The sequence below is a fragment of the Micromonospora sp. CPCC 205558 genome (assembly GCF_036902955.1).
GTDB lineage: Bacteria > Actinomycetota > Actinomycetes > Mycobacteriales > Micromonosporaceae > Micromonospora.
In genome coordinates this window covers 1-56666 of record NZ_JBAKHR010000033.1, presented here as the reverse complement: position 1 = coordinate 56666, position 56666 = coordinate 1, and the positions used below count along the sequence as shown (strand labels likewise).

Annotated in this window: 50 protein-coding genes and 1 pseudogene (1 of these 51 running past the window's edge); 18 read left to right on the top strand and 33 right to left on the bottom strand. The window is 71.3% G+C overall.

The window, feature by feature from the left end; genetic code table 11:
• From urtD to V6U86_RS28380, 5 genes are all read right to left on the bottom strand, one after another.
• On the bottom strand, nucleotides 1-554 hold the 5' portion of the coding sequence (gene urtD, locus V6U86_RS28400) for an urea ABC transporter ATP-binding protein UrtD (protein ID WP_334508527.1). It extends 280 nt beyond the left edge of the window; the window shows 554 of its 834 coding nt (coding positions 1-554); it begins with the start codon at nucleotides 552-554; its stop codon lies off the left edge, out of view.
• Nucleotides 551-1732 (bottom strand): urea ABC transporter permease subunit UrtC, encoded by a 1182-nt coding sequence (urtC, locus tag V6U86_RS28395; protein WP_334508525.1) that lies wholly within the window; start codon nucleotides 1730-1732, stop codon nucleotides 551-553. The genes urtD and urtC overlap by 4 nt, the downstream gene beginning before the upstream one ends.
• Complete coding sequence (gene urtB / locus V6U86_RS28390; protein WP_334508523.1) at nucleotides 1729-2616, bottom strand: urea ABC transporter permease subunit UrtB; 888 nt, start codon at nucleotides 2614-2616, stop codon at nucleotides 1729-1731. Before urtB ends, urtC begins: the two co-directional genes overlap by 4 nt.
• A 75-nt stretch (nucleotides 2617-2691) precedes the next feature.
• The gene (gene urtA / locus V6U86_RS28385) at nucleotides 2692-3936 is read right to left on the bottom strand and encodes an urea ABC transporter substrate-binding protein (RefSeq protein ID WP_334508520.1); all 1245 of its coding nucleotides are present in this window, start codon (nucleotides 3934-3936) and stop codon (nucleotides 2692-2694) included.
• A 420-nt stretch (nucleotides 3937-4356) separates the two neighbouring features.
• Nucleotides 4357-5439: a substrate-binding domain-containing protein gene (locus V6U86_RS28380; RefSeq protein WP_334508518.1), complete on the bottom strand. Its 1083-nt coding sequence runs from the start codon at nucleotides 5437-5439 to the stop codon at nucleotides 4357-4359.
• A 96-nt stretch (nucleotides 5440-5535) separates the two neighbouring features.
• On the opposite strand from V6U86_RS28380, the gene V6U86_RS28375 reads away from it, so the two are divergent.
• Complete coding sequence (locus V6U86_RS28375; protein WP_334508516.1) at nucleotides 5536-6000, top strand: MarR family winged helix-turn-helix transcriptional regulator; 465 nt, start codon at nucleotides 5536-5538, stop codon at nucleotides 5998-6000.
• Nucleotides 6001-6248: 248 nt separating this feature from the next.
• Here V6U86_RS28375 and V6U86_RS28370 read toward each other — a convergent pair whose 3' ends face one another.
• The 6 genes from V6U86_RS28370 to V6U86_RS28345 form a co-directional block, all read right to left on the bottom strand.
• Nucleotides 6249-6965, bottom strand: a complete 717-nt coding sequence (locus V6U86_RS28370; RefSeq protein WP_334508514.1) for an urease accessory protein UreD — start codon at nucleotides 6963-6965, stop codon at nucleotides 6249-6251.
• Nucleotides 6965-7636: an urease accessory protein UreG gene (gene ureG, locus V6U86_RS28365; protein ID WP_334508512.1), complete on the bottom strand. Its 672-nt coding sequence runs from the start codon at nucleotides 7634-7636 to the stop codon at nucleotides 6965-6967. Before ureG ends, V6U86_RS28370 begins: the two co-directional genes overlap by 1 nt.
• Nucleotides 7637-7739: 103 nt before the next feature.
• Nucleotides 7740-8486 (bottom strand): urease accessory protein UreF, encoded by a 747-nt coding sequence (locus V6U86_RS28360; RefSeq protein ID WP_334508510.1) that lies wholly within the window; start codon nucleotides 8484-8486, stop codon nucleotides 7740-7742.
• The gene (locus V6U86_RS28355) at nucleotides 8486-10189 is read right to left on the bottom strand and encodes an urease subunit alpha (RefSeq protein WP_334508508.1); all 1704 of its coding nucleotides are present in this window, start codon (nucleotides 10187-10189) and stop codon (nucleotides 8486-8488) included. Before V6U86_RS28355 ends, V6U86_RS28360 begins: the two co-directional genes overlap by 1 nt.
• Complete coding sequence (locus V6U86_RS28350; protein ID WP_334508505.1) at nucleotides 10186-10521, bottom strand: urease subunit beta; 336 nt, start codon at nucleotides 10519-10521, stop codon at nucleotides 10186-10188. The genes V6U86_RS28355 and V6U86_RS28350 overlap by 4 nt, the downstream gene beginning before the upstream one ends.
• On the bottom strand, nucleotides 10518-10820 hold the full coding sequence (locus V6U86_RS28345; RefSeq protein ID WP_334508567.1) for an urease subunit gamma: 303 nt from the start codon (nucleotides 10818-10820) through the stop codon (nucleotides 10518-10520). Before V6U86_RS28345 ends, V6U86_RS28350 begins: the two co-directional genes overlap by 4 nt.
• A gap of 313 nt (nucleotides 10821-11133) precedes the next feature.
• Here V6U86_RS28345 and V6U86_RS28340 point away from each other — a divergent pair, with 313 nt between their 5' ends.
• A complete protein-coding gene (locus tag V6U86_RS28340; protein WP_334508502.1) occupies nucleotides 11134-11544 on the top strand; it encodes a hypothetical protein in 411 nt (136 codons plus the stop codon).
• Between the two features lie 40 nt (nucleotides 11545-11584).
• Here V6U86_RS28340 and V6U86_RS28335 read toward each other — a convergent pair whose 3' ends face one another.
• Entirely contained in the window at nucleotides 11585-12760 is a 1176-nt protein-coding gene (locus V6U86_RS28335; RefSeq protein WP_334508499.1) for an LLM class flavin-dependent oxidoreductase, read from the bottom strand.
• Between the two features lie 176 nt (nucleotides 12761-12936).
• Between V6U86_RS28335 and V6U86_RS28330 the strand changes: the two genes are divergently transcribed.
• From V6U86_RS28330 to V6U86_RS28305, 6 genes are read left to right on the top strand one after another with little or no spacing between them, the layout of a single operon-like run.
• A complete protein-coding gene (locus V6U86_RS28330; RefSeq protein ID WP_334508496.1) occupies nucleotides 12937-13914 on the top strand; it encodes an aliphatic sulfonate ABC transporter substrate-binding protein in 978 nt (325 codons plus the stop codon).
• Nucleotides 13911-14744: an ABC transporter permease gene (locus tag V6U86_RS28325; protein ID WP_334508494.1), complete on the top strand. Its 834-nt coding sequence runs from the start codon at nucleotides 13911-13913 to the stop codon at nucleotides 14742-14744. Before V6U86_RS28330 ends, V6U86_RS28325 begins: the two co-directional genes overlap by 4 nt.
• Nucleotides 14717-15448 carry an ABC transporter ATP-binding protein gene (locus V6U86_RS28320; RefSeq protein ID WP_334508491.1) on the top strand — a complete coding sequence of 244 codons (732 nt, stop codon included), beginning with the start codon at nucleotides 14717-14719 and terminating at the stop codon, nucleotides 15446-15448. Before V6U86_RS28325 ends, V6U86_RS28320 begins: the two co-directional genes overlap by 28 nt.
• A 14-nt stretch (nucleotides 15449-15462) precedes the next feature.
• Nucleotides 15463-16869, top strand: coding sequence for a selenium-binding family protein (locus tag V6U86_RS28315; RefSeq protein ID WP_334508489.1), 1407 nt, complete (start codon nucleotides 15463-15465; stop codon nucleotides 16867-16869).
• A complete protein-coding gene (locus V6U86_RS28310) occupies nucleotides 16866-17495 on the top strand; it encodes a hypothetical protein (RefSeq protein WP_334508486.1) in 630 nt (209 codons plus the stop codon). The genes V6U86_RS28315 and V6U86_RS28310 overlap by 4 nt, the downstream gene beginning before the upstream one ends.
• Before the next feature lie 42 nt (nucleotides 17496-17537).
• Nucleotides 17538-18554 carry a methyltransferase gene (locus tag V6U86_RS28305; RefSeq protein WP_334508483.1) on the top strand — a complete coding sequence of 339 codons (1017 nt, stop codon included), beginning with the start codon at nucleotides 17538-17540 and terminating at the stop codon, nucleotides 18552-18554.
• A 90-nt stretch (nucleotides 18555-18644) separates the two neighbouring features.
• Here V6U86_RS28305 and V6U86_RS28300 read toward each other — a convergent pair whose 3' ends face one another.
• The 4 genes from V6U86_RS28300 to V6U86_RS28285 all read right to left on the bottom strand — a co-directional run bounded on the left by V6U86_RS28300 (nucleotide 18645) and on the right by V6U86_RS28285 (nucleotide 22580).
• On the bottom strand, nucleotides 18645-19496 hold the full coding sequence (locus V6U86_RS28300) for an alpha/beta fold hydrolase (protein WP_334508480.1): 852 nt from the start codon (nucleotides 19494-19496) through the stop codon (nucleotides 18645-18647).
• 251 nt (nucleotides 19497-19747) lie between these two features.
• Nucleotides 19748-20944, bottom strand: a complete 1197-nt coding sequence (locus V6U86_RS28295) for an epoxide hydrolase family protein (protein WP_334508478.1) — start codon at nucleotides 20942-20944, stop codon at nucleotides 19748-19750.
• Nucleotides 20945-21184: 240 nt separating this feature from the next.
• The gene (locus V6U86_RS28290; protein WP_334508476.1) at nucleotides 21185-22432 is read right to left on the bottom strand and encodes a helix-turn-helix domain-containing protein; all 1248 of its coding nucleotides are present in this window, start codon (nucleotides 22430-22432) and stop codon (nucleotides 21185-21187) included.
• Entirely contained in the window at nucleotides 22419-22580 is a 162-nt protein-coding gene (locus tag V6U86_RS28285) for a hypothetical protein (RefSeq protein ID WP_334508474.1), read from the bottom strand. Before V6U86_RS28285 ends, V6U86_RS28290 begins: the two co-directional genes overlap by 14 nt.
• 224 nt (nucleotides 22581-22804) lie before the next feature.
• Between V6U86_RS28285 and V6U86_RS28280 the strand changes: the two genes are divergently transcribed.
• From V6U86_RS28280 to V6U86_RS28270, 3 genes are read left to right on the top strand one after another with little or no spacing between them, the layout of a single operon-like run.
• Entirely contained in the window at nucleotides 22805-24163 is a 1359-nt protein-coding gene (locus tag V6U86_RS28280; protein WP_334508472.1) for a hypothetical protein, read from the top strand.
• Nucleotides 24164-24203: 40 nt separating this feature from the next.
• Complete coding sequence (locus tag V6U86_RS28275; RefSeq protein WP_334508470.1) at nucleotides 24204-24689, top strand: NUDIX hydrolase; 486 nt, start codon at nucleotides 24204-24206, stop codon at nucleotides 24687-24689.
• A gap of 60 nt (nucleotides 24690-24749) precedes the next feature.
• Entirely contained in the window at nucleotides 24750-25271 is a 522-nt protein-coding gene (locus tag V6U86_RS28270; RefSeq protein ID WP_334508468.1) for a GNAT family N-acetyltransferase, read from the top strand.
• Between the two features lie 157 nt (nucleotides 25272-25428).
• Here V6U86_RS28270 and V6U86_RS28265 read toward each other — a convergent pair whose 3' ends face one another.
• The 5 genes from V6U86_RS28265 to V6U86_RS28245 form a co-directional block, all read right to left on the bottom strand.
• Nucleotides 25429-27816 (bottom strand): galactose-binding domain-containing protein, encoded by a 2388-nt coding sequence (locus V6U86_RS28265; RefSeq protein WP_334508466.1) that lies wholly within the window; start codon nucleotides 27814-27816, stop codon nucleotides 25429-25431.
• Between the two features lie 154 nt (nucleotides 27817-27970).
• Entirely contained in the window at nucleotides 27971-29011 is a 1041-nt protein-coding gene (locus V6U86_RS28260; RefSeq protein WP_334508464.1) for a GDP-mannose 4,6-dehydratase, read from the bottom strand.
• A 193-nt stretch (nucleotides 29012-29204) separates the two neighbouring features.
• Nucleotides 29205-30422, bottom strand: a complete 1218-nt coding sequence (locus V6U86_RS28255; protein ID WP_334508462.1) for a YeiH family protein — start codon at nucleotides 30420-30422, stop codon at nucleotides 29205-29207.
• On the bottom strand, nucleotides 30422-30568 hold the full coding sequence (locus V6U86_RS28250) for a hypothetical protein (RefSeq protein ID WP_334508459.1): 147 nt from the start codon (nucleotides 30566-30568) through the stop codon (nucleotides 30422-30424). Before V6U86_RS28250 ends, V6U86_RS28255 begins: the two co-directional genes overlap by 1 nt.
• Before the next feature lie 193 nt (nucleotides 30569-30761).
• A complete protein-coding gene (locus V6U86_RS28245; RefSeq protein ID WP_334508458.1) occupies nucleotides 30762-32636 on the bottom strand; it encodes an adenylyl cyclase in 1875 nt (624 codons plus the stop codon).
• Between the two features lie 236 nt (nucleotides 32637-32872).
• Between V6U86_RS28245 and V6U86_RS28240 the strand changes: the two genes are divergently transcribed.
• Entirely contained in the window at nucleotides 32873-34354 is a 1482-nt protein-coding gene (locus V6U86_RS28240; protein ID WP_334508457.1) for a hypothetical protein, read from the top strand.
• A 66-nt stretch (nucleotides 34355-34420) separates the two neighbouring features.
• A complete protein-coding gene (locus V6U86_RS28235) occupies nucleotides 34421-37465 on the top strand; it encodes a BTAD domain-containing putative transcriptional regulator (protein ID WP_334508455.1) in 3045 nt (1014 codons plus the stop codon).
• A gap of 7 nt (nucleotides 37466-37472) precedes the next feature.
• Here V6U86_RS28235 and V6U86_RS28230 read toward each other — a convergent pair whose 3' ends face one another.
• The 8 genes from V6U86_RS28230 to V6U86_RS28195 all read right to left on the bottom strand — a co-directional run bounded on the left by V6U86_RS28230 (nucleotide 37473) and on the right by V6U86_RS28195 (nucleotide 46736).
• Entirely contained in the window at nucleotides 37473-38021 is a 549-nt protein-coding gene (locus tag V6U86_RS28230) for a dihydrofolate reductase family protein (protein ID WP_334508453.1), read from the bottom strand.
• A gap of 73 nt (nucleotides 38022-38094) precedes the next feature.
• Nucleotides 38095-38661, bottom strand: coding sequence for a hypothetical protein (locus V6U86_RS28225; protein ID WP_334508451.1), 567 nt, complete (start codon nucleotides 38659-38661; stop codon nucleotides 38095-38097).
• A 17-nt stretch (nucleotides 38662-38678) separates the two neighbouring features.
• Complete coding sequence (locus V6U86_RS28220; RefSeq protein ID WP_334508449.1) at nucleotides 38679-40517, bottom strand: S9 family peptidase; 1839 nt, start codon at nucleotides 40515-40517, stop codon at nucleotides 38679-38681.
• A complete protein-coding gene (locus V6U86_RS28215) occupies nucleotides 40518-42296 on the bottom strand; it encodes an N-acetylglutaminylglutamine amidotransferase (RefSeq protein WP_334508447.1) in 1779 nt (592 codons plus the stop codon).
• Between the two features lie 97 nt (nucleotides 42297-42393).
• Nucleotides 42394-45063 (bottom strand): carboxylate--amine ligase/circularly permuted type 2 ATP-grasp protein, encoded by a 2670-nt coding sequence (locus V6U86_RS28210; protein ID WP_334508445.1) that lies wholly within the window; start codon nucleotides 45061-45063, stop codon nucleotides 42394-42396.
• Nucleotides 45064-45211: 148 nt separating this feature from the next.
• Nucleotides 45212-45778 (bottom strand): TetR/AcrR family transcriptional regulator, encoded by a 567-nt coding sequence (locus V6U86_RS28205; protein ID WP_334508443.1) that lies wholly within the window; start codon nucleotides 45776-45778, stop codon nucleotides 45212-45214.
• A gap of 4 nt (nucleotides 45779-45782) precedes the next feature.
• Nucleotides 45783-46343: a carboxymuconolactone decarboxylase family protein gene (locus V6U86_RS28200; RefSeq protein ID WP_334508441.1), complete on the bottom strand. Its 561-nt coding sequence runs from the start codon at nucleotides 46341-46343 to the stop codon at nucleotides 45783-45785.
• A 33-nt stretch (nucleotides 46344-46376) separates the two neighbouring features.
• A complete protein-coding gene (locus V6U86_RS28195; protein WP_334508439.1) occupies nucleotides 46377-46736 on the bottom strand; it encodes a hypothetical protein in 360 nt (119 codons plus the stop codon).
• 162 nt (nucleotides 46737-46898) lie between these two features.
• Here V6U86_RS28195 and V6U86_RS28190 point away from each other — a divergent pair, with 162 nt between their 5' ends.
• The gene (locus V6U86_RS28190; RefSeq protein ID WP_334508437.1) at nucleotides 46899-47876 is read left to right on the top strand and encodes an aldo/keto reductase; all 978 of its coding nucleotides are present in this window, start codon (nucleotides 46899-46901) and stop codon (nucleotides 47874-47876) included.
• On the opposite strand, the pseudogene V6U86_RS28185 reads toward V6U86_RS28190, so the two are convergent.
• From V6U86_RS28185 to V6U86_RS28175, 3 genes and pseudogenes are all read right to left on the bottom strand, one after another.
• Nucleotides 47870-48337 (bottom strand): annotated as a pseudogene (locus tag V6U86_RS28185) (DUF2071 domain-containing protein); the annotation flags it as partial. The gene V6U86_RS28190 and the pseudogene V6U86_RS28185 sit on opposite strands and share 7 nt — an antisense overlap.
• 73 nt (nucleotides 48338-48410) lie before the next feature.
• Nucleotides 48411-49568 (bottom strand): winged helix DNA-binding domain-containing protein, encoded by a 1158-nt coding sequence (locus tag V6U86_RS28180; RefSeq protein WP_334508435.1) that lies wholly within the window; start codon nucleotides 49566-49568, stop codon nucleotides 48411-48413.
• Nucleotides 49565-50698 (bottom strand): epoxide hydrolase family protein, encoded by a 1134-nt coding sequence (locus tag V6U86_RS28175; protein WP_334508433.1) that lies wholly within the window; start codon nucleotides 50696-50698, stop codon nucleotides 49565-49567. Before V6U86_RS28175 ends, V6U86_RS28180 begins: the two co-directional genes overlap by 4 nt.
• A 62-nt stretch (nucleotides 50699-50760) precedes the next feature.
• Between V6U86_RS28175 and V6U86_RS28170 the strand changes: the two genes are divergently transcribed.
• The 4 genes from V6U86_RS28170 to V6U86_RS28155 all read left to right on the top strand — a co-directional run bounded on the left by V6U86_RS28170 (nucleotide 50761) and on the right by V6U86_RS28155 (nucleotide 54325).
• Entirely contained in the window at nucleotides 50761-51729 is a 969-nt protein-coding gene (locus V6U86_RS28170) for a helix-turn-helix transcriptional regulator (RefSeq protein ID WP_334508431.1), read from the top strand.
• Between the two features lie 94 nt (nucleotides 51730-51823).
• Complete coding sequence (locus V6U86_RS28165; RefSeq protein ID WP_334508429.1) at nucleotides 51824-52747, top strand: RNA polymerase sigma factor; 924 nt, start codon at nucleotides 51824-51826, stop codon at nucleotides 52745-52747.
• 111 nt (nucleotides 52748-52858) lie between these two features.
• Nucleotides 52859-53743: an alpha/beta fold hydrolase gene (locus tag V6U86_RS28160; RefSeq protein ID WP_334508427.1), complete on the top strand. Its 885-nt coding sequence runs from the start codon at nucleotides 52859-52861 to the stop codon at nucleotides 53741-53743.
• Between the two features lie 120 nt (nucleotides 53744-53863).
• Complete coding sequence (locus V6U86_RS28155; RefSeq protein WP_334508425.1) at nucleotides 53864-54325, top strand: DUF5709 domain-containing protein; 462 nt, start codon at nucleotides 53864-53866, stop codon at nucleotides 54323-54325.
• Nucleotides 54326-54380: 55 nt separating this feature from the next.
• Here V6U86_RS28155 and V6U86_RS28150 read toward each other — a convergent pair whose 3' ends face one another.
• Nucleotides 54381-55961 (bottom strand): DHA2 family efflux MFS transporter permease subunit, encoded by a 1581-nt coding sequence (locus V6U86_RS28150; protein ID WP_334508423.1) that lies wholly within the window; start codon nucleotides 55959-55961, stop codon nucleotides 54381-54383.
• Nucleotides 55962-56666: the final 705 nt, after the last annotated feature.

The following is a 56666-nucleotide window of genomic DNA, read 5'->3' as shown; positions in this document are numbered from 1 at the left end:
CGGGCGTCCTGCACCAGCAGCATGCCGATCTCCAGCCACTGCTTCTGGCCGTGCGCGAGCGTCCCGGCGAGGTGCCCGGCCCGCTCGGCCAGGCCGATGGTCTCCAGCGCGGCGGCCACCTCGTCGGGGACACCCCGGCGGCGTCGGGCCATGGTCGCCCAGCTGCGCCGGGCGCCCGCCGCGATGTCGAGATTCTGCAACACCGACAGCTCCTCGAAGACCGAGGACGTCTGGAAGGTCCGGCCGATGCCGAGCCGGCTGATCCGGTGCACCGGCCGGCCCAGCAGTTCCTCGTCACCGAACCGGACCGAGCCGGTGGCCCGGACCAGGCCGGTGATCGCATCGACCAGTGTGGTCTTGCCGGCGCCGTTCGGCCCGATCAGGAACCGGATGTCGCCGGCGGGCACCTCCAGAGAGACGCCGTCGACGGCGGTGAAGCCGTCGAAGCTGACCCGCACATCGCGGACGGACAACCCGTCCAACCGCTCGCCGCTCATGCTGTGCTGGCTGGGCATGCGCTCACGGCCCTCGCTGCGCTCGGTGCGTTCGCTCATGCCGCCGGCACCTCCGTCCGCTCGACGCGTCGTCGGGACAGCGACAACCAACCGCGCCGCTGCGCGCCGACCTCACGACGGCGGGCCAGCGCCCACAGCGACGCCAGGCCGCCCGGAAGGAACGCCACCACAACCACGAAGAGCAACCCCTGAAGGTACGTCCAGGTGCCCGGGAAACGCTCGGAGAGGGCGGTACGCGCCCAGGCCACCGCCACCGCGCCGAGCACCGGACCGAGCAGGGTGGCCCGGCCGCCCACCGCGACGCCGATGACGAACTCGATCGACGGGACGATGCCGATCAGCGCCGGCGAGATGATGCCCACCGCCGGCACGAACAGCGCCCCGGCCAGCCCGGCCATGCCGGCCGCCACCACGTACGCCACCAGCTTGACCGACGCCGGGTCGTAGCCCAGGAAGCGGACCCGCTCCTCACCGTCGCGGACCGCCACCAGCAGCTCGCCGTAGCGGCTGTGGATGAGCTGACGGGTCACCGCGAGCAACCCCAGCAGCGTCCCGGCGATGATGAAGTAGACCATCCGCTGGTTGACCGGGTCGTCCAGGTCGTAGCCGAAGAAGCCCTTGATGTCGGTGAGCCCGTTGGTGCCACCCGTGGTGCCCTGCTGGCCGATCAGCAGGATCACCATCGCGGCGGCGAGCGCCTGACTGAGGATGGCGAAGTACGCGCCGCGCACCCGGCGGCGGAAGACCAGTGAGCCGAGCCCGAAGGCGACAGCCATGGGCAGCAGCACCGTGGCGGGCAGCGCGAACCACGGGCTGGCGAACGGCCGCCACCACAGGGGCAGCTCGTCGAGTTGCCCGTACAGCTGCATGAAGTCGGGCATCCCACCCGGGCCCGCGTCGGCGAGCTTGAGGTGCATGGCCATCGCGTAGCCGCCGAGGCCGAAGAAGACGCCCTGGCCGAGGGTGAGCATCCCGCCCCGACCCCAGGCGATCCCGATGCCGACCGCGACCATGGCGACGCAGAGGTACTTGGCGAGCAGCGACAGCCGGAAGTCCGACAGCACCAGCGGGGCGACCGCGAAGAGCAGCGCCGCGCCGAGCGCGAAGCCGGCCGCCGTCCGCAGCCGCGAGCGCCCGTCGCGCCGAGCCGGCGGTACGGCGCCGGCGGGGGCCGGGCGGGTGGCGGTGTCCGGTGGCGCGGGTGTCACGGCGGTCATGCGAGGCTCCTGGTCCGCAGGGTGAACAGGCCCTGTGGTCGCCACTGGAGGAACGCGACGATCGCCACGAACACGATCACCTTGGCGACGCTGAGGGTGGTCAGGTACTCCCCGGTGGCCTGGAGCACGCCGAGGGCGAAGGCGACGATCACGCTGCCCTTGAGCTGGCCGATCCCGCCGACCACGACGACCAGGAAGGCGTCGATGATCAGGTTGGTGCCCATGGTCGGGCCGATCGGGCCGAGCAGGGTGAGCGCCACCCCGGCAAGCCCGGCCAGGCCGGAGCCGAGAAAGAAGGTCGTCCGGTCGACCCGGGAGGTGGCGATCCCGGACACGGCGGCGAGGTCGCGGTTCTGCACCACCGCGCGGATCCGACGCCCGAGCGGGGTGAGTCGCAGCGCCAGGGTGAGCGCCGCGACGGCGGCCAGCGCCAGGGTCAGGATGAACAGCCGGTTGTTGGCGATGGTCAGCCCGCCGGGCAGCGCCACGTTGCCGGTGAGCAGCTCGGGCGCGCGGGTCTGCACGTTCGGGCTGCCGAAGACGTCCCGGGCCAGTTGTTGCAACATCAGTGACACCCCCCAGGTGACCAGCAGGGTGTCCAGTGGCCGGGCGTAGAGCCGGCGGATCAGCAGCACCTCCAGCAGGACACCCATGGTGCCGGCGACCACGAACGCCACCGGCAGCGCGACCACCAGCGACAGGCCGGCGCCGGTGATGCTCTGTTGCAGAACGTAGGTGGTGTACGCGCCGGCCATGATGAACTCACCGTGCGCCATGTTGATCACGTTCATCTGGCCGAAGGTCAGCGCGAGGCCGAGCGCGATGAGCAGCAGCACCGCGCCGATGCTGATGCCGGTGAAGAGTTGACCGAAGAGGACTGTCACGGTGGGTACTCCGAACTGCTGGTCGGGTGGCCCGGGCGGGGCGCGTCGCCGCGCGGCCCGCCCGGGCCGGCGTCGTCAGCTCAGGCCGCTCGCCCACGGGTAGGTCTTGAGGTACGGGTCCGGCGCGACCGGCTTGCCGGAGTTCCACACCTCGGTGATCAGACCGTCCGCGCCGATCTTGCCGATCCGGGCGGTCTTGGCGATGTGCTGGGTCGTGCCGTCGACGGTGACCAGACCCTCCGGCGCGTCGAAGGTGATCCCGTTCGAGGCGGAGCGGACCTTCTCCACGTCGAAGGCGCCGGCCTTCTCGACCATCGCCTTCCACAGGTGCACGCCGACGTACGCGGCCTCCATCGGATCGCTGGTTGGCTTGTCCGCGCCGTACTTCGCCTTGTACGCGGCCACGAACTTCGAGTTCGCCGCGCCCGGGGTGGTCTGGTAGTAGTTCCAGGCCGTGAGTTGGCCCTCCAGGTACTGCGTGCCGATGCTCTTGACCTCTTCCTCGGCGATCGACACCGAGACCACCGGCATGGAGGCTGCGGTCAGGCCCGCCGACTTGTATTCCTTGAAGAAGGCCACGTTGCTGTCACCGTTGAGCGTGTTGAACACCGCGTCCGCGCCGGACGATTTGACCTTGTTGACGATGGTGCCGAACTCGGTGGAGCCCAGCGGCGCGTAATCCTCACCCAGCACGGCCATCCCGTTCGCGGCCGCGTACGCCTTGATGATTTTGTTGGCGGTACGGGGAAAGACGTAGTCGCTACCGACCAGATAGACCGACTTCGCACCCTGTGCCTTGAGGTAGTCGAGCCCGGGAACGATCTGCTGATTGGTCGTCGCCCCGGTGTAGAAGATGTAGGGCGACTGCTCCAGACCCTCGTACTGCACCGGGTAGAACAGCAACGCCTTGTTCTTCTCGAACACCGGCTTGACCGCCTTGCGGCTGGCCGACGTCCAACAGCCGAAGACCGCGGCCACCCGGTCCTCGGAGATGAGCTTCTCGGCCTTCTCGGCGAAGGTGGGCCAGTCCGAGGCACCGTCCTCACCGACCGGCTGGATCTTCTTGCCGAGGACGCCGCCGGCCGAGTTAATCTCCTCGACGGCGAGCATGATGGCGTCGCGGACGGTGACCTCGCTGATCGCCATGGTTCCGGAGAGCGAGTTGAGCAGGCCGACCTTGACGGTGTCGCCGGAGACGTCGGCGGTGACGCCGGTCGCGCTCGCCTCGTCGGTGGTCTTGCTGCCGCACGCGGTCATCGCGGCCGCGGCGACCAGGGTCATGGCACCCGCCAGGATGCGGCGGCCCCGGAATAATGACATCTACTCTCCCTGCGGTGCACTCAAGTGACGAAAGGACGGTCGGTGCGGTCCGATGGAGCTGACGTGGGCGATGCCGAGCTCGACGGGTGGACGCCGCGCAGGGCACCGGATCGGTTATGGGCAGGGAAAGCGTCGACCGACATGATTGCGCGTGTGTTTCCCGGCCCTTAATTGACTGTTTCCGAGGGGCCGGTCGGGCGCGCACGAAAAAACGGCCGACACCGTTGGGAGGAAACGGTGTCGGCCGTTCGGAAAGACGCGAGATAAGCGCCACCACAATGGTCGGCGGACGAATCCGCCGACGGTGGCCCACATTGGTGAGACCTGACCCTGTGGCCAGATACTTCACGCAGGAAGCATCTTAGGACGGGGTTGGGTGGCGCTGTCAAGGGTCCGGTCAGCCGGTTGCCGGTGCCCGGTTCAGAGCTGGGCGAGCACTGTGAAGTCGAGCCCGTCGGCCTCGGCCAGGTAGATGCGCTGACGCACGTGCCGCTGGCGCAGCCGCAACCGCCCACGCGGCCCCTGGTAGGCGACCGTGTCGGCGGCCGTCTCGATGGCCCGCACGTCGAGGGTGCGGGCCTGGCCGATCAGCGCGGCGAGCAGCATGACGCCCTCGTAGCAGGACTCCCCCAGGCTGCCCAGCGGCGGCGCCTCCACCCCGAACCGCCGCGCGAACTCGCCGTGGAAGTCGAGATTCTCCTGGGTCACCAGCCCGGCGAAGAAGCCCGCCGTGCTGTACAACCTCCGGGTCGCGCCGGCACCGCTGGCCAGCAGCATGTTCTCGTCCATCAGAGTGCTCAGCCGCAGGCAGCGCTGATCCAGACCCGACCGGGCGAACGCCCGGTTGAACCGCACCGCGTCGGCACCGACCAGCAGCATCAACACCGCGTCCGCGTCACTGTGCTCGATGCGACGCAACACCTCGGTGAAGTCGTGCGCGTCCAACGGCAGGAAGTGCCGGCCCACCACCTGCCCACCGCCGCGCAGCGCGTACCGGTGGGCCGCCCGCGACGTACGGCGCGGCCACACGTAGTCGTTGCCCACCACGAACCAGCGACGCACCCCCTGCTCCGCGGCGAGCAACCGCATCGCGGGCCACAGCTGGGCGTCCGGCGTCTCGCTGGTCAGGAAGACCCCTTCGGTACGCTCGCCGCCCTCGTAGAGTGCGGTGTAGACGTACGGCACCCGGTGCGCGACGCGGGGCGCCAACGCCTGGCGCACCGAGGAGATGTGCCACCCCGTCACCCCCTGCACGGCCCCCACCGACACCAACGCCTCGACCTCGGCGGCCACCTCCGCCGGAGGCGCTCCACCGTCGACCGGCACCAGTCGCACCTCTCGGCCCAGCACCCCGCCGCACCGATTGATTTCCTCCACCGCGAGCTGCGCGCAGAGCTCGCAGGTGGGGCCGAACATGCCGGCCGGCCCGCGCATCGGGTAGACCAACGCGATGCTGACCACGGCACGGTCGACGGTCAGCCACGGCGGTGCCGGCGCGGACATGAGCACATGATTGCCCGGCCTACGACGGAAGACCAGCGTTCACCACTGACCGGGACGACTAGCTACCATGACAGGGCCACCGGACCAGGGAGTTTCATGTCAGACGTGCCCGGGGCGCCAGCCGACCTGCTGCGCTCGCTCACCCGCGCCGAACGGCTGCTCTCCCGCCGACTGGGCGCCGTGCTGGCCGACGACGCGCTGAGCATCGAGGCGTGGCGGGTGCTCTGCCTGCTCGCCGACGGCCGGGGTCACCCGATGAGCGAGGTGTCCGCCGAGGCATCGCTGCCGCCAGGCACCCTCACCAAGCTGGTCGACCAGCTCGTCGACCGCAACCTCGTCTTCCGCCGGATCGATCCGATCGACCGTCGACGGATTCGGGCGTACCTGACCACCCGGGGCCGCCGCGAGTACGCCCGCCTGGACGAGCGGGTCCGGGCCAGCATCGCCGAGCTGGGCGTGCCGCACGCCGCCGACCTGGTGAGCCAGCTCGACGACCTGATCGGCCGACTCGACCCGGCCCGGCCGCGGGAACACGCCGACGCGTCCGGCCCCCACCGCTGATCCCTCCCCGGCTCACCGACCGACCTCCTGGGTGAGCGGCAGTCTCACCTGCTCCCGACGCGGCACGGGCTGGCCTTGAGCGCGACCCGATCCCAAGCGCCACCGACCACAAGCACCACCCAGCCGCGAACGCCACCCGCCCGAGAGCGTGATGTCTGTGAGTCATCGTGATGACTCACAGACATCACGCTCTCCGCAGTGTCCGCCTCCAGAACGGCCCCGAGGGCCAGGCGGACCGACAGGGCTTCCTAGCCGGTGAGGTGGGCGCGCAGGGTGTGCGCGTCGGGGGCGGTGGCGGTCCACAGTGTCGCTGGGCCGCCCGCCAGCGGTAATCGGGCGACACTGCCCTCGGCCGTCGGAGGTTCGGCTGGTCGCGAAGGGTCGACCACCAACAGCGAGCCGGTGGCCGGCGCACCGCCGAGCACCGCCGGGCCGGCCCAGCCGGGCGCGTGCGGTCCCACCGCCAGGGACTGACGCAGCAGTGGTCGACCCGCGTAGTCGACCTGGGTGTGCACGACGGCGCCGCCGGGCGCCTCGTCGTACCGGCCGCAGATCAGCTCGTCGCGCCAGCGCAGGTTCGCACCGGCGGCCACCTCGACGCGGGACTCGGCGAGGTGCGCGCAGCCGGCCGCCGCGACCAGTTGCTCCGGTAGCCAGTGCAGCGTGGCACCGACGTGCACCACCGCCCGCACCGCCATCCGGGAGACGGCACCCGAGCGACCCGGTAGGGCGATCGACGCGGCGACGCTGTGCACCCGGACCGCCGCGCCCGGACCCACCTCGATCTCCAGGCGCAGATCGTCGCCGGCGAGCGGCCCGGCCGCCCCGCCGACGAGGTGCACCGTGGCGACACCGTTGTCGGTGCGGGTCTGGCGCAGCAGGAGCGGCGTTTCGCCGTGCAGCTCGACCAGGGCCGTGCCGCCCCGACCGTCGGCCCGGGCGACCAGCCGGGCGTGCGCCCGCATCAGGCCGGGCCGACCGGCGCGGCGAGCGGGTGCAGGGCGGCGTGGTGGGCCAACTCGTGCCGGATCCAGTCCGCCACCGACGTGGCCGTGGGGTCTCCCACGATGGACAGGAAGAGGGTCGGGAGGTCGCCGCGTCGGGCTCGCGCGTCACGATCCATGACGGCGAGGTCAGCACCCACCATCGGCGCCAGGTCGGTCTTGTTGATCACGAGAAGGTCGGCGGCGGTGACCCCGGGCCCGCCCTTGCGGGGCACCTTGTCCCCGCCCGCCACGTCGACCACGAAGATCTGCCGGTCGACCAGCCCTCGGCTGAAGGTCGCGGTCAGGTTGTCCCCACCGCTCTCCACGAGGACCAGGTCCAACGGGCCGACCGCCTCGGCCAGTTCGTCCACGGCGTCCAGATTGGCGCCGATGTCGTCGCGGATCGCCGTGTGTGGGCAGCAGCCGGTCTCCACCGCGCGAATCCGGGCCGGGTCCAGCACGCCGGCCCGCCGCAGGAAGTCGGCGTCCTCGGTGGTGTAGATGTCGTTGGTCACCACGCCGAGCCGCAAATCGTCGGCGAAGGCACGGCAGAGGGCGGCCACCAGGGCCGTCTTGCCGGACCCGACCGGGCCGCCGATGCCGACCCGCAGGGCACGGCCGGCGCGCGCCAGCGGCGGGTGAGGGTCCACCCCCGGCTCCGGATGGGTGTGCGCAACGGTCTCGTCGTGAGGTGGGGCGGCCGGCGACGGCACTGTCGGTTCGACGGCGGGCACAGCGTTCGGCACAACGGTGTCAGGACGCAAAGAGACGCACCTCCCAGGTGGCATGGATTTCGGCATAAATATCGGCGAGTGGAGCGGCGGCCGCCGGCAGCCGCTCCGGTGGGTCGTCGGCCGCCCGCGCCGCGTCGGCTGCCGTGCCGTCGCAGGCGTCGGCCAGGCCGACCAGCAGGGCCTGGACCCGGTACGGGTCGAGGCCGAGCAGACGTACGCCGGCGCTGGCCGCCCCGGCGACCGTCCCGTACGCGGCGATCGTGGCGGTCTCGACGCGGGACAGCCCGGCCGCGGCGCAGAGCAGCCCGAGCACCAGCGGTTGGTGTGGGCCGCCGGGTGCCGTGGGCAGGTCGGCGAACGGGGCGTCCGGCCAGATGGCCCGACCGGCGCGCAGCAGCGCCCGGCCCTGTCGGCGCGAGACCGCCCGCAGCGCCGGGGCGGCGGTACGCGCGTCCAGCTCCGCGTCGAGCCGAGCCAACGACCCCGACCGAGCGGCAGCCTCAGCCGGGGCGTCCGAACGTCGGCCGGGCCGGGCTGGGCCGGTCGTGCCGGCGGTCTCGGCCACCGCCGCCCGGTGTGCGGCCGCCGCGAACGCCGCGCCGACCAGGCCTGCGGTGGCCAACCGTCCGGCCAGGAACGACTCCAACGACGCCAGGTCGGTGACCCGGCCGGCGGCGACGGCCGCCTCCAGACCACCGGAGTGCGCGTGCGCCCCAGCCGGGAATCGTCCGTCGGCCAACAGCAACAGCAGGCTCGGCGTCGCCATCAGAACAGGAAGTACCGCTGGGCCATCGGCAGCCGGGTCACCGGGTCCGGCTCCACCACCTGCCCGTCGACCCGCACGGTGAAGGTGTCCGGGTCCACCTCGATGCGCGGCATCGCGTTGTTCTCCGGCAGGTCGGCCTTGCCCCGCGATCGCACGTCGTTCACCGGCACCACCCGGCGTCGTACGTCCAGGCGGAGCCCGGCGTCCAGCGCCGCCGGGGCCACGAAGGCCAGGCTGGTGGCGGCCGCCGCCGCGCCGTACGCCCCGAACATCGGCCTCGGCAGCATCGGCTGCGGGGTCGGGATCGAGGCGTTGGCGTCACCCATCTGGGCGTACGCGATCATGCCGCCCTTGATGACCAGGTGCGGTCGTACGCCGAAGAACGCCGGGTCCCAGAGCACCAGGTCGGCGAGCTTACCCGGCTCGACCGAGCCGATCTCCCGTTCCAGCCCGTTGGCCATCGCCGCGCAGATGGTGTATTTCGCCACGTACCGCCGGGCCCGGTGGTTGTCGGCGGCCCCGTCACCCGGCAGCGCGCCGACCCGGTCCTTCATCACGTGGGCGCTCTGCCAGGTCCGCGTGATCACCTCGCCGACCCGGCCCATCGCCTGCGCGTCGGAACCGATGATCGAGATCGCGCCGAGGTCGTGCAGCAGGTCCTCGGCGGCCATCGTGGACGGTCGGATCCGGCTCTCGGCGAAGGCCAGGTCCTCCGGCACGGACGGGTTGAGGTGGTGGCAGACCATCAACATGTCCAGGTGCTCGGCCAGGGTGTTCGCGGTGTACGGCCGGGTCGGGTTGGTCGACGACGGCAATACGTTCGGTTCGCTGGCCACGGTGATGATGTCCGGTGCGTGCCCGCCGCCGGCTCCCTCGGTGTGGTACGAGTGGATCGCGCGTCCACCGATCGCCCGCAGGGTGTCGGCGACGAAACCGGCCTCGTTGAGCGTGTCGGTGTGGATCGACACCTGCACGCCGGACGCGTCCGCCACCCGCAGGCAGGCGTCGATCGCCGCCGGCGTGGTGCCCCAGTCCTCGTGCAGCTTGAAACCGCCCGCACCGGCCCGCAACTGTTCCCACAGCGCCTCGCTGGAGACGGTGTTGCCCTTGCCGAGCAGCAGCACGTTGACCGGCATGGTGTCCAGCGCCTCGTGCATCCGGGCCAGGTGCCAGGCGTTCGGGGTGACGGTTGTCGCGCGGGTCCCCTCGGCCGGCCCGGTGCCGCCACCGACGAGCGTGGTGATGCCACTGGCCAGCGCCTCGGTGACGATCTGCGGGCAGATGAAGTGCACGTGGGTGTCGACCGCGCCGGCGGTGAGGATCCGCCCGTTGCCCGCGATCACCTCGGTCGACGGGCCGATGACCAGGTCGGGGTGGACACCGGGCATGGTGTCCGGGTTGCCGGCCCGGCCGAGCGCCACGATGCGCCCGTCGCGCAGCCCCACGTCGGCCTTGACCACACCCCAGTGGTCCAGCACCACCGCGCCGGTGATGACGGTGTCCAGTGCCCCCTCGGCGCGGGTGGCACGGGACTGCCCCATCGACTCGCGGATCACCTTCCCGCCGCCGAAGACCGCCTCGTCGCCGCCCACGCAGTGGTCGGTCTCCACCTCGATCAACAGGTTGGTGTCCGCCAGCCGGATCCGGTCACCGGTCGTCGGCCCGTACAGGTCGATGTAGCGGTCGCGCCGCACGGCGCTCACCGCGGCGACCCGTCGGCCGTAGTGGTGTCAAGCGGTCCGCCGCACTCGCCCCGTAGGCCGGGTACGACGCGTGCGCCGCCGAGCGGGACGAGGTCGACGCTGCGGCTGATGCCCGGTTCGAACCGGACGGAGGTGCCCGCCGCGACGGCGAGTCGTTGCCCCCAGGCCGCACCCCGGTCGAACGACAGCGCCGGGTTGGCTTCGGCGAAGTGGTAGTGCGAACCGATCTGCACCGGGCGGTCGGCGGTGTTGACCACGAGCACCGTGGTCACCGGACGACCCACGTTGATCTCGACCGGGTCGGCCGCCGGCAGGATCTCCCCGGGGATCACGGGATCGGGTGGTGCACAGTCACCAGCTTGGTGCCGTCCGGGAAGGTCGCCTCCACCTGCACCTCCCTCAGCAGCTCGGGGATGCCGTCCTGGACGTCGTCGCGGCCGAGCACCGCCCGGCCGGCCGACATCAGGTCGACCACCGACCGTCCGTCGCGGGCCCCTTCGAGGAGGAACGCGGTGATCACCGCGACGGCTTCGGGATAGTTGAGGCGCAGGCCGCGTTCGCGGCGGGCGCGGGCGACATCGGCCGCGACGTGGAGGAGCAGGCGGTCCTGCTCGTGCGGGCTGAGGAACACGGGGCTCTCCCGGTGGGTCGGCGTGCCCCGGCTCGCCGTCGGCTCCACGCGGAGCCACCTCGGGCACCAGGAGCCGAGGGGACGAGCTGGGAGTCGCACGACCGCCGGGTCACCGCCGACGGGGCGACCCGGGACTCCACCATCCCGGCCCGCACGACGGGCAACCGGCGGTGTCGGGTCGGATGCGGACCGCACCGCCCACCGCTGAGCAGACCGTAGAGGATCGCCACCGATCGGGGCAACAGTCCATTGGGGATCGCACCGTATGCCGGTCCGTGTTCCCGTGGAGCGGCTGGCAGGGGATGATCGCCGGATGACGGCGACGAGGGGTACCCGCGCACTGCTCGGTGTTCTGTTCCTGGCCGCGGCCACGGTCGGGGCGTGGATCCTCTGGCTGGGTTGGGACACCCGGTACACGGTCGACGCGCAGACCGGCGCGAGCAGCGGCCCGTACGAGCCGTGGCAGGTGATCGGCTGCGTGCTGACGCTCGTGGTGCTGGCCGCGCTCGCCGGGACGCGGCTCAGTCCGTGGTTGGTGGCGCCGGTGATGACGGTGGCGTTCACGGCGGTCTGGTCGTGGCGGGCCGCGTCGACAGACGACAGCGGGCTGTGGGTGGTCGGGGGGATTCTGGTGCTGGTCGGGATGGCCGCCGGCAGCACGGTGGTGAGCCTCGCCGGGCGGCGGGTCGGCCAGCGGTTCACCGGCCGACCCGCCGCGAGATAACCCATCGCCCCGTCGGCGCCAGTTGCCGCGGGTCGGCCGGTCAGCGGGCCACGACAGGCTGCGGCGCGGGCGCGCGGGTGAAGGGGATGTCGACGTGGTCGGGGGTCCCCGGCTGGCCGTCGGGGTGCCGCCACAGCCCCCGGTCGCGCAGGATCGGCAGCACGCCCTCACCGAACCAGTACGCCTCCTCCAGGTGCGGATAGCCGGAGAGGATGAACTCGTCGATGCCGAGCGCGTGGTATTCCGCGATCCGGTCGGCGACCTCGGCGTGGCTGCCGACGAGGGCGGTGCCGGCCCCACCACGGACCAGCCCGACCCCCGCCCACAGGTTGGGGGCGACCTCCAGGCCGTCGCGGGAGCCACCGTTCAGGTCGAGCATCCGACGCTGCCCCTCGGACTCACTGCGGCGAAGCCCCTCCTGCACGGCCCGAATGTCGGCCTCGGACACCCCGTCGAGCAGACGCTGGGCCTGCGCCCAGGCCTGTTCGGCGGTGTCGCGCACGATGACGTGCAACCGGATGCCGAAGCGCAGTTCCCGCCCGGCGCGGGCGGCAAGCGCCCGGACGCGCTCCAGTTTGTCGGCGACCAGGGCCGGCGGCTCGCCCCAGGTGAGGTAGACGTCGCTGTGCCGCACCGCCACCGGGAGGGCGGCGGCCGAGGACCCGCCGAAGTAGACCGGCGGCACCGGGTCCGGCAGTCGGTGCAACCGTGCCTGTTCGACGCGGACGTGGGTGCCGTCGTGGTCGACGGTCTCGCCGCGCCACAGCGCACGCACCACGTGCAGGAACTCGTCGGCCCGCGCGTACCGGGCGTCCTTGTCCAGGAAGTCGCCGTAGGCCCGCTGCTCGTGCGACTCGCCGCCGGTGACCACGTTGAGCAGCAGCCGGCCCCGGGACAACCGCTGGAAGGTCGAGGCCATCTGGGCGGCCAGCGTGGGGGCCAGCAGCCCGGGCCGGAAGGCGACCAGGAACTTGAGTCGCTCGGTCACCTCGGTGAGCATCGCGGTGCTGAGCCAGGCGTCCTCGCACCAGGCGCCGGTCGGGGTGAGCGCGCCGACGAAGCCGAGTTGCTCGGCGCTGCGGGCGATCTGCCCGAGGTACGCCACGCTGGCCGGGCGGGCGCCTCCGGCGGCGCCGGTCGGTACGCCGTGGCCGCCGCCGACGATGTCCCGGCTGTCGCCGTTGGTGGGCAGGAACCAGTGGAAGGTGAGGGTCATCGGGTTCTTTCCTCCAGCGGGGACGGTCGGCGCACGCGGCGAGGCGGGCACCTCCTGAGGGGTGGGACGATCCCGCCGACAGCCTACCCATAAAACCTATCGGGTTAGTAGGCTACTGCCGGAGCCGACACCTGTCGATGCGCCGCTGTCCGCCTGCCCCGACCCGAGGAGCCGCCATGCCCACCCCGTCGACGAGCCGTCCCCCGCATCGCCGCCTCCTGACGGCCGTGCTCACCACCGTGGCGCTACTCGCCACGGTCGCGGTGAGCGCGTGCGGCGGGTCCGCCGACGCCTCCGGCGCCGGGGAGAAGCTCCGGATCGGCTACCAGCGCTTCGGCGGGCTGAGCCTGGTCAAGGCGCGCGACGCCGCACCGGACGTGGAATGGTCGCTGTTCGAGAGCGGCCCGGCACTCACCGAGGCGCTCAAGGCCGGCTCCATCGACATCGGACAGGTCGGCGAGGCGCCGCCCGTCTTCGCCGCCGCCGGGAAGATCCCGTTCTCCATCATCGGCACCTCGGCGCCGATCCCGCAGGGTGAGGCCGTGCTGGTCAAGGCCGACCGGGGCTACCGCAGCTTCGCCGACCTCAAGGGCAGGACGGTGGCGCTCAACAAGGGGTCCAACGTGCACTGGCTGCTGGTGCGGCTGCTGGAGGCGAACAACATGACCCTGAAGGACATCCAGGTCAAGTACCTCAAGCCCGCCGAGGGGCGGCCCGCGTTCGACGGCGGGCAGATCGACGCCTGGGTGATCTGGGACCCGTACTTCGCCCTGGCCGAGCAACCGGGGGTCCAGGTGCTCGCGGACGCGACCGGTCTGGCCAGCAACCGCGAGTACGTCCTCGCCGCGCCCGGGGCGGTCGACAAGCGGTCGGACGAGATCCGGGCGTTCCTCCAGCGCTACCGCGAGGTGACCGACTGGGGCATCGCCCACCCCGAGGAGCGAGCCAGCACCCTCGCGCCGGAGCTGAAGATCCCGCAGGACGTCACCAGCCGCGCTCTGGCCCGCAGCGCCAAGCCCCTCGCCCCGGTCACCCCGGCCATCGGCGACGAACTTCAGGCGATCACCGACAGCTTCATCGCCCTGGACCTCATCCCGGGGCCGGTCGACCTGCGATCCCGGGTCGACGGCCGGTTCAACGAGGTGTTCCAGTGAGTCGTACGACGCTCGTCGAGGCGCCCGAAGAGGTGAAGACGGCGGCGCCTGTCGTACCCCGTCGTCAGCCGCCGGCCCGGCGCTGGCGGCGGGTGGTGAGCCCGGTGGTGCTGGTCCTTGGGTGGGAGTTGGCCGCACGGACCGGGCTGCTGGCGGCCGAGAAGCTGCCCGCGCCCAGCGACGTCCTGGCCACCGGCGCGCGGCTGAGCCGGGACGGAACGCTCGGCATCCACCTGCTGGACTCCCTCACCCGGGCCGGGGCGGGCCTGCTGATCGGCGGCCTGCTGGCCCTGGTGCTGGGCACCGTGGCCGGGTTGCTGCGGCTCGGTGACGACCTGGTCGACCCGCCGGTGCAGATGGCCCGGATGCTGCCGCACCTCGGGCTGGTGCCGTTGCTGATCATCTGGGTCGGCATCGGCGAGTCACTGAAGATCAGCCTGGTGGCTCTCGGCGCGTTCTTCCCCATCTACTTCAACACCTACGCCGGCATCCGGGACATCGACGAACGGCTGGTGGAGGCGGCCCGCACCTGTGGTCTGGGCCAGGCCGCCCGGCTGCGCCACGTGGTGCTGCCCGGCGCGCTGCCGTCGCTCTTCCTCGGCCTGCGGCTGGCGATCGGGGCGGCCTGGCTCAGCCTCGTCGTCGGCGAGCAGGTCAACGCCCAGACCGGCATCGGCTTTCTGATGATGGAGGCGCGGGAGTTCAGCCAGACCGACGTGGTGGTGCTCGGCCTGCTCGTCTACGCCCTGCTCGGGCTGATATCCGACAGTGCGTTGCGCGTCCTGGAGAGGAGGATGCTGACATGGCGTCGCGGACTGCGGGCCACCTGAACGGCGCCGAGCCGGTGCTCACCGCCCACGCGGTGCGCCGGGCCTTCGGGCCGACGGTCGTGCTGGCCGGGGTCGACCTGACCATCGCCCGCGGTGAGGTGGTGGCCCTGCTGGGCGGCAGCGGTTCCGGCAAGAGCACCCTCCTGCGGATCCTCGCCGGGTTGGACGGCGAGGCCACCGGGACGAGCGCCGTGCACGGCACCGCCGCCGTGGTCTTCCAGGAGCACCGGCTGCTGCCGTGGAAACGCGTGGCGGAGAACGTGGGGCTCGGGCTGTCCGGCGCGGACGGCCCGGGGCGGATCCGGCGGGCGCTGGCCGAGGTCGGTCTGGCCGAGCGGCACCGCGCCTGGCCGGGCGAGTTGTCCGGTGGGCAGGCGCAGCGGGTGGCAGTAGCGCGGGCACTGGTCCGCGAACCGGACCTGCTGCTGCTCGACGAGCCGTTCGGCGCCCTGGACGCGCTGACCCGACTGCGGATGCAGATCCTGCTGCGCCGGCTACGCGCCGAGCACGGCTTCGCCGCCCTGCTGGTCACCCACGACGTGGATGAGGCGCTGCTGCTCGCCGACCGGATCCTGCTCCTCGACGACGGCCGCATCGCCGCGGAACTGCCCGTCGACCTCGGCCCCACCCGCACGCCGGACGACCCGGCCTTCGGCGCGCTGCGCCGCCACCTGCTCGACCGACTCGGCGTTCCCACCACCTGACGAGCGGAGCTGTGATGACCCGCTGGACCCCCGACCCCACGTTCTACCCCTCGCCCCGGGAGGCGGTGACCGCGCCGGCGGAGAAGCTCGCCTACGTGGCGGCCTTCGACCGTACGGCCAGCCGTCCGGACGCCATCGTGGTGCTCGACACCGACCCCGGCTCCGCCGACTACGGCCGGGTCGTCGGCTGGACCGACCTGCCGTACGTCGGTGACGAGCTGCACCACTTCGGCTGGAACGCGTGCAGCAGCGCGCTCTGCCCGACCGCACCGCACCCGCACGTCGAGCGGCGCTACCTGATCGTGCCCGGTCTGCGGTCGTCGCGCATCCACGTGCTCGACACCCAGCCCGACCCGCGTCAGCCGCAGATCGTCAAGGTGATCGGGGCGGAGGAGTTGGCGAAGCGGGCCGGCTACTCGCGGCCGCACACCGTGCACTGCGGCCCGGACGGCATCTACCTCTCCGCGCTCGGTGGCGCGGACGGCGCGGAGGGCCCGGGTGGCATCGCCATCCTCGACCACACGACGTTCGAGGTACGCGGGGCGTGGGAGGCCGACCGGGGTCCGCAGTTCCTGGCGTACGACGTGTGGTGGCACCTGACCCAGGACGTGCTGGTCACCAGCGAGTGGGGCACCCCGTCGATGATCGAGGACGGCATCATCGGTGAGTTGCTGCTGGGCCGACGCTACGGGCACGCCATCCACTTCTGGGATCTGGCGAAACGCCGGCACGTGCAACGCGTCGATCTCGGCGACCAGTACCAGATGCCGCTGGAGCTGCGGCCGGCGCACGACCCGACGAAGTCGTACGGGTTCGTCGGGGTGGTGATCAGCGTCGAGGACCTGTCCGCATCGATCTGGTTGTGGCACCGCGACGGGGACGCCTGGGCGGTCACCAAGGTGATCGACATCCCGGCCGAGCCGGCCGACCCGGCGGACTTGCCCGACCTGCTCAAACCGTTCGGGGCGGTGCCGCCGCTGGTGACCGACATCGACCTGTCGGTCGACGACCGGTTCCTCTACGTCTCCTGCTGGGGCACCGGCGAGCTGCGCCAGTACGACGTCAGCGACCCGCTGCACCCGGTGCAGACGGGCTCGGTGCACCTCGGCGGGATCGTCCGCCGGAGCGCGCACCCGTCCGCGCCCGACGAGGCGTTGGCCGGTGGCCCGCAGATGGTCGAGGTCAGCCGGGACGGCCGGCGGGTCTACGTCAGCAACTCGCTCTACGGCGCGTGGGACGACCAGTTCTACCCCGACGGGGTGGGCGCCTGGCTGGCCAAGCTCGACGTCGACGTGGACGCCGGTGGGCTCACCCCGGATGAGCGGTTCTTCCCACACGGGGACGAGTTCCGGGGCCTGCGGGTGCACCAGACCCGGTTGCAGGGCGGGGACGCCTCCTCAGACTCGTACTGCTTCCCGTGACCGTCACCACCCTGGCGACGCTCGCCGCGCTCGGCGCGTTCCATGGTCTGAATCCGGCGATGGGGTGGCTGTTCGCGGTGGCCCGGGGCCTGCAGGAGCGCAGCCGGCTGGCGTTGCTGCGCGCCCTGCCGCCGATCGCCGCGGGGCATCTCGCCTCGGTGGCCATCGTCGCCGCGTTGGTCTCGGCGACCCGGTCGGTGACGACGAGCACGGCCCTCGCGGTGGTCGGCGGTGGGGTGCTGGTCGCCTTCGGGCTGTGGCGACTGCTCTCCGAGCGGCACTTCCGTTGGGCGGGCATGCGGTTGTCGGCGGCGCAGCTCGCCGCCTGGTCGTTCCTGATGTCATCGGCGCACGGCGCGGGGTTGATGCTGTTGCCGGTGCTGGTGGCCGAGCCGGTGCCCGGGGGTCACTCCGGGCACCTGGCCGCCGCGCCGGTGGGCGCGCTGACCGGCCTCGCGGCGGCCGGGGTGCACACCGTGGCCATGCTCGGCGTCGCCCTGGCCGTGGCGCTGCTGGTCTACCAGGTGTTCGGGGTGGGTGTGCTGCGTCGGGCCTGGTTCAACGTGGACCGGCTCTGGGCCGGGGTGCTGGTGGCCGCGGGGTTGGTGACGTTGCTGCGGGCGTGACCGGCCATCGTGGACGGCGGAAAATCGTGATCTGATGTCGTAATGATCTCTCCGACTCCCCTCATGCGCCTGGTGGCCGGTGTGTGGGGCTTCAAGACCCTCGCGGTCGGCGTCGAGCTCGGCCTGTTCACCCGGTTGGCCGGCGGGCGGACGATGACCGTCGAGGAAGCCGCCGCCGAGTTCGGGCTGCCCGACCGGCCCGCGGACCTGTTGCTGGCCGCCAGCGCGTCGCTCGGGCTGTTGGAGAAGGCCGGCGACGGATACCGCAACTCCGAGTTGGCCGAGCAGTTCCTGGTCGAGGGTCACCCGTACTACTTCGGCGCGCAGGTCCGCTACTCGGACCTACGCACCTACCTGCCCTGGCACCGCATCGGCGAGGCGCTGCGCACGGACCGGCCGTTGACCTGGGACCCCGAGACCCAACAGTCGATGTTCGACACCGCCGACCCGGAGATGCTGGCGCAGTTCTGGGATGCCATGTTCTCCACCTCCAGCTTCACCGCCAGCGCGTTGGCCGAGGCGTACGACTTCTCGGCGCACCGCCGGCTACTCGACGTCGGCGGTGGGGCGGGGGCGTTCCCGATCGAGCTCTGTCGCCGCCTGCCCGAGCTGCGGGCGACAGTCCTGGATCTGCCGCACGTCTGCGTTCGGGCCCGGGAGCGGATCGCCCAGGCCGGCCTGACCGGGCGGATCGACGCGGTGGGTGGGGACTTCCTCGCCGACCCGGCGTTGCCGGACGGGCACGACGTCATCCTGCTCAGCATGATCCTGCACGACTGGGACGAGCCGACGAACCGGGCGTTGCTGGCCCGGTGCCACGCGGCGTTGCCACCCGGCGGGGCGATCGTCGTCTGCGAACTGCTGCTCAACGACGACCGCACCGGGCCACCGGAGGCGGCCCTGATGGGGATGAACATGCTGGTCGAGACCGAGGGCGGGCGGAACTACTCGGGCGCCGAGTACGCCGCCTGGCTCACCGACGCCGGCTTCGTCGACGTGCGTACGGTGCCGTTCGACGCGCCCGGCGCCAACGGCGCGGTGGTGGCCCGCCGGGCCTGAACGCGGACGACACCCGGCCCCGGTGCGAACCGTGGGCCGGGTGTCGCAGCGCCGCGCGGGCGCTGGCGTCCGATCGGCTACCGGTACGGATCAGGCGCGGGCCTTGGCGGGCTGCTTCATGAAGTCCATGATCGCCTTGTTGATGTCGCCGGCGTTGGTCCACGGGAGACCGTGCGGCGCGCCCTTGAGCGTGATGAGCTGGGCGGTCGGCATCATCGGCCCGAGCCGCTGGCCGGTCACCGGGTAGGGCAGCACGTTGTCCTTGTCACCCTGCACAATCAACACCGGAATGTTGATCTTTGGCAGGTCGGGCCGGAAGTCCTCCTGCCAGGCGTCCACGCTGTCGTGGGTGGCCTTGCCGGAGGCCATCGCGCCGATCTGCCAGTGCGCCCGGTACGCCTCCTCGCTGACCAGCTTGCCCTTGTTCTCGCTGTAGTTGAAGAACGCGTCGCAGAACTGGGTCAGGTAGGCGAACCGATCCTTGATGATGGCGTCCTGGAAGCCCTTGAACAGGCTCGTGTCGACGCCCTCCGGGTTGTCCTTCGCCTTTGCCAGCATCGGTTGCAGCGGGCTGAGCAGCACGGCTCGGCTCACCCGCTGTGAGCCGTAGTTGCCCAGGTAACGGACTACCTCGCCGGTACCCATCGAGTGACCGATCAGGGTCACCTCGTTCAGGTCCAACTCGGTCATCAGCACGTCCAGGTCCGCTGCGAACGTGTTGTAGTCGTACCCGAACGCCGGCTGGGCGGAGTTACCGTTACCGCGCCGATCGTAGGTGATCGTCCGGTATCCGGCGTTGAGCAACTGGGTGGTCACCTTCTCCCAGGTCGCGCCGTTGAACGGGAAACCGTGAATCAGCACCACCGGCTTACCGGAACCGTGATCCTCGTAGTACAGGTCGATGGGCGCGGAGTTTTCCGTTCCCACGGTGATGAAAGGCATGTTTGTCTCCTGCTCCGGTTTCGGGCTGTCGGACGCCCCGCGCTTTCCCGCCCGGTAGCCGGATATGCGGACGTCAGACGGCCCGACCGGCAGGGCAGAGGTTCCCTGAGCTGCCCGTGCCGTCCTAACCTCGGGGGGTCCCTCGGCTACCCCCGCGAGTGGCAGCGCCGGGGGCCGGTGCCCGACCCGGTACGCACCATCCACCCCGCCGACGACAGGCGCCGGCGCTCGTCCGTCAGCGGGTGAGGCCGTCAGGGTTTCCGCAGTGGCCGGAACGCGGCCCGCACCTCCGCGGAGAAGAGTTCCGGCTCCTCCCAGGCCGCGAAGTGCCCGCCGCGGTCAGCCTCGTTGAAGTACGCGATGCCGGGGTAGACCGCCTCGGCCCAGCTCCGCGGAGCGGCCCAGATCTCGCCGGGGAACGTGGTGAAGGCGACCGGCACCGTGACCGGTGGCGGAGCCTGACCGGCCGCCTGGGCGGCTGCCTGAAACCGCCCCTGCTCCCAGTACCACCGGGCGGACGAAGCACCGGTGCCCGTCATCCAGTACAGCGTGATGTTGTCGAGGATGCTGTCCCGGGTGAGACCGCCGACCGGCTCACCGTCGAGGAACGCGCGGGAGATCTTGTAGTAGCTGTCCGTGTCGTGGTCGAGCATCCAGGCCGCCAACCCGACAGGTGAGTCCAGCAGCGAATAGCCGATCGTCTGCGGCCGGGTGGACTGCTCCAGGAAGTAACCGAAACCATCCATCGAGAACAGCTTGAGCGCGTCGAGCGCGGCGCGCTCCTGCTCGGAATTCGCCGGCAACTTGTCCTTGATGCCGACCGCCCCGGCGAGCAGGTTGACGTGGATGCCGAGCAGCCCATCGGGTGCCTGACGCCCCATGGCGTCCGTGACGGCGGCGCCGACGTCGCCACCCTGCGCGACGTAGCGCGGGTAACCGAGGCGCTGCATGAGTTTTGCCCACGCCTGTGCCATCCGCGCCGAATTCCAGCCGGGTTCGGTCGGCTCGCCGGAGAAGCCGTAGCCGGGCAACGACGGCAGCACCAGGTGGAACGCGTCCTCTTCCGTGCCGCCGTGCGCCGTCGGGTCGGTCAGCGGGCCGACGATCCCGAGCAGTTCGACGACCGAACCCGGCCAGCCGTGCGTCATGATCAGCGGCAGGGCGTTCTCATGCGGCGACCGCACGTGGATGAAATGAATCTCGACGCCGTCGATTGTCGTCGTGTACTGCGGCAGCGAGTTCAGCTTCGTCTCGCACGCGCGCCAGTCGTAATCGGTGATCCAGTAGCGGGTCAGCTCCTGGATCGTCGCCAGCTGCACCCCCTGCGAGCGATCGGTGACCAACTCGCGGGTGGGCAATCGGGTAGCCGCGATCCGGCGACGCAGGTCGGCGATCGCGTCCTCCGATGTGTCGAGCCGAAAGGGGTGAATTTCGGTGTCGTTGGACATCTTCCCCACCTCGCCAGGTCGAGTCGGACAGTGCCGATGCGCCGACAGTGCCGGCACCCGCCCAGTCTCACAGCGGGCAGGCGCCGTCCGGGCCCAAACGCGAATCGCCGACGCGCCTCCGCCTCACACCCATGGAGCGATCAACCGGTGAGCCAACCGGACGAATCCGACGACAACTGGCTGAATGGTGTTGCCTACACGCCGATGCGGGTTTCTGGCTGGAGCGCCGGCGCTCGTCCGTCAGCGGGTCAGGCCGACCAGCGTCGCCAGTCGCGCCACACCGGCCGGCGCCGGCTGCGCGCGGGCGACATCGGCGATGACGGTACGCGCCAACGACCGACACCGAACCTCAGCCGGCGCGATGCTGTCCGCGTCAACCAGCGCTCGGGCAGCCCCGCGCAGGTCACCCACCTGGAGGTACGCCCGCGCGACATCAACCAGGTACGCACCCCGATACTCAGCCGGCAACCGCCGCCACCCCTCCCGCCGCACCACGATTGCGTGTCGCCGCACCGCCTCGACGGCGTCACCCCGTTGCGCCGCCACCAACACCCGCGCCAACTCCACGGCGGTTACGCCGAAGCTGGTGCGGTGCATGTCGTCGTACCCCCTTAGGCTGGCCGCGATCCCCGCCGCGCGGTCGGTCAGCTCGTCGGCGCGACGGTGCTCGCCGCACCCGGCGGCGGCAAGCGCGGCCTGCACCAGCAACGTCCCACCCACCGCCCACTCCCCCGCCGACCGCCGCTCGCCCTGCCCCTCGCTCTCGCTCTCGTGATCAAGAGGTTTGCGGCGTGTTTGATCTCCAAAGGTGACGCAAACCTCTTGATCACCGGAATGGGTTGACCGTGGAAGGACGCGGTTGGCGGCGGGGAGCAGCGCGGCCAGGGCCAGGCGGTCGCGGCCCTGCGCGCGGAGCGCCTCGCCCACCAAGATGGTCGCGGTCGCCGCGAGCAACGGGTCGTCGCCGACGGCGGACATCGCCCGGTCGGCCGCCAGCCAGGCCAGGTCAGCCTCGCCGAGCTTCACCAACAACGACGACGTGATCCGGTACGCCTGCACCAGCAACTCCGCCGATCGCACGCCCTGGGCGGCGTCGAGCAGACCCGGCAACACCCGCACCAACTGCCCGTAATGCGCATGCTGATAGGTCAACCACGCGTGCCCGACCTGCCGTCTCAACGCGTCCGTCTGCGCTGGAGCCTGCGGGATGTCGTAGCGGGCGAGCGCGGCCCGAATCTCGTCCACCCCATCCGGCGTACCCGCCGGACTGCCCTGCGGCTGGCCGAGCAACACCTCCGGGTCGACCCGCAGGACGTGGGCCAACTCCTGAATCACCGAATACCGGTCCAGGGCGCGGGCACCCCGCTCGATCTTGTCCACCCAACTCTTCGACCTCCGCAACCGGTCGGCAAGCATCTGCTGCGTCATCGACCGCCGCACCCGCCAGCTCGCCACCCGGCGACCAATCGGGATGTCATCGTTGGTCACGCCGCCACCGCCGGTCCGGGACCGCGCGGGTCGTGTCGTCCACGGGTACGCGCTCCGCCTCGGCCTGCGCCAGAAGGCGCTGCTTGGCAGCCTCCCGCTCAGCCGCCTCGCACTGCTCGGCTCGGCTCGTCGGCTCGTTGCCTTGCATTCCCACCTCCGTCAGCGGGCACGCGACGGCTAGACACCGCCGGCACCCCAGGACTCCTGCAAACAGCGAAGCGGGCTGCCGGTTGACGGACCAGATGGCAAGCGATGCGTGCGATTGCGCTGCTCAGGACGTGGGTTGCGCAGGGTTGCGCCGGTCCCCATCGGACCTCGACAACCCATAGGGTCGTCACTATCGGTAGTTGACTGATGCCTGGAGGCTGAACCATGGCGCGACCGGTGACGAACGCGGCGTTCGAGGGGCTGCTACTTGCCGCCGGCTACGGCAACGCCCACGCCGCCTTCGCTCGCCAGCTCAATCACACCGGCCGCGACCAGGGCACCTGGCGCTACGACGCAGCCAGCGTCTACTGGTGGTTACGCGGTCGCCGGCCAGGCGAGCACGTCCAAGCCGCCATGGCCGAGACGCTAACCCGCAAGCTCGGTCGCCCCGTCGCTGTCATGGAGTTGGGCTTCGGAGCGGCCGACAACATCGGAACCTGCATCTATCCCGCGTCCGTCGACGGCGCGATAGATACCGCCGAGCAGATCTGGACGAGGCTCGCCAAGCACCTCAGCTCACAGGTCAGCGGGCCGTTCGACAGCGGCAAAGCGCTACAGGCGGCACTCGGTTGGCGGTATGACTTGCCCGACGAGACGGTCAGCAGGAGCGGCCGACAGCAAGTCAGCCCCACCGACGTTCAGTCGCTGTACGGGCTGGCAGACCACTTCACCGACCTCGATCGTCGCCACGGCAGCGGCTCTCCGCGCACCCGGGCGCTCATGGCCGACTTCCTCGTACGCCAGGTCGCACCCATGCTGCACGGCACCTACACCGATGTCGTTGGGCGCGATCTCATGCGCGCAGCCGCGACACTGTGCGGACAACTCGCCTTCATGTCGTACGACGCGGGCGACCATGCCACTGCCCAACAACACGTGACCGTCGCCTTGCGGCTCGCCAAGGCCGCCGATGACCGCCTCTACGGCGCTCACCTGCTGGCCAACCTCGCAACCCAGGCCGTACACCTCGGCTACTCCCGGGACGCAGCCCGGCTCGCCGAAGCGGCCATCGACGGGGCAGGGCGTGCTCCGGCCGCCGTGCTCGCTCGGCTGCACGCCACCGCCGCTACGGCCTACGGGCAGTCAGGCGAGCGACGTGGCTGCCAACTCGCGCTCGCCAAAGCCGAGCGTGCCCTCGATCGCACAGGCGCAGCCCCCGGTCCCCGCTGGGTCAGCTACTTCAGCCCGGCCCACCTCGCCGGAGCCGCATTGAGGTGCCTGGGCGACCTACAGCTGTATTCGCAGGCCCTTGGCCACGTTCCCGACGCTCTCACCCTCGCCAGCGAGAACACCCGGACGCGTGCCCTGCACACCGCTCTCGTCGCCGTGACTCATGCCCGCGCTGGGGACACCGATGCCGCCTGTAACTGGGGTCGGAAGTTGGCACAGCAGGCTTCGGGCATCCATTCGGCGCGTGTTCAACAGCGCGTCCGCGAACTGAGTGCGGCGCTCAACCCTCAGCAGGCGTCGCCCCAGGTCAACGAGGTCCTGCACAGCCTCGCGATCATGCCAACGGCCGCGTAGCGCGAGAGCCCACCTGGACCCGTCCGCTAGCGTCACCGAGGTGACCTGGACGGAGCCCGCCACGTGGTACGCCAACCTGGCCTCCTTCTACGCCGCCGCCGCGGCCTTCATCACCGACCCGACCGGCAACGTGCTGCTCGTCAAACCCACGTACCGCGACCACTGGGCCTTCCCCGGCGGCTATGTCGACGAGGGCGAATACCCACATGACGCCTGCGCCCGTGAGATACGAGAGGAGTTGGGGATCTCTGTGGTGGTGGGTGACCTCCTCGTAGTGGACTGGGCACCGCCCGCCGGGCAGCGGCCACGCGCGATTGTCAGCTTCACGTTCGACTGCGGGTCCATCGCCAACGTCGATGGTCTCGATCTGTCGGGAGAGGAGTTGGAGGACGCCGCCTTCTTCTCGCCGCGAGAGGCCGAGCAGCATCTTCCCGACAACGTCGCCACACGAGTTCATGCGGCGATGAGCGCCCGTGACCTACACGCTCCGCTGTACCTTGCTGGCGGCTCGGTCGTCTCCAGTTAGTCACGTGCCCCCGATCGGGCCTCGGCCTCCTGTGCTCTCTTGGTCCGGCATGATGACGGGATGCTGAAGCCTGTCACTCTTCGGGCGGTCCTGCCCGGTGACCTACTCCTCATGGAACGGCTGTGGCAGCTGTACCGGCACGACCTGTCTGAGTTCCGGGACACACTGCCGGATGACGTCGGCCTGTTCACCCCTGGCCGGCTGCGGACCTACCTCCAGGACCCCGACAGCGCCGGCTACGTCATTTGTCGGGACACCCGACCCGTGGGCTTCGCATTTGTCTCCAACGTGAACATCCAGCCGCTGCGCATCGCCGAATTCTTCGTCGTGCGGGCTGTGCGCCGCTCGGGCGTCGGACGTCTCGCCGCCCAGCAGCTTTTCGCCAAACACCGAGGCCACTGGGAGGTGCCATTCCAGGAGGAAAACCCCGGTGCCGCCCGCTTCTGGCGTCGGCTCGCCGCCGAGGTCTGCCCGACGGGCTACCGCGAGGAACGGCGTGCTGTTCCCGGCAAACCACACATCCCCCCAGACACCTGGCTACTACTGAGGGAGCCGATGCGCAGTGTGATCACCAGCGCGTGAGCGAGGTTCGCTTCGAGCTGATGGCGGGCAATCTCGATGCTCACACCTAGCGGGGCTGACCGGGCCAGAATGACGTGGCCCGTGGCGAGATGTGGCTTGCGCCCGTTCGATGAGATGAACGGCCGCCGGTCGGCGTCCGGCGGCCGCCCACGTCCACTCAGCTGGCGTAGACCTCCAGTGTCGACAGTTGCCCGGCCGGCCAGCCGGTGTTGCCGGTGACGGTGACCCGCACGTAACGCGTCTGCGCGGCGGTGAAGGTCAGCGTCACCTGGTTACCGCTGGCCGGGTCGAACGTCCGCCCCGCGGATCCGACGAGCGTGCTGAAGCTGCCCCCATCGGTGCTGCCCTGCACGGCGAGGGTCTGCGTCCGACTCCCCCAGGCTGACGACGGCGGCAGCTTCAGCACCACCCGCCCGACCGTGCGCGAGGAACCCAGGTCGACCTGCACCCACTGCGGGAACGCGTTGTTGGCGCTCTCCCAGTAGCTGTTCGCGTCGCCGTCGACCACGTTGCCCGACCCGTAGCTCTGGACGTGGCTGCTCTCGCTGGTGGGTCGGCCGCGGGCAAGGTCCGCGTTGGCCGGGGCGTCCGTGGTGACGGTGACCGCGTTGGACGCGCCGGAGGTGTTGCCGGCCGCGTCGCGGGCGACGACCGTGAAGGTGTACGCGGTGGACGGGCTCAGCCCGCTCACCGTCGCCGTGGTGCCCGTGACGGTGGCGACGACAGTGCCACCCTGACGCACCTGGTAGCCGGTCACTCCGGTGTCGTCGGTGGAGGCCGTCCAGGACAGGGACACGCTCGTCGACGTCCTGCCGGTCACGGTGAGGCCGCTCGGGGCGGTCGGTGGGTTGTCCGGCACGGTGCTGCCGGCGTACACCTCGACCTTGGCGAGCTGGCCCGCCGGCCAGCCGGTGTTGCCGGCGATGCTCAGCCGGATGTGGCGGGCCGTGGTGGTCGTCAGCGTGCGCGTCACGGTGTTGCCGGTGGTCGGGTCGAAGGTGTACGCGGAGGCCGCGGCGATTGTCGAGAAGGAGCTGCCGTCGACGCTGCCCTGCACGGTGATGGTCTGGGTACGCGCGCCCCAGCCGGCGGGCAGCCGCACCACGAGCTTGTTGACCTGGTGGCTGGCGCCGAGGTCGACCTGCCACCAGTGCGGGAATGCGCCGCCGCCGCTCTCCCAGTAGCTGCCGGCGTCGGAGTCCACCGCGTTCGACGCCGGGAACGGGCCGTTCTGGCTGCTGGCCGAGGTGGACCGGCCGGCCGCGAGGTCGCCGCCGGTCGGGGGCGGGGTGCCGACCATCGGTTGGGTGGGGCGGACCGGGGTGAGCGCGAGTTGCCCCTTGAGCATCCGGCCGCCGTCGGCGGTGATCCGCAGGTAGTAGTCGGAGGAGCAGGCCACGCCGTCCTCGTCCAGGGCCCGAATGTTCGCGCCCGCCGGGGTGGTGGCCTGCGTCTCGGACGTCTTGGCGATCTGGTTGCCCTCGTTGTACTCGTCGAACATGGACACGTAGAGGCCCTGGGAGCCGAGTCGGACCATGTTGTAGAGGTGCCGCCAGTAGAAGTCGCCGTGCTTGCGGTGCCCACCGGCGAGGTCGCCGGGCATCACGCAGGGCAGGTAGTCGATGCCGCGCGCCGCGCAGTCGGCCATGTCGCCGACGTTGACGTTGTTGTAGTAGGAGTCCAGCTCTTCCACGGTCCTGGCCCGGTAGACCATCCACGGCGAGATCGCGTTGAACGCGTGGTAGACGTCGAGGAAGCCGGGGCGGGAGTCCTCGATGCCCTGCCGCCACCAGGTGGGCACGCCACCGATGACGTAGCAGCCCTGTGCCTTGAACCAGTTGACGACCTCCAGGCAGGGGCCGGGGGTGAAGGGTCGGCTGGGCTCGCTGAACCCGAATCCCCAGATGCAGACGACCGGCTTGCCGTTCTGTCGGGCGTACGCCGACGACGCGGTGTGCGCCGCCATCTTCGTCGTCCAGTCGGTCTTGATCTCCGACTGGAAGCTCAACCAGTCGGTGACGTCGTACATGATGTAGAACTTGCGGTTGTAGCGTTCGGCGGCGGAGCGCACCTTCTGTGCCATCGCGTCGCGGGTCGGGCCCTCGTCGCCCATCGGGTTGAACCGTTGCAGGGCGGCGGTGTCGCAGCCATACTCCTGCATCCAGCGGAAATGGGTGTCCACCGTCTGCTGGTCGTAGGAGGAGAAGAGGGTGGCCGGCTGGCCGTTGCCCAGGTTGGGGTACGCGGTGGGATAGGTGCGCGTGTACTCGCGCATGTCCGGCCAGGACACGATCGTGGTGTTGGCGGGCGACGGCGGCTGGAAGCGGTCGCGGCTCCAGTGCCACCACCCGCCGATCGGCGCGCCGTCGCCGGGGGCGCTGAACCAACCCTGGTAGCCGACCGTCACCTTGCCGACCACGTCTCCGGGAGGGCTGGCGGCGTGCGCGGGGCTGGCCAGTGTGGTGAGCAGTTCGGTGGTGGAGGCGGTGGCGAGGGCGGACCCGGCCAGCACCGATGTGACGAACCTGCGGCGGGACACCGCCATGACGACCACTCCTTCGGGACGGAAGGCATTGACGGCCATCGTGGCAGCAGTGGATGCCGACCCGCAAGAGTTAGACTGATCTATGGAATTTCCGATCAGGCGACGGGAATTACGCGCTGGGGGGTCAGTGGCTGGGGGGTCAGTGGCTGGGGGGTCAGTGGCTGAGCGCCCACGCCGGGGACAGGATCTGACTGCCCGCCTGGCGGCGGCGCGCGTCGCGCACCGTCAGCCGTACGCCGTCGGTGAAGCCGACCTTGGGGTACCACCCGAGCGACTCGCGCGCCTTGCGGGTGTCCAGCGCCATGTTGCACACCTCGCCCGGCCAGGACAGCGGCTCGTAAAGGGCCAGGCTGCCGACGCCGGACGCCTCCCGGACCGTGTCGTACACCTCGTTGACGCTCGTCTGCCGACCCGAGGCGATGTTGACCGTCCCCACTCCGTTGTGGTGACAGGCGACCGCGATCGCCTCGGCGACATCACTGACGTAGACGAAGTCCCGGGTCTGCGTACCGTCGCCGTGGATCACCACCTGCCGGCCTCCGAGCAGCGCATCGACCATCAGGGACACCACGCCGCAGTCGCCGCCCTCGTGCCGGGGCCCGTAGACATTGCCCAACACCATCGAGGTGTACGACAGGCCGTGCTGACGTGCGTACCAGTCGAGGTAGTGCACGCCGACGGCCTTGCTGACGCCGTACGGGCTCACCGGTGCGATCGGATGGTCCTCGCGGACCGGCAACTCGTGGGCGGCGACACTGCCGAAGATGTCGCTGCTGGCCGCATTGATCAGCAGCCGTACGCCGCTGCGGGCGCACGCGTCCAGCACGTTGACGGTGCCGAACACGTTCACGTCGGCGTCGTACAGGGGCGCGTGACGGGCGGTGGGAACGCTCGGCTGCGCGGCGAGGTGCACCACCACGTCCGGCTGCCACTGGTGGATGACCTCGACACCCTCCCGCGTACGGATGTCACCGGTGACCACGTCCGCCTCGGTCAACCCGCCACACGCGGCGTCGGCCAGGTTGTCGATCCGGCCGGTGGAGAAGTTGTCGAGCACCCGGACCTGGCTGCCCATCAGCATCAGCCGGGCGACCACGTGGCTGCCGATGAAGCCGGCGCCGCCGGTCACCAGAACGCGCCGGGGCAACAGGTCCGTCGGCGGGTCGACACCGACGGCGGTAACGGACAGGTCCATGGGGAACTCCTTGGAACGACGGGACGGTCGACCCTCAGCAGTAACCGGCCGACGGTAACCCGCCCAACAGCCCCCAAACGGGCATTTAGCCCAATGCCTCATGTGGATATGCGTGTTTTGTCACCGTAAGTTCCGTCTTTATCCATTCGGCCCTATTCGGCTTGCGCCGCTAGTAATTTGCTCACCGCCCGCCTCAGGCCGAGAAGTTACGGAACAGCACTGACGCCAGGCCGAGCGCCAACGCGAGGTTGAACACCGTGGCGCTGGCGAACACCGCCACCGGTCGCCAACCCGCCTCCCGCAGCGACGCGACCCGGACCTCCAGACCGATGCTGACGAAGGCCAGGATCAGGAACCAGACGCGCAGATCGTTCACGATGGCGATGGTGGCCTTGCCGTCCGCACCCGTCGAGTCGAGGTACCAGGTGGCGATGACCGAGGCCGCGATGAAGCCGAGGACGAACTTCGGGAACCGCGCCCACAGCTCACCGAGGCCTGGTCGGGCCGCGCCGGGCCGTCGTTCCACCCGCAGTGTGAAGTACGCGGTGAGCGCGACCGCGACCACACCCATCAGGGCGTTCTGGGTGACCTTGACGATGCTGGCGATCTGGAGCGCCTCCTCACCGGCGAGCGCCCCGGCGGCGGTGACCGCGGCGGTGGTGTCGATGTTGCCACCGATCCAGGCGCCGGCCACCGCGTCGGAGAGCCCGAACACATCGGCCAACCAGGGCAGGATGAAGATCGACGGCAGCGCGAAGACGATGACCAGACTCGCCGTGTAGGCCAACTGCTCGCGGCGCGCCCGCACCGCGCCGGCGGCGGCGATCGCCGCGCTGACCCCACAGATCGACACCGCCGACGCGAGCAGCGCCCGCAGTTTGTCGTCGAGGCCGAACCGGCCGGCCAACCACCAGGTGAACAGGAAGACCCCGCTGATCAGCAGGATCGCCTGGGCGATCGCCGGGCCGGCGGCGCTGGCGATGACAGCCAGGTTGATCGACGCCCCGAGCAGCACCAGACCGGTCTTGATGAAGAACTCGGTGCGGAACGCGGCGGCGATCCGGTCCCGCCACCCGAGCAGGGTGACGGCGACGTTGCCGAGCAGGCCGAGCAGGATCGCGTAGACCGGGTACTCGATCGCCGCTCCGATGTCCTCGACGGCGCTGCCCTCGGCCCAGGCCGGAACGTTCTGCTCCAGATAGCGGGTCAGCGCGGCGAGACCGACCACGATCAGCAGGCCGAGCGCCGTCCAGGCCCAGAATGCCCCGTCACGCACCACACTGGTCGGGCCGGCGGGGCCGACGACGGTCGGCGAGGTGCTCGGCTCGGCCACGTCGGCGGGCGCGTCGTCGACTCGGGTGGCGTCGGTCGTGCCGGGCTCGTCGCCCGTGCGGGTCGCGTCGGCGGTCATCAGGGCACCAGCCCGGCGGGGATGGCACCGAGCAGGACCAGGGCCAGCAGTGCCAGCCCGAGGATTGTCGCGACCCAGTCCTCGTTGAACGCGAGCCGGGACTCCCCTGCGGTTTCCGGATTGGGGGGTGACGGATCGGTGGTCATGGCGTACCTCCATGGTTGTGAACCGATCCGGCGCTGCGGAGCGGACCATCCGGCATTCACCTATTTTCCTACCGGGTCGATAGGAATTCAAGACCGTTGACGCGGATTCTCCACGCGTCGCGCCGCGTCGCACCACCTACGGCGGTGCCGGAGCCGACAACCGGCTCCGACACCGCCGCCACCCCGATCCCCGCTACGGGGTCGGGTACCGGGTCAGGTAGACCGGAGCGCCGACCTTGGTCATGTCGGCCGCGTCGCCGACGCCGTTGACCACGTGGTCGATCGTGCCGGCGCTGAGGTTGACGGTCATGACGTGGTGCAGCCGCACCCCCGGCCGGTTCGGGACCTCGAAGCCGTTCTCCGTGTGGATCGACGGGTTGTTCTGGTTGAAGACGTACACCCCGCCGCCGTACAGGGTGTGGTGCCGCACCCGGTCACCGACCTTGTACCCGGCCCAGCCCTCGACCGGGCCGTTCATCCAGTCGGCCTGCGTCGGCGGGTCGTACGGCAGCTCGTTCTGGTAGAGGATCGTCGTGCCGTGCTCGCCGTTCCAGACCGTGTTGTAGCGCTGGAAGTGCTCGACGAACAGACCGGTCGCGGTCACGTGGTCGCCGTTGATGATCGCGCCGTAGCGACCGGTGTTGGTGCGCCAGCGGTCGGTGTCACCGTTGACGCCCTCGGTGAAGCCTTCGACACCGTGATCGCCGCGCCACACCCAGGTGTGGTCGATGAGCACGTTGTCGCTGTTGACCTCCAGGGCGGTGTGCGTCCGCCCGATGTGTGGGCCGCCGACCCGGAAGTACACGTCGGAGAGCGTGGTCGGGTTGTGCCGGCTGCTCGCGTTGTGGCCGTGCTGGCGTCCGACCCGCAGCAGGACCGGCGACTCGACGGTGCCGGCGTCGATCGTGACACCGGCGACGATCACCCCGGACACACCGGCCACGTCCAGCGGTATCGCGCCGTTCACGGCGGTGAGCGTGGCGTGCCCGATGCCGAGCACCACGGTGTCCGGACGCCGGACCTCGATGCTGCGGGCGATGTCGTACGTGCCGGGGGTGAGCAGCAGGTGCTTGCCGCGCGCCAGTTGACTGTTGATGACCCGCACCGGGTCGGAGGGCTTGGCGATGAAGAAGTCGCCGATCCCGATGGTCCGCCCCGGCGTCAGGCCGTCGGCCCAGGAGACGCCCCGGCTGTCGCGCTGGGCGGCGGGCACCCGCACCTGGTAGCGACCCTTGCCGTCGACGAAGAGGTACGGCTTCTCCCGGCTGATCGGGGTGGTCTGCAGGGTGGTGTACGGCGGGTCGGGGAAGGTGGCGTCGTCCGGTGCGCCCTCGACGCCGGCGAAGACCTGGTTCCACACCGCGTTGGACCAGCTCGCGACCTCGCTGTTGCGGGTCAGCCACTGTTGCTGCGAGCCGTTGGTGGTGGCCGGCAGCCGCGAGTCGGCGATGAAGCCGCCGCTGGCGTACTGCGGACCGGCGGTGCAGTAGTCCATCAGCGACAGGCCGCCGCCGCCGATGTTCAGCCGGCGCATCGACACCGCCTGGGAGACCGCCCAGAAGTTCGCCGTCGACCGGCAGTCGTCCTGACCGGTCGCGTTGATGGTGAGCGAGAGGTTGGACAGGGTGCGCCAGAAGTTGACCAGCGCGAGGCAGTTGCCGGTGCCGCCGTCGGCCAGGCAGCGGTTGTAGACCTCGAGTTTGCCGTTGATGGCGACGTCGGTGGGCGAGGCGCCCAGGCCGGACACCTCGGTGTAGTAGCCGACCTTGGCCTGCAACGGCTGCGCGGCCGTGCCGTACGTGCCCGGCTTGAACAGGTAGGCGTGCCGCTCGGTGCCCATCTCGTTGTCGACCTGCCGGGCGTGCGCGGCGTCGAGGGTCTGCTGGATCTCGCCGACCGGCATGGACGGGTCGAAGATCGTCACGTTCGGGCCGAAGTCGGGTGCGCCGTGCGTCGGACGACCGGCGCTGGCGGCGGTGCTGGTCATGGTGACGGCGGCGGTCACGAGAAGGGCGAGCAGGAGGGTACGACCGGGTCTGCGGCGTACGGCTGGGGACGGGACTGTCATGTGGTTCGTCCTCTCCGCTGGCCGGACGTCGTCCCGGCACAGCTGGGGCGGTGAGAGCGCTCTCTGACCCTTGCCGCCGGAGGTGGGGCCGGCCGGAAGGGGTTGACATGTTTCTACCCGTTAATCCGGCCGTGCGCCACGAGCGCCGCACTCCGAATGTCGGCGGGCCTGCTGGTCGTACGACGGCACGGAACTGAGCGATCATTCAGCTTGACCGATCTCCCTACGCTGCGCTCATGCAGCGCAACGAGATAGACGGAGTGCTGGTCATCCAACGCGATTCACCTGGCCCGCTCGCCGCGTCGCTGACGTTCGGTTGCGGTTCCCGCGACGACGAGATCGACTCCATTGGTCTGACGCACCTGGTGCAGCACCTCGTGCAGTGGAACGAACTGCACGTCACGGACGAGTCCACCGACGACGTCTGGATGATCGAGACGTCGTTCATCGCAGCCGGCGCAGCGGACCAGGTCGCGGCGCGTCTCACGGATATCTGCTCCGCAGTCAGCGGTCTTCCGCCGACGGATCTGTCCGACGCCGTCGCGAATCTCGACCCCCACCACCGGTACCTCTTGAACATCGACACCGGCGTGCTCGACCCGTGGGGATCGCTGCTGGCCCGACGTTACGGGCCGCGCGGCCACGGCCTGTCGCGCTGGCCCGCGGTGGATTACCGGCTCCTCACGGCCGACGAGATCCAGCGTCACGTGCAGAGGTACTTCACCAGCGGTAACGCTGTCCTCGCCGTGACCGCCGACGTGCCGCAGGCGATGCGACTCCGCTTGCCCGCAGGTCCGCGAGTCACCCGCGACACCCCGCTCGCCGACCGCCGGTCCGGGCCGGTCTGGTACGCGGACGAGGTGCACGGCGTCGCACTGGTCGTCGGCGTCGAACCCAGCGCCACGGCGGTTCTGCTGATGCGGGCGCTACGGTCGCTGGTCGTCGACGCACTGGATCAGGCCGGGATCGCCGAACACGCTGAGTTCATGTTCGAGGTCGTCGACGCTACCCGGCACGAACTCGGGATACGGGTCATCCCGGAGGACGGGCGGAAGGCCAAGAACTTCGATGCCAGTGTCGCCGCCGAGCTGCTCTGGACCGAGCTGCGGAAACTCGTCGAAGCGGGGCTTGAGCCGGCGGACATAGCTGGTCTGGTGCCGACTGGGCGCGCCCCCGTACCGACAGCTCTGGTGCCCGCGTTCGAGAGCGTGGCCTGGATGTCGTCGGTCCGAGCGCTCGACACCGCGGTCCACCAGGAGCTGTTCGGCACCGCCGAGCAGGACTACTCGGATTCGCTCGCCGAACTGGAAGGCTTCTCTGCGGCAGCGGCGCGGGACGTCATGTCCGGCTGGCTCTCCTCGGCCATGATCGTCGTGCCCTACGGGTCCAGGCCGAATCTTCCTGGCGCCACCGACGATTCGTGCCCCCGCACCCGTTTCCTGCCGGCGGGCGAGGTTATCCGGCCACCGTTGCGGAAGAGGTTGGGCAACAAGGGATCGCTGGTCATCGGCGTCGACGCGATCTCCACAGTGGATGGTGACGGCAACGTGCACACCGTCCCCCTGTCCCAGGCGCTCGTTGTCGAACGGTTCGGCGCACTCTGGCTCGCCCACCTCGGCCACGGCTGCGCCACCACCATCACCGATTTCGCCGACGCCGCCGACAAGCTCCGGTCGGTCCTGCCGCCACGGCGGTTTCGTCGGGTACCCGTCTGGTGAGTTCCGGAATGTGAGTCGAGCGTCCGAGCAGGCCGTCGACGCTCAAGGGCTGCTGCGGTCACTAAGATGACCGCCGTGCAGTTCGGGGTGCTCGGGCCGCTCGCCGTGACCACGGACGCCGGCGAGCCGGTGGTGGTGCCCGGCACGAAGGTACGGGCGTTGCTGGCCGACCTGTTGGCCAACCGCAACCAGGTGGTCTCGGCGGACCGTCTCATCGACGACCTGTGGGGTGACGACGCCCCCGCCAACCCGGCCGGCGCCCTTCAGGTGCGCGTGTCGCAGCTGCGCAAGGCGCTCAACGACGCCGAGCCCGGGGCCCGCGAGCTGGTCGAATCCCGGCCACCCGGCTACCTGTTGCGGGTCGACACGGTCGACGTCGGCCGCTTCGACGAGCTGGCCCGCTGCGCCGACGTCGAGCGGCTGACCGAGGCGCTCGCGTTGTGGCGGGGCGAGGCGTACGCCGACGTGGCCGACGCCGAGTTCGTGCGGGCCGAGGCTGCCCGACTCGCCGAGCGGCGTCTCGTCGTACGGGAGCGGCTGGCGCAGGCCCGGCTGGCCCGGGGTGAGCACGACCTGGTGGTCGCGGACCTGGCCGAGCTGGTTGCCAAGCATCCACTGCGCGAGGGTCTGCGGGCGGTGCAGTTGCGCGCGTTGTACGCGGCGGGCCGCCAGTCCGAGGCGTTGGAGAGCTACGCCGACCTGCGGGCCCGACTCGCCGACGAGCTGGGCCTCGACCCCGGCCCGGAGCTGGTCGCCCTGCACCGCCGGATCCTCGAACAGGACGCCTCCCTGAGCGCCCCGCCGAAGGCGGCGGTCGTCCGGAGCAGCCTGCCGGCGCCGCTCGACGAGTTGATCGGGCGGGACGAGGCGTTGGCCGAACTGCACGCGCTGCTGCCCCGGCATCGGCTGGTCACACTGGTCGGGCCGGGTGGTGTGGGCAAGACCCGGCTGGCCATCGAGACGGCCCGCGCGGCGTCCTGTCCGGACGGCGTCCAGCTGATCGAGCTGGCCCCGCTCCCGGCCGGTGACTCGCGCGTCGCCGAACAGGTGCTCGGCGCGCTGGGTGCCCATGAGGCCGCCGGCCCGACCCTCTCCCCCACCGACCGGGTGGTCACAGCCCTGCGGCACCGGCAGTTGCTGCTCGTGCTGGACAACTGCGAACACGTCGTCGAACCTGTCGCCGAGCTGGTCGCCCGGCTGCTGCGCGACGTGCCCGGGGTACGTGTGCTGGCCACCAGCAGGGAGCCACTCGGGCTGACCGGTGAGCTGCTCTGGGAGGTACCCCCGCTGCCGGTGCCGGACGACGGTGACCTGGACGCGGTCCGGCGCTCGGCGGCGGCCCGGTTGTTCGTCGCCCGCGCAGCAGCGCAGCAGCGCGGTTTCCGCCTCGACAGACAGAGCGCGACCGCAGTGGCCCACCTGTGCCGCCGCCTCGACGGCCTGCCACTGGCGTTGGAGTTGGCCGCGACCCGGGTCCGGGCGCTGGGCGTACGCGGGGTGGTGGAACGCCTCGACGACCGCTTCCAGTTGCTCACCACCGTGCAGCGCGATGTGCCGCCCCGGCAGCGGACGCTGACCGCGGTGATCGGCTGGAGCTGGGACCTGCTGGACGAAACCGACCGGGTGGTGCTCGCCCGACTGGCGGTGTTCCCGGACGGCTGCGCCCCGGAGGCTGCCGAACAGATCTGCCAGACCGATCTGGACGCCCTGGCCCGGCTGGTGGACCGCTCGCTGGTGGTGCTCGACGACTCCGGCGCGGCCCCCCGCTACCGACTACTCGAATCGGTTGCCGCGTTCTGCCTGGAGCGCCTGACCGACGCCGACGAGGTGCGCTCGCGCCACGCCGCCTACTACACCGAGCTGGCCGAACGCGCCGACCCAGAACTGCGCGGGGCCGACCAGCGGCGGTGGCTGACCCTGCTCGACGTCGAGATGGCGAACCTGCGATCGGCGCTGGCGCACGGAGGCGGGCTGCGCCTGGCCGTCGCGCTGAGCTGGTACTGGCACCTGCGCGGCCGGCTCACCGAGGCCCGGCGAGCCTTGGCCGTGCCCGGCGACCCGGAGCAGGAGGCCCGCGCGGCCCCGTGGCGGGTGGGCTTCGCCCTGTCGCAGGGCCAGGCGATCGCATCGCACGACGTGCGCGCCGCGGTGGCCGTCGACCCGAACAGCCACGCAGCATGGTTCGCGGCCAACGCCGTGATCGAGCACGGCGACCTGGCCCTGGCGGCGGAACTGCTGCCCACCGCCGCCGCCGCCGACGGGTGGACCGAGGCGGCGGTGCTCACCTCCCTGGCCCACATCGCACACGCCAACGGCGACCAGGCCACCCTGGAGCGCACCGCGACCCGCAGCGCCGCGCTCTTCGCCGACATCGGCGACCGGTGGGGCCGGCTCCGGGCGACCGAGTGGGTGGGTGGGCTGGCCGACATGCGCGGTGAGCACGAACGCGCCGTCGCGCTGCACCGGGAAGGGCTGCGATGGGCCGAGGAGCTGGCGCTGTGGCCGCAGGTCTGCGCCGAGCTGTCCTGGCTGGCCTGGCTGGCCGTGCAGACCCGCGACTACGCCCAGGGCCGGGAACTGGCCGAACGCGCGTACGGCCTGGCGGTGGAGCAGGGCTCGCCCGGTGCGCTGATCTTCGCGGAGATGAGCCTCGGGCTGGCCGCCCGTCGCGACGGCAAGCTCGACCTGGCCGTCACCCACCTCAGCCACCTCGCCGACCTGGGCCGGGGCGAGAGCCAGCCCGCGCTCTACCTGCCGATGATCCTGGTGGAGCTGGGTTACGCGGTCGAGTTGGGTGGCGACCCGGACGCCGCGTTGGCCCTGCACGTCGAGGCGTACGAGGCCGCCGCGGCGATGGCGACGATGCGGGACGCGGTCGGCCCGCTGGAGGGGATGGCGGCGGCGGTGCGCTCCCCCGAGGTCGCCGCCCGGTTGCTGGGCGCAGCGGCCGCCGCCCGGCTCGCCGCACACGCCCCGGCCGCGCCGGCCGAACGCGACGACACCGACCGGGTGACCGAACGCCTGCGCGCCGAGCTCGGGCCAGACCGCTTCGACGCGCTGCTCGCCGAGGGCGCGAAGCTGAGCCCGAGCGAGGCCCGGGCCCAGCTCTGAGGAGTGCTCAGGGCTTCGGCTGGTACGAGGCGACGATCACGCCGCTCTTGTGCACCCGGGTGCCGACCAGGTCGAACGACGCCTTGAAGTCGGTCAGCGGCACCGTCAGGCTGGTGGCGCCCTCCAGCACGGGGTGGATCCAGAACCGGACCTCGTCCACCAGGCCGGCCCGGATCAGCTGGGCGGTGACCGAGCCGAAGCCGTACTGGATGATGTTCCTACCCTCCTGGGCCTTGAGCGCGGTGACCGCCTCGACCAGGTCGCCCTGGAGCACCTCCGTGTTGTTCCAGGTGGGGTTGGTCAGGGTGGTCGAGGCGACGTACTTCTTGACGTTGTTGAAGTACGCGGCACCCGTGGTCGGGTCACTCTCGTCCATGTTCGGCCAGGCGGCGGACATGCCGTCGTAGGTGGCCCGGCCCATCAGCATCGCGTCGGCCTCCTCGGTCTGCGACCCGGCCAGGCTGGCGGCCTCCTCGTCGAAGTACGGCGCGGTCCACATCGGGTTGTCGACGACGCCGTCGAGGGTGATGTAGGTCGAGTTGACGAGCTTGCGCATCGGGATCTCCTGGGTGTCGGTCGTGCTCTCCGGTGACACCCAGAACTCTGCCGGCCCCCGCTTACGATTCGCTTCAGGTGCCCTTTCGGGGGTCCGAAAGCGGGTCGGTAAGCGGGTCGGTCAGCGGGATCGGCAGCGCCTGCGGGGTCACCGTGCCGCCTCCGGTCGAGTGGGCCGGGGCGGGGCGGTCACCGACGCGGCTGTGCAGGCGCCCGCGCCCGGCCGGACCGGCCCGGCGGGTCACCTCGACGGTCACCATCCACACCGGCGGTGGCGGGGTGGTGAACCGCCCGACGCCCCACCGCACCCAGATCGGGATCCGGCCGGCGTCCGCCTCCGCTTGCAGCTTCTGCACCGTGCGGGCCCGGTCGGTGTGGTCGACCTCCACCACGACGGGCGGGCCGTCCGGGCGTGCGCACGCCACGTCGAGCACCGAGTGCCGCTGTTGCAGCGGCGGCGGCAACGGCAACACGCTGGGCGCGCGCCGGTAGACCCGCCAGCCCTGGGTCTCGGCCCACCGCCCCACCGCGTCGATCACCCGCGCGGTGACCTCGTCGGTGTCCAGGTCGACGAAGGTCAGCTCGGCCAGCCAGCGGCCCAGGTCCGCGGCCAACCGCTCGCCCTGCGCCGCGACCTCCACCGGCGCAGGATAACGCCTCAGCCGACCACGGTCGCGGGGGCTGCGAGGTGCCGGGTCAGCCAGGCGGTGGTGGCCGTCCGGGCCGTCTCGGCGTTGGCCCGCCCCAGGAAGTCGTGCCCCTCCCCGGCGAGCAGCAGATGCTCGTGCGGCACGCCCCGGGCAGCGAGGGCGTCGGCGACCTGCGCCGACTCGCCAGCCGGCACGTTGGTGTCGTTGGCGCCGTGGATCAGCAGCACCGGCACGTCCAGCCGGTCGATGTGGGTCAGTGGGGAGAGGTCACGCAGCAGGTCCGCGTCCCGCCGCGGGTCGCCGTACTTGCTGACGGCGGCGGCGGCGATCCACGACTCGGTGCCGGCGAAGAAGGTCCGGAAGTCGGAGATGCCGCATTCGGCGACCCCGGCGGCGAACAGCCCGGGGAAGTTCACCAGCACCGCCAGGACCAGGTAGCCGCCGTAGGAGCGGCCCAGGCAGCCGAGCTGACCGGGCCGGGCGACACCAGCGGCGACGAGGAAATCGGCGCAGGCCGCCACGTCGGCGATCGCGCTGTACCGGCCGGCGAGGTTGTCGGCGGTGACGAACGACCGGCCGAACCCGGACGACCCACGGACGTTGGGCGCGAAGACCGCGACGCCCTGCGCCACGAGGGCCTGGAACAGCGGGTTGTAGCCGGGACGCTCCTGCGCCTCCGGGCCACCGTGCAGGCTGATCGCGGTGGGCCAGGGGCCCGGCCCGGACGGGCGGTAGAGCCAGCCGGAGAGCGCCAGCCCGTCGCTGGCCCGCAGGTCGACCAGTTGCGGCGCGACACCGGCCTCGTCCGCACGCGCGGCGGTGTCCGAGCGCAGCGGGCGCGGGGTCCCGGTCTGCGGGTCGACCAGCCACACCTCCCGGGGCTGCACCGGCCCCTGCGCGGTGAGGCAGAGCAGACCGCCGTCGGCGGCGAAGACGGCTTCGCCGAGCACCTCGCCGGGGGCGGTGACGGCCCGTTGCACACCGCTGGCGAAGTCGAGCAGGCTCAGCTCGCTGCGCCCGCCGTAGGTGTTCCACAGCAGCGCGCCGCGGCGCCCGTCCGCGCTGAACGTGACGTGTTCCAGCTCGGCGTCCGGTCGCCCGGCGAGCCGGGTCGGCGGCTGCTCCGGTCGGGTCAGGTCGACCCGCACCAGCGCGGCCAGCTCCGAGAACGCGTCGGTACGGGCCAGCACGCTCGTGCCGTCCGGGCCGAACCATCCCTGGTCGGTGCTGCCCCGCCCGGTGTCCGGGAGCAGCCGCCGTCGAACGCCGGTGGCCACGTCGAGCAGCTCCAGCCAGCGGGCGTTGCGCGGGCCGCGGCGCAGCAGCGCCAGCCCGGCGTCCGGGGTCACGTCCAGCAGGGTGAGCAGCTCACCCTGGGCGAGCACCCGCCGGCGCCCGGTGCCGGCGTCGACCAGGAGCGCCTGCCCGTGCTCGTCGGTCTCGGTGACCGCCATCAGCGCGCCGTCGGGCAACCAGCCGGCCAACGCGGCGCTGCGACGGCCGAATCCGGCGACCTGGTGGCGTCGCGTACCGTCCGGGCGCAGCACCCACAGCTCGGTGCGGGGCGCGCCGCCGGGGGCGACGACGCAGGCCAGCCACTGCCCGTCCGGGGACCAGCTCAACGCGAGCACCGGCTCGTCGCCGACGGGCAGCGCGACGGGCGGGCCCGCGTCCACGTCGCAGACCCAGACGCCGGGCGTGCCCGCCCGGTCGGAGAGGAACGCCACCCGGCGACCGTCGGGGGACGGCGCGGGAGCGAAGTCCGCACCCGCCGGCGGCGCCACCGGCCGGTGGCTCGCGGGGCGGGCTCGCCGGATGGTTCGCGGCGACTCGGTCCGTACACTCATCTAAACCCCGATCCGCTGCAACCAGAGCTCCAGCAGCCCGAGCTGCCAGAGCGCGTTGGAACCCAGCGTGGTCCGCCGGGCGTTCGGCGCGTCCAGCAACTCCTCCAGGTAGTCCTTGCGGAACAGGCCCCGCTCGCGTGCCGGTCGGGCGGTCAGCGCGTCCCGCACGTCGTCGAGCAGCGGGCCGGAGAGGTGCCGGATGGCGGGCACCGGGAAGTAACCCTTCGGCCTGTCGATCACCTCGTCCGGGACGATGCCCCGGCTCGCCACCTTCAGCACACCCTTACCGCCCTGCGCCAGCTTCAGGGCGGGTGGGCAGGCGGCGGCCAGCTCGACCACCTCGTGGTCGAGGAACGGCACCCGGGCCTCCAACCCCCAGGCCATCGTCATGTTGTCGACCCGCTTGACCGGGTCGTCGACCAGCATCACCAGGCTGTCCAGGCGCAGCGCCGCGTCCAACGCGGTGTCCGCGCCGGGTGCGCCGAAGTGCGCGGCGACGAACTCCAGGCTGGCGTCGTGGTCGAGCATCCACTCGGGTGCCAACTGCCCGCCGAGCGCGTCGTGGCGACGATCGAAGAACACCCGGGCGTACGCCTCGACGGCGTCCGCGCGGGCCACGTTGGCCATCGGTGGGTACCAGTCGTAGCCGGCCAGGATCTCGTCGGCGCCCTGCCCGGACTGCACCACCGTGATCCGCTGCGAGACCTCCTCGGAGAGCAGGTGGAACGCGACGCAGTCGTGGCTGACCATCGGCTCGCTCATCGCCGCGATGGCCTGGTGCACGGCCGGGACGAACCGCTGCGCGCGGATGCGGATCTGCTGGTGGTCGGTGTCGAAGTGGCGGGCCACCAGGTCGGAGTAGTGGAACTCGTCGCCGCTCTCCCCCGCCGCCGCCTCGAAGCCGATGCTGAAGGTGGCCAGGCCGGTCTGGCCCTGCTCGGCCAGCAGGGCGACGATCAGGCTGGAGTCGAGACCGCCGGAGAGCAGCACGCCGACCGGCACGTCGGCGACCATCCGCCGACGTACGGCGGTGCGCAACGCCGCCATGAGCCGTTCCTGCCACTCGTCGGCGGACATGGCAGGGGCGGCGGCCCGGTTGAACTCCGGCCGCCAGTAGGTGGTGTCACTGCTCCGACCGTCCGCGGTGATCACCCGCACGGTGGCCGGCGGCAGCTTGCGGACCCCGGCGAGGATCGTGCGCGGCGGCGGCACCACCGAATGGAAGCTCATGTAGTGGTGCAGCGCCACCGGGTCGAGGTCGGTGTTCACGTCACCGGCGGCGAGCAACGCCGGCAGGGTCGAGGCGAAGCGCACCCGGTCCGGCCCCTCGGCCAGGTAGAGCGGCTTGATGCCGAGCCGGTCCCGGGCCAGCACCACCGTGTGCGTGGCCAGCTCGACCAGGGCGAACGCGAACATCCCGTAGAACCGCTCGACGCAGGCCGTTCCCCACCGGTGGTAGGCCTTGAGGATCACCTCGGTGTCCGAGGTGGACCGGAAGGAGTAGCCGGCGGCGGTCAGCTCGTCGCGCAACTCGCGGTAGTTGTAGATGCAGCCGTTGAAGACCAGGGCCAGACCCAGTTCGGGGTCGACCATCGGCTGGGCGCCCGTGTCGGACAGGTCGATGATGCGCAGTCGGCGGTGCACCAGCGCCACCGGCCCCTGCTGCCACCGCCCTTCGCCGTCGGGGCCCCGGGAGGTCAGGCCGGGGAGCATTCGCTCGACGGCGGCCAGGTCCGGCGGTGCCCCGTCGAGGCGGAGTTCACCTCCGATACCGCACATGGCACGCACCTCTCATCGGCTGGATCCGGTGGTCCGCTGACCGGTCCAGGCTTGGCGGGCCGGGTTGCGCCCCGATGACGGGTCGGTCAAGCGTGGGTTACGCCGACGGTTCGTCGGCTCCACCGAGCAGCCAGGTGTCCTTCGACCCACCACCCCGCGACGAGTTGACGATCATGCTGCCGGCCGGCGCGACCCGGGTCAGCGCCACCGGAGCGACCTCGGCGGTGTCACCGAGGAACACGAACGCCCGCAGGTCGACGTGGCGGGGAGCCAGCGCCGTACCGTCGAAGACCGGGTGGGTGGTCAGCGCGATCATCTCCTGGGCGATCCACCGGTGCGGTGCCGCGAGGATCTGCTCCCGGACGGCGTCCAACTCCTCGGCCTCGGCCCGAGGACCGATCACCACCCGGTCTCCGCCGTACCCGTCGACCGGCTTCAGCACCAGCTCGTCGAGCCGGCCGAGCACCTCGGCCCGCTGCTCGGGCAGTCCACACAGGTACGTGGGCACGTCCCCCAGCAGCGGCTTCTCGCCCAGGTAGTACTCGATCAGCCGGGGCACGTACGCGTACAGCGCCTTGTCGTCACCGACACCGTTGCCCAGCGCGTTGGCCAGCGTGAGCCGCCCGGCGTGCACCGCGGCGAGCAGCGGCCACCCCAACGGCACCCCGTCCGCGCCCGGCGCGTGCAGCAGCGCCTCCTCGTCCATCCGCAGGTAGATCACGTCGACCTCACTGCGGCAGCCCCCGCGGACCAGCCGGACCCGACCCTCCTCCACCAGCAGGTCACTGGTCTCGGTCAGCGGCACACCCATCTCGTCGGCGAGCAACCGGTGCTCGAACCACGCCGGATCACCCGGGCCGCTGCTGAGCACGACAACGGCGGGGTCGTCGGCTGCGGCGGGCGCGGCGGCGACCAGCGCCCGGTACAGCATCGCCGGTGTCTCGTCGGCGGGGAGCAGGTCCTCCGGAAACGGCAGCTCCGGCAGCACCGCCCGGGTGAGCCGACGGTTCTGCACCGCGTAGCCGATACCGGAGGGCACGCGCAGGTTGTCCTCCAGCACGTACCAGCCGCCGTCCGGGTCGCGGACGAGGTCGGTGCCGGACACCTGGGCGCGGGTGCCCCGCCGGCCCATCAGCGCCCCGGTCGGGCGCAGCCCGGGTGAGGACTCCACCACCCACGCCGGCACCACGCCGTCGGCCACCACGGCCCGGTCGGCGTAGACGTCGCGCAGGAACGCGTCGAGGGCTCGGGCGCGTTGCACCAGGCCGGTACGCAGGCTCCGCCAGTCGGCGGCGGGCACCACCCGGGGCACCAGGTCCACCGGGAAGAGCCGGGTGCTCGCCTCGCCGGCCACGCTGAACGTCACCCCCCGGGCCCGCTGTTCCTCGTCCCGGTCGTGTTCGCGTTGACGCAGGGCGACGGCGCCGAGCTGGCGCAGGGCGGTCAGGATCGGCGCGTACGCCGGGTCCGGCCCGGCCGGTCCGAAGACCTCGTCGCCGGCGTCGGCGTACGTGGGCAGCGCCGGCGGTGTCGGCGCACCCGGCAGCGGCCCGCGGACCCGGCCCCGGGTCTCGTCGAGCAGCAGGTCGACCACGTCGGCCAAGCGGCCCCGTCGCTCGTACGCCCGCCGCTGCCGGGCGGCGGAGCTGCCGCGTTCCAGCGCGTACCGGGTCAGCTCGCTGACCTGCTCCCAGTCCCCGGTCGCCGCCAGCTGCGGGCGCAGGTCGGTCACCAGGCGGCGGACCGCCTGGGCGGCCGGCACCGGTCGGGCCGATCGGGGCAGGTCGAGCAGGTCGCCTTCCAGCCCGGAGCGGGCCGCCCGCCACACGGCGGCGCGCAGGACCGGTGGTCGCACGGCGGTGCGCTCCACGCCGGCGCGCAGGGCGGCGACCTCCCGCCGGACGAGCGCCCGGAACAGGCCGGTGAGCAGGACGATGGTCTCCACGTCGGCGTTGGCGTCGGTGATCCGCAGCTCCACTGTGGGCACGTGCGCCGACGGCCGGACATCGAAGTAGATCATGGCGGGGTCGGTGATGGTCTCGGAGGCGATCAGTTCGGCGACGAGCGCCTCGTGGTCCGCGGCGCTGGTCACCTCGCCCGGGTCGCCGGCGGTGGGCCAGCGCTGCCACACCAGCGACCGGACACTGGCGTAGCCGCTGTCCTGGCCCATCCAGTACGGCGAGCTGGTGGAGAGGGCGAGCAGCACCGGCAGCCACGGCTGGACCCGGCGGGTGACCGCCACCGCCAGGTCCCGGTCGGAGACGCCGACGTGCACCTGTGCCCCGCAGATCAGCTGCTCCCGGGCGAGCAGCTGGTACTCGTCGAGCATTCGTCGGTAACGGGAGGTGGGGGTGACGCTGGGGTCGCCGTCGGCGCGCAGCGGCACCGTCCCGGCCGCCACGATGCCCAGCCCGGCCCGGTCGGCGACCTGGACGGCAGCCTGGCGCAGCCGGGTCAGCTCGGCGCGGATCTCGTCCAGGGTGCGGCAGACCGCGGTGTTGGTCTCCACCACGCTGCGGTGCAGCTCCGCGGTGAACGAGGCCGCCGGCAGCCGGTCGAGCAGCTCCCCGGCGCGGGGCACCAACTCCCGGGTGTGCAGGTCGACGACGTGGAACTCCTCTTCCACCCCGATCGTGGCCAGGTCCGCCGGGTCGCCGTCGTCGAGCGACACTGCCGGGTTGGTGCGGGGGGTGGGCAGCGTCCGGCCGTTGCCGGACCTGCCCACCGGCCCGTCGTACGTCGGCGCGTTCGTGGTGTTGTCGGCCATGGTCACCCCGGTTCGCGTGTCGGTGGTCTGGCTGTCCGACGAGCGTTCCCAGGGTTGGTACCGGGGGTGTTTCCGGCGCGTTAAGGTGACGGGCCCGTTCTGTCCGGGCTGGTCAGCGGCCCCGTCGACCGGGTTGGTGAGCGGGGACTCAGGGGCGCAGCGCGTTGAGCACCAGGTCGGCGTACCGACGCCACACCGCCGGGTCGCGCTCGTCGAACACGATGAGTTGCCGGACCACCCCGCAGAGGATGACCCGGATGTCCAGCTCCCCGGCGTCCGCGCGGATCTTGCGGGATGGTCGGGCCGCCACCACCAGCTGCCCGATCAGGCCCAGGATGCGTGCGGCGGGCACCAGGCGGCCCTCGAAGAACGCGTCGGCGAGGACCCGGTCGCGGGCGAGGCGTTCGAACAGGTCGGGCACGAACGAACACCATTCCCGGTACGCGTCGGCGCCGTCGAGCGCCGCCTGGATGCGCTGCTCCAACTCCTGAAACTGCCGCTGGACGACCGCGACGATCAGGTCTTCCTTGCTGGGGTAGCTGCGGTAGACCGTCGCGCGACCCACCCCGGCCCGCTCCGCCACCTGCGGCACCGTCACCTGGAGACCCTGCTCGGTGAAGAGCTCCCGGGCGGCGGCGATGACCCGCTCCTGGTTGCGGCGGGCGTCCAGCCGCCGACGGGGAGTCTCCGGGTCACTCGGCGTCGGCGGCGTCATGGGCTCAGTCTGCCCGCTCGGTCTCGTCGGTCAGCAGCGGCTCGTCGCCGTACACGTTGGTGATTTCGACGTTGAGCGCCGTGGCCACCCGGCCGAACGACCAGTAGTAGCCGATCACCTGGAGCACCTCGACGATCTCGCGCTCGCTGAGGATCTGCCGGGCCTGGTCGAAGAGCTCGTCGGGAACGCGCGGTGACCGCACCACCTCGGCGGTGAACCGGATGAGCGTCCGGTCGTACGCGGAGAGGTCCGGGTTGTCGATGCGCCGGCTGCTGATGATCTCGCGCGTGCGCTGGTCGACGCCGGCCGCCTCGGATATGGGGCCGTGCTGGGCCGCCACGAACTCGCTCCCGGTGTACTCGGCCACCGCCAGGATGACCACCTCCCGCGAGCGGGCGGGCAGCTCCAGCGCGGTGAACTGCGCCCTCGCGAGCTGGATGAACGGTTTCACAGTGCCGACCGAGTGGGTCAGCATCTTGACCATCGGATCGGGCGGGAGTGCGGACAGGAAGTCGCGGACGTCGGTGGGAATCGCGTTCGGGTCGGGGTCGGTAAGGCGTGGCATGGCTATCTCCTGTTTCTGGTCGTCGAAGTGGGGTCAGGCGGGCAGGTCGAAGCCCGTTTCGCTGAGGTGGCGGAACCGACCGTCCTCGGCGTACGACCCGAAGATGGCGATCTCCCGCTTGGCGGTCGACCCGTCGGCCATGGTGATCTCGAAGACGTGTCGTTCGGCGTAGTGGAGGCCATCGCGCAGCTCGTCGAGGACGCGCACGGTGCCACCGACGATCTGACCACGCACCCGGGTCACCATCTCGACGAACGCGGCCCGGTCGAGGGTCTCGCCGTCGCTGCTGTGGGTGTAGTCGGGGGCGTAGAACTCGTCGAGCGCCGCGGTCAGGTCGCGCGAGGGATCGAAGACGACCGCGCGCAGGGCATCGCTGATCCGTACCGGGTTCATGGGGATCCTCCTGGGGAACTGTGCTGCCTATCCGGACTCGTAGGTCCGCTTAGCGTCCACCGTACCGGACTCCTGAGTCCGTTTCCGGTGAGAGTCGTCACGTACCCGGGAACCGCCGTGCCCACCTCGGCGGGTCGACCGCCCCGGTCGTAGCGTGGGGGCATGCGAACCACCACGCTGGGCAGCACCGGCCCCGAGGTCGGCGTCATCGGCCTCGGCTGCATGGGCATGAGCCACGGCTACGACATCACCGGTCCTCGCGACGACGACACGTCGATCGGCGTCATCCGACAGGCGCTGGACCTGGGCGCGACGCTGATCGACACGTCGGACGTGTACGGGCCGTACACCAACGAGGCGCTGGTCGGGCGGGCGCTGGCCGGCGGCCACCGGGACCGGGCCGTCCTGGCCACGAAGGTCGGCCTGGTGGCCACCTCCCCCACCGGTGGCCCCGGCAACTCACCGAAGATCGGCAACAACGGCCGCCCGGAGCACATCCGCGCGGCGATCGACGAGAGCCTGCGCCGGCTCGGCACCGACCACGTCGACCTCTACCAGTTGCACCGGGTCGACCCGGAGGTGCCGATCGAGGAGTCCTGGGGTGCGATGGCCGAGGTCGTGGCGGCCGGCAAGGCGCGGCAGATCGGGCTCTCCGAGGTGACGGTCGCCCAGATCGCGCGGGCCCAGGCGGTGCACCCGGTGGCGTCGGTGCAGTCCGAGCTGTCACTGTGGACGCGCGACCCGTTGACCGACGTGCTGCCGTACTGCGCCGAGCAGGGCATCGCCTTCCTGCCGTTCTCCCCGCTCGGTCGGGGTTTCCTCGCCGGCCGGTTCACCTCGTTCGACGACCTGCCCGCCGACGACTTCCGGCGCGGCCTGCCGCGCTTCCAGCAGGAGGCGCTGCGCGCCAACCTCGCCATCGTCGCCCGGGTCCGGGAGATCGCCGACCGGGCGGGTGTCAGCCCCGCGCAGGTCGCCCTCGCCTGGGTGGTCGCCCAGGGCGACCAGGTCATTCCGATCCCCGGCACCAAGACCCCGAGGTACCTGGTGGACAACTGCGCGGCCGCCGACGTGCGGCTCAGCACCGAGGACCTGGCCGACCTGGAGAAGCTGCCCGCACCAGAGGGTGGCCGCTACTGAGGCTCGGGCGGCCCGGCACCACGCGGCCGGGCCGCCACCGGAGGACCGAACCTGACCCCGACACCGGGCGAGTAGAGCACGCTGACCGGCGACCCGACCGGCGCCGGCAGCCCTGCGGCGGCTACCAACTCGTCATCCAGGCGCAGCAGCTCGGCCCGGTGCAACGGCCAGCTCGGATGCCAGTTCGGCAGGTGCAGCGTGCGCCCGTACGCCCGGGTGTGCAGCCCCCAGCGGGCGGTGAGGAAGTGTTCGAGCGGGGTCGGGTCGGCGATCCGCTCCCCCACCCGCACCACCATCCGGCTCGTCGTGCCCGCCGGCCCGGGCCAGCGCCGCCGGCACCGGTAGGTGCGGCGGTCGCCGTCGCGTTCCAACCGCATCGACGACCAGAGGTACGGCAGGCGCAACGTCGCCCTCGCCACCAGCACCGGCACCAGGCGGGACGCGTCGAGCGACCGGAACACCTGCCGGGGCGCGTGGTCGACCGGTTCGGGTTGCACGCTCCCATCGTCGCCCAGGCGGCCCGCCCGGGGGGCCTCAGGCGTGCGGACCGACGCTGACGGTGCCGATGGTCAACGACGCCCCGCCCTCCAGGATCTCGCCGACCCGTTCGACCTCCTCGGCCAGCGCCCGCTGATGGGCGGCGTCGAGCGTCCGCAGCGGCTCGACGGTGACCCGGATCGAGCGGCCGGAGCGGCGTTGATGCCACACGCCGGCGACCACCCCGTCCACCAGCAGCACCGGAAAGTTGCCGGCCTGTCCATTGGCGAGCGCCCGTTCGGCGGCGGCACCGGGGAAGAGCCGCTCGCGCGGGTGACAGCCGACCGCGTACGCGTCGAAGTAGGGCAGCAGCCGCAACCCGGACGGCCGGTCGTCGGGGAACCCGGTGTCGTCGGCGGCCACCCAGGCCCGGGTGCCCTCCACCGTCACCTCGGTCAGGTCGAGCGAGTCGAACAGCAACGTCCCCCATCCCGGGGGGACCGCCAGCCACCGGGCGAACTGCGCCGGGGTGGCCGGCCCGTACGCGTGCAGGTAGCTGCGGACGAGGGCGGCCAGGGCGGCGCGACCAGGCATCGGCGCGAAGTCGGGCAGCCACCTCGTCGGGCTGGTGTACGTGCTGGCCCGACCGCGATCCGGGCCGAAGCAGACCACACCGCCCCGGGTGGCGGCGGTCATCGCCGCGACCCACCGGGGCCACCTGTCCTGGAACGCCTCCATGACCAGGTCACCCGCCCACGGGCCGGTACGGGCGACGATCTCCTCGGTCAGCTCGGCGGTGGTCAGGTCGGCCTCGGCAACCGCGTCGGCGATGGCCGTGAGGACCTGCTCGGTCTGCCGGGGCGTCAGCAGGACCGCACTCCGTTCCCAGGACGGCGCCGGCAACGCGGACAGCGCGCCGACCCACATCGGCAGGTCCGCCGCGGCGAGCAGGTGCACAGTCCCGCGGGGCCCACGGGTCTTGACCAGCGTGCGGTCCGTCCACAGTGCCCGGCGCACCAGGGCGCGGGTCGCGCCCGGCACCCGCAGCCCGATGGACAATTCGGCGGCCGACGCGATCTGGGCGTGCGCGCCGCACATCGCCGACACCACGTCGGCGACGCGTGCGGCGTCCGGTGCCGCGTCCGCCGCCGGCGTGCAGAGCCGGTGCCGCGCAAGCCGTCGGGCGGACACCTGCGCCCAGCTCAGCTCGATCATCGCAGGCCCTCGAAGAACGCGCGGATGTCCGCCGCGTGCGCCAGCGGCTCGTCCATCGCCACGAAGTGGCTGCCCGGGTTGCCCTGCGGCCAGTGGACGATCGTGTTGTCTCGCTCGGCGAGGCGGCGCATCAGCGCGGAGCCGCCGCCGTACACACCGGACGGCACCTGCCGCTGGCCCGTCGGCCAGGCGAAACCGCCATCGTCGGCGACGGTGAGTCGCTCGTACATGGGCCACGACGACGTTCCCGACGTGCCGGTGAACCAGTAGAGGCTCACGTTGGTGAGCAGATGGTCCCGGTCGATGGCCTGCTCCGGCGTCGGCACCGTCATGGTGAACTCCTTGAACTTCTGCATCATCCAGGCCAGCAGCCCGACCGGCGAGTCGTTCCAGGCGTACGAGAGGGTCTGCGGCGCTGCCCGCAGCAGCGCGTGATGGTCGACGCCACCGCTCATCCACTGCTGCATCTGCTCCCACTCGGCGCGTTCCGCAGCGCTCATGTCCGGCACGTCGGCGGCGGTCGGGAAGCCGAACCCGCCGTCGATGTGCACGCCGACGACCTGCTCCGGCGCCACCGCGGCCACCCGTGGCGCGACGTACGCACCGAGATCACCGCCCTGGGTGCCGTAACGGTGGTAGCCGAGGCGGGCCATCAGCTCGACCCACATCCGGGCGAGCCGGTCGATCGTGAACCCGGCCAGCGGCGCCTGCGAGAAACCGTAGCCGGGCACCGACGGCACGACCACGTGAAACGCCTGCGTGGGATCCTCGCCGTGAGCGCGTGGGTCGGACAGCGGGCCAATCAGCTCGGTGAACTCGACCACGGAGTTCGGCCAGCCGTGTGTCAGCAACAACGGCAGCGCGCCCGGCTCCGGCGAGCGGACGTGCAGCACGTGCACATCCAAGCCGTCGATCTCGGTGACGAGCTGGGGGAAGTCGTCCAGGCGCGCCTCCTGGGCCCGCCAGTCGTAACCATTCGCCCAGTACTCGGTCAACTCGCGCAGGTACGTCACCGGCACCCCACGGCTCCAGCCGGTGCCGGGCAACGAGCGGGGCCACCGGGTTCGGGAGAGCCGGTCACGCAGGTCGTCGAGGTCCGCCTGCGGAATGTCGATGCGAAATGGCGTCATGCCGGGAACGCTACGGCCCATGTAGGACAGCTTCTGGCACACATCGCTGGCATCCTGGGGTCATGTCCGACACCCCCGCCCGACTGCTGGGCCTGCTGTCGCTGTTGCAGACGCCCCGCGAGTGGCCCGGCAGCGAGTTGGCCACCCGGCTCGGCGTCAGCCTGCGCACCATCCGCCGCGACGTGGAGCGGTTGCGCGACCTCGGCTATCCGGTGCAGGCGACGATGGGCGCGATCGGCGGATACCGCCTGGTCGCCGGCAAGGCGATGCCGCCGCTGCTGCTCGACGACGACGAGGCGGTGGCGATCGCGGTCGGTCTGCGCACCGCCGCCGGTCACGCGGTGGCCGGCATCGAGGAGGCCTCGGTACGGGCGTTGGCCAAACTCGAACAGGTGCTGCCGTCCCGGCTGCGGCACCGCGTCAGCGCGCTGGGGGCGGCCACCGAACCGCTGCTCACCTGGGACCGACCAACGGTCGACCCGGAGCACCTGAGCGCGCTTGCCGGCGCCGTCAACAATCGTGAGCAGCTGCGGTTCACCTACCGCCGTCGCGACGGCGTGGACACCGAACGGCTCGTCGAGCCGTACAAGCTGGTGTCGGCGGGTCGGCGCTGGTATCTGGTGGGCTACGACAACGACCGCGACGACTGGCGGATCTTCCGGGTCGACCGGATCACCGACCTGCGCCCCACCCGCATCCGGGTCGCCGCCCGGCAACTGCCGGCGTCCGACGCCGCCTCGTTCATGACGGAGAAGCTGCTTGAGCTGACGCCCGTCTACCGGGCGGTGGTGACACTGCACGCGCCGATCGAGCGGATGGCGGGCCCGCTCGGTGGTGCCGGCGTCAATCTGGAGCCGATCGACGAAACCTCCTGCCGGTTGCGCAGCAACGCCGACACTCTGGAATGGCTGGCGTGGCGCCTGCTGACCCTCGGTTGCGACATGGAGGTGCACGAGCCTCCGGAGTTGATCGCGCACCTGCGGCAGATCGGCACCCGGGCGACCCGCGCCGCCAGCCCGTGCCCAGCGTAGGACGGCCGACGGCCCGGGCCACCGGCACGCCGGTCCGCCGTACGCTTGATGGAGCGCAAGCGTTCAGAACAGGCGTTTCGGGGAGGAACTGGGCGTGACGCAGAGCGACGGGGAGCTTGTGGTGCTCGCGCAGGCGGGAGATGCGGCTGCGCTCGGTGTGCTGCTGGCCCGGCACGAGGCCGGGATGCGGGCCGTCGCGCTGAGCGTCCTCGGTTACGGACCGGACGCCGAGGACGCGGTGCAGGACACGATGCTCGTCGCCCTGCGTCGCATCGGCGAGCTCCGCGACCCGAGCGCCGTCGGCCCCTGGTTGCGGGCCATCGTCCGCAACAACAGCCGGACGGTGCTGCGCCGGCCCGCAGCCGTCCCGGTCGCCGAACCGGAATGGTTCGCCGGCCCGGCCGACACCCCCACCCCGGAGGAGGCGCTGGACCGCGTTGCTGTGCGCGACTGGGTGTGGCACTCCATCGAGCAACTGTCCGAGCCTGACCGCCTCGTCACCCTGCTGCGGTATTTCAGCGACGCGTCCTCGTACGAGCAGATCGCCGCCGTGTGTGGCGTGCCGGTCGGCACCGTCCGCAGCCGCCTCAACCACGCCCGCCGTGCGCTCGCCGGCGGCCTTCGCACCGCGGCGACCACAGCGCACGCGGACGTCGCCGCCTCCAACGACACCCGGTGGCGGGAGGGTCGCGACATGATCGCGACGGCGATGGACGGCGACTTCGAGCGGGTGGTCCGCGAGAGCTGGTGGCCGGACGCCGAAATGATCGTGCCGGGCGGCCCGCACGGCGGCCGTGACCTGGCGATCAATGGCATGAACTGCGACCTGGATGCCGGGGTACGTCAGCGGCTGCGCAACGTGGCGGCCAGCGGCGACGTACTGATCTGGGAGACCGACCTGATCAGCCCACCCGACGACCCGGAGCACTGCCCACCCGCGGCGCTGTGGTTGCAGGTGCTGCGCGAGGGCCGGGTGCGCCAACTCACCCTCTTCCACCCCGTCCCGGCGCGGGCCTGAAAAACCTTCCGACCGAGCGAACTTTTCCCTCGACCCGCGCATCTGGTCTGCGTCATGCACCAGTTGCCGTGTCGGCGGACGCCGCGCGGGTCTCGGATCGGGAGATAGTTCATGGGTTCCACCAGCCACGACGTCAGCGCCCTCGCACCCGGTGCCCACACGTTCACCGTCGACGGCGTCCGGCAGGTCTACCACGTCGCGGGCACCGGCCCGGTCTGCGTGGCGCACTCCGGCGGCCCGGGCATCGAGTGGGCGTACCTGCGGACGCCCGGCCTTGAGGCGCACTTCACCATGGTCTACGTCGAGCCGGTGGGCACGGGCGCGTCCGGGCAGCTCGACAACCCCGCCGATTACCGTCTGGACACGTATGTCCGGTTCCTGCACGCCGTCGTCGAGCACCTCGGCGAGCCCCGGGTGTACCTCCTCGGGCACTCGCACGGCGGTTTCGTCGCCCAGCGGTACGCGCTCGACCACCCGGACCGGATCGCCGGCCTCGCCCTGTACGACACCTCACCCGTCACCGGCGCCGAGTTCTGGGGCGAGGCCATGGCCGGCCTCGCCGCCTACCCGCAGCGGCACCCGGACCGCCCGGAGGCGGCTGCGGTTCCGGGCGCCTTCGCGCAGATCGGCGGCGCGACGGACGACGAGTCGTTGGGGGCCGCGCTGCGCGCCGCCCTGCCGGTGTACTTCGCGGACTTCTGGGGTCGACAGGACGAGTTCGCCCCATTTCAGGCGGCTGTCCGGATCTCGGCGACGCCGGCCGGCGCGCAGGACCCCACGCCCTTCGACGTGCGGGACAACCTCGGTGAGATCACCGTGCCCGTCGTGGTGATCGTCGGGGCGTACGACTTCATCTGCGGCCCCCGCTGGGCCGAGCAGCTGCACGCGGGGCTTGCGGACTCGCGGTTGGTGACGCTGGAGCGAAGCGGGCACTTCGGGCACATCGAGCAGCCGGTCGAGTTCACCGATGGCGTGGCGGAACTGCTGAAGCGCTGACCCAGCACGGGCCAGCGCTCCCCGAGGTCGTTCGTCACAACGGGCAGGCCTCGGGGCGCGCTCGCGTTGCACGGTCATAGGCTGGGCACTTTGCCGCACCATGACCAAGAGGAGACCGCCGTGAGCCAGACCGAACGGATGGATTCCGTCGACGAGTGGAACGTGGCCGAGGACGACGGGGTGCTGGACGCCTCCGACACCCTGGACGACGACCGGGTCGGCGACCCCCTCGACACCGGCATCGTCGCCGAGGACCACTGGACGGCGGCGAACCGGTTCGGCACCACACCGGCCGAGGAGCGCGCGGGCGAGTCCCTGGCGCAACACCTCGCCCAGGAGGTGCCGGATGTCGACCCGTACGCCGAGGGTGGCGACGACGAGGACGAGCTGACCCGCCGGGGGTACGAGTCGGAGGCCCGCGCCGGTCGTCTGGTCGCCTACGACGAGGGCTTCGGCGAGGATGACGAGCCCGAGTCCGTGGCGTGGGACGCCGGCATCGACGGGGGTGGCGCCAGCGCCGAGGAAGCGGCGATCCACCTGGTCGAGGACCCGGACGGGCCCGGCGACGGCCCGTTGCGCTGACACCGTAACCGCCGCGCCCAGCACCTCACGGGGTGCTGGGCGCGGCGGTTTTCGGTCAGTGGATGACGACGGGCGTCTTGACCTGCTCGCCCTGCGGGTCGTCGAGTTGCGCTGGCTGACGTCGGCGCGGCAGCAGTGCGGCCGGGATGAACGTGAGCACGACAAGCGCGAACGCGACCCAGAACGTGGTGGCGAACGACTTGGCGGCGAAGTCGAGCCCGCGCTCGATGAGCGACGGGTCCACCGGCATCTGCTGCAGCAGCTCCGGCCGCTGCTGGGAGGCGATGGCCAACCCGGCCTCGGTGACCGGCTTGCCGCTCTCGTCCACCAGGCCGGGGATCGGCCGGGAGCCGTTCAGCTCGTTGGTGAGGATCACCGACATCACGGCGGCGCCGACCGAACCGCCGATCTGCTGGAGGATGTTGACAAGCGTCGAGCCGCGCGCGACCTCCTGCGCCTGCAACGTCCGCAGGGCCGACGTCATGATCGGCATCATCGTGCCGCCCATGCCCAGACCCATCACGAACAGCGACCCACCGAGCAGCCAGTACGACGTCTGCGGGTCGACCTGGGTGAAGCCGAAGAACCCGATGACGATGAGACCCAGCGCGAACGGGACGGTACGCCCGATCGGCACCCGGTCGGCCAGCGTGCCGGCGATCGGCATGGTGATCATCGCGCCGATGCCCTGCGGGGCCATCAGCAGACCCGCGGCCAGCGTCGACTCACCGCGCACCTGCAGGAAGTAGCTCGGGAACAGCAGACCGGCACCCATGAACGCGATGATGAACACGAACATCGTCACCGACGCGATGGTCAGGCTGCGGTTGCGGAACAGCCGCAGGTCGAGCAGCGGATGCCGGGGCTTGAACGAGTAGAGCACGAACGCCACCACCAGCGCGCCGCCGACCAGCATCGGGGCCCAGACCTTGGCCTCGGTGAAGGTGCCGGTTTCCGGCAGGGACGAGACGCCGTAGAGGAAGAGGGCGAGACCCGGCGACAGCATGATCATGCCGACGAAGTCGAACGACTCGGACGGCTCGGGCGCGTCCTTCGGCAGCGCGAACTGCGCGTAGATCAGGGCGATCACGCCGATCGGCAGGTTGATCAGGAAGATCCAGTGCCAGCTCGCGGTGTCGATCAGCCAACCACCGAGGATCGGGCCGCCGATCGGGCCCAGCAGCATCGGAATGCCGAGGACTGCCATCAACCGGCCGATCCGGTGCGGGCCGGCCGCCCGGGTCATGATGGTCATGCCCAGCGGCATGAGCATGCCGCCACCGAGGCCCTGCAGGACCCGGTAGCCGATCAGCTCGCCGATCGTGTCGGCCATGGCGCAGAGCCCCGACCCGATCGTGAACAGGGCCAACGCCACCATGTAGAGCCGTTTGGTGCCGAACCGGTCCGCCGCCCACCCGCTGAGCGGGATCACGGTGGCGAGCGCGAGGGTGTAGGCGGTCATGGTCCAGGCGACGCGGGCGTAGGACGCGTCGAACTCGCTCTGGAACTTGGGCAGCGCCACGCTGACCACCGTCACGTCGAGGATCGACATGATCGCGCCAAGGACGACGACGCCCGCCACCTTGAGCACCGCGGCGTCGAGCTTGTCCGATGTCGCGACGGATTGCTGTGTCACTAACTCTCCTGAAGTCGATTGATCCGGCCGATGGTGGGCGGTGGCGGCGCTGCCGCGCCGACCAGGCGCGGGGCGCGACGTGCCAGGACGACGACGCGCGCAGGAAGACTAACCGCCAGTTGTGACGATTCGCCGCCGGATTAACGCTCCCCCTGGCGTCACATCCGATCGGCGGTGCGACTGTGGCCGGACGTCGGCGTGTCGATCAGGCGGGCGAAACCGCGAGCGAGCGGCGGGTCGCGGCCAGGACCAACGCGACCTCGATCAGCGCGACCCGGACCAACGCCGCCCGGGAGCAACGCGACCCGGACCAGTGCAGCCTGGAAACAACGCAGCCCGGACCAACGCGGCCTCGATCAGCGCGGCCAGGACCAACGCGACCCGGACCAGTGCAACCAGGATCAGTGCAACCAGGATCAGAGGTCGGCTGGCCGCCTCTCACCACGTTGATCGCTGACCGGGAGTGAGGGGCGCCGGAACCTGGCCGCGCACTTCCCGTCGCCTCGATGGCCGCACGGAATCGGTGGCGGCACGGACGTAGGGCGTGCTGGGCTGGCCACTCGACCAGCCTGTTGACCGGGGGTGGCCGTTGTGCAGGGCGGGTGCTCCTATGTGCGTCGGTGGTAGTGGTTGCGGCGGGGAACCTGTTCGGGGTCGAGCCAGGCCGGTGGCACGAATTCGGGGTGGCCGTCGCCTGCCAATCGC

Excerpts from the sequence above, each read along its gene's own strand:
- urtC (WP_334508525.1), bottom strand. The coding sequence starts at position 1,732 with ATGACCGCCGTGACACCCGCGCCACCGGACACCGCCACCCGCCCGGCC.
- urtA (WP_334508520.1), bottom strand. The coding sequence starts at position 3,936 with ATGTCATTATTCCGGGGCCGCCGCATCCTGGCGGGTGCCATGACCCTG.
- V6U86_RS28380 (WP_334508518.1), bottom strand. The coding sequence starts at position 5,439 with ATGTCCGCGCCGGCACCGCCGTGGCTGACCGTCGACCGTGCCGTGGTC.
- V6U86_RS28375 (WP_334508516.1), top strand. The coding sequence starts at position 5,536 with ATGTCAGACGTGCCCGGGGCGCCAGCCGACCTGCTGCGCTCGCTCACC.
- V6U86_RS28370 (WP_334508514.1), bottom strand. The coding sequence starts at position 6,965 with ATGCGGGCGCACGCCCGGCTGGTCGCCCGGGCCGACGGTCGGGGCGGC.
- V6U86_RS28360 (WP_334508510.1), bottom strand. The coding sequence starts at position 8,486 with ATGGCGACGCCGAGCCTGCTGTTGCTGTTGGCCGACGGACGATTCCCG.
- V6U86_RS28340 (WP_334508502.1), top strand. The coding sequence starts at position 11,134 with ATGACGGCGACGAGGGGTACCCGCGCACTGCTCGGTGTTCTGTTCCTG.
- V6U86_RS28335 (WP_334508499.1), bottom strand. The coding sequence starts at position 12,760 with ATGACCCTCACCTTCCACTGGTTCCTGCCCACCAACGGCGACAGCCGG.
- V6U86_RS28330 (WP_334508496.1), top strand. The coding sequence starts at position 12,937 with ATGCCCACCCCGTCGACGAGCCGTCCCCCGCATCGCCGCCTCCTGACG.
- V6U86_RS28320 (WP_334508491.1), top strand. The coding sequence starts at position 14,717 with ATGGCGTCGCGGACTGCGGGCCACCTGAACGGCGCCGAGCCGGTGCTC.
- V6U86_RS28315 (WP_334508489.1), top strand. The coding sequence starts at position 15,463 with ATGACCCGCTGGACCCCCGACCCCACGTTCTACCCCTCGCCCCGGGAG.
- V6U86_RS28305 (WP_334508483.1), top strand. The coding sequence starts at position 17,538 with ATGATCTCTCCGACTCCCCTCATGCGCCTGGTGGCCGGTGTGTGGGGC.
- V6U86_RS28300 (WP_334508480.1), bottom strand. The coding sequence starts at position 19,496 with ATGCCTTTCATCACCGTGGGAACGGAAAACTCCGCGCCCATCGACCTG.
- V6U86_RS28295 (WP_334508478.1), bottom strand. The coding sequence starts at position 20,944 with ATGTCCAACGACACCGAAATTCACCCCTTTCGGCTCGACACATCGGAG.
- V6U86_RS28285 (WP_334508474.1), bottom strand. The coding sequence starts at position 22,580 with ATGCAAGGCAACGAGCCGACGAGCCGAGCCGAGCAGTGCGAGGCGGCT.
- V6U86_RS28280 (WP_334508472.1), top strand. The coding sequence starts at position 22,805 with ATGGCGCGACCGGTGACGAACGCGGCGTTCGAGGGGCTGCTACTTGCC.
- V6U86_RS28270 (WP_334508468.1), top strand. The coding sequence starts at position 24,750 with ATGCTGAAGCCTGTCACTCTTCGGGCGGTCCTGCCCGGTGACCTACTC.
- V6U86_RS28265 (WP_334508466.1), bottom strand. The coding sequence starts at position 27,816 with ATGGCGGTGTCCCGCCGCAGGTTCGTCACATCGGTGCTGGCCGGGTCC.
- V6U86_RS28260 (WP_334508464.1), bottom strand. The coding sequence starts at position 29,011 with ATGGACCTGTCCGTTACCGCCGTCGGTGTCGACCCGCCGACGGACCTG.
- V6U86_RS28255 (WP_334508462.1), bottom strand. The coding sequence starts at position 30,422 with ATGACCGCCGACGCGACCCGCACGGGCGACGAGCCCGGCACGACCGAC.
- V6U86_RS28250 (WP_334508459.1), bottom strand. The coding sequence starts at position 30,568 with ATGACCACCGATCCGTCACCCCCCAATCCGGAAACCGCAGGGGAGTCC.
- V6U86_RS28245 (WP_334508458.1), bottom strand. The coding sequence starts at position 32,636 with ATGACAGTCCCGTCCCCAGCCGTACGCCGCAGACCCGGTCGTACCCTC.
- V6U86_RS28240 (WP_334508457.1), top strand. The coding sequence starts at position 32,873 with ATGCAGCGCAACGAGATAGACGGAGTGCTGGTCATCCAACGCGATTCA.
- V6U86_RS28235 (WP_334508455.1), top strand. The coding sequence starts at position 34,421 with ATGACCGCCGTGCAGTTCGGGGTGCTCGGGCCGCTCGCCGTGACCACG.
- V6U86_RS28230 (WP_334508453.1), bottom strand. The coding sequence starts at position 38,021 with ATGCGCAAGCTCGTCAACTCGACCTACATCACCCTCGACGGCGTCGTC.
- V6U86_RS28220 (WP_334508449.1), bottom strand. The coding sequence starts at position 40,517 with ATGAGTGTACGGACCGAGTCGCCGCGAACCATCCGGCGAGCCCGCCCC.
- V6U86_RS28215 (WP_334508447.1), bottom strand. The coding sequence starts at position 42,296 with ATGTGCGGTATCGGAGGTGAACTCCGCCTCGACGGGGCACCGCCGGAC.
- V6U86_RS28210 (WP_334508445.1), bottom strand. The coding sequence starts at position 45,063 with ATGGCCGACAACACCACGAACGCGCCGACGTACGACGGGCCGGTGGGC.
- V6U86_RS28205 (WP_334508443.1), bottom strand. The coding sequence starts at position 45,778 with ATGACGCCGCCGACGCCGAGTGACCCGGAGACTCCCCGTCGGCGGCTG.
- V6U86_RS28200 (WP_334508441.1), bottom strand. The coding sequence starts at position 46,343 with ATGCCACGCCTTACCGACCCCGACCCGAACGCGATTCCCACCGACGTC.
- V6U86_RS28195 (WP_334508439.1), bottom strand. The coding sequence starts at position 46,736 with ATGAACCCGGTACGGATCAGCGATGCCCTGCGCGCGGTCGTCTTCGAT.
- V6U86_RS28190 (WP_334508437.1), top strand. The coding sequence starts at position 46,899 with ATGCGAACCACCACGCTGGGCAGCACCGGCCCCGAGGTCGGCGTCATC.
- V6U86_RS28180 (WP_334508435.1), bottom strand. The coding sequence starts at position 49,568 with ATGATCGAGCTGAGCTGGGCGCAGGTGTCCGCCCGACGGCTTGCGCGG.
- V6U86_RS28175 (WP_334508433.1), bottom strand. The coding sequence starts at position 50,698 with ATGACGCCATTTCGCATCGACATTCCGCAGGCGGACCTCGACGACCTG.
- V6U86_RS28170 (WP_334508431.1), top strand. The coding sequence starts at position 50,761 with ATGTCCGACACCCCCGCCCGACTGCTGGGCCTGCTGTCGCTGTTGCAG.
- V6U86_RS28160 (WP_334508427.1), top strand. The coding sequence starts at position 52,859 with ATGGGTTCCACCAGCCACGACGTCAGCGCCCTCGCACCCGGTGCCCAC.